The sequence below is a fragment of the Rhizobium sp. TRM96647 genome (genome assembly GCF_025780115.1).
Classification (GTDB): Bacteria; Pseudomonadota; Alphaproteobacteria; order Rhizobiales; family Rhizobiaceae; genus Mycoplana.
Genome location: NZ_JAOXHF010000002.1, coordinates 561,294 through 604,257, shown reverse-complemented (window position 1 = coordinate 604,257; position 42,964 = coordinate 561,294). Strand labels below are relative to the sequence as shown.

The 42,964-nt window shown below is 67.4% G+C and carries 35 protein-coding genes and 1 pseudogene (1 of these 36 running past the window's edge); 23 read left to right on the top strand and 13 right to left on the bottom strand.

The genetic code is table 11. The features are described 5' to 3' along the window. Positions 1-45 precede the first annotated feature (45 nt). Positions 46-660: pseudogene (gene istA, locus OCK02_RS05845) on the bottom strand (IS21 family transposase); the annotation flags it as partial. A 551-nt stretch (positions 661-1,211) separates the two neighbouring features. Between istA and OCK02_RS05840 the strand changes: the two are divergent. The 5 genes from OCK02_RS05840 (at position 1,212) to OCK02_RS05820 (ending at position 6,688) form a co-directional block, all read left to right on the top strand. Beyond that, a complete protein-coding gene (locus tag OCK02_RS05840) occupies positions 1,212-1,574 on the top strand; it encodes an MmcQ/YjbR family DNA-binding protein (protein ID WP_263811973.1) in 363 nt (120 codons plus the stop codon). 189 nt (positions 1,575-1,763) lie between these two features. Beyond that, positions 1,764-3,080, top strand: coding sequence for a UDP-glucose dehydrogenase family protein (locus OCK02_RS05835; protein ID WP_230803200.1), 1,317 nt, complete (start codon positions 1,764-1,766; stop codon positions 3,078-3,080). A 2-nt stretch (positions 3,081-3,082) separates the two neighbouring features. Next, complete coding sequence (locus OCK02_RS05830) at positions 3,083-4,114, top strand: NAD-dependent epimerase/dehydratase family protein (protein ID WP_263811972.1); 1,032 nt, start codon at positions 3,083-3,085, stop codon at positions 4,112-4,114. A gap of 226 nt (positions 4,115-4,340) precedes the next feature. Beyond that, positions 4,341-6,068, top strand: a complete 1,728-nt coding sequence (locus OCK02_RS05825; protein WP_263811971.1) for an adenylate/guanylate cyclase domain-containing protein — start codon at positions 4,341-4,343, stop codon at positions 6,066-6,068. A gap of 137 nt (positions 6,069-6,205) precedes the next feature. Next, the gene (locus OCK02_RS05820) at positions 6,206-6,688 is read left to right on the top strand and encodes a hypothetical protein (RefSeq protein ID WP_263811970.1); all 483 of its coding nucleotides are present in this window, start codon (positions 6,206-6,208) and stop codon (positions 6,686-6,688) included. A gap of 248 nt (positions 6,689-6,936) precedes the next feature. Here the strand turns inward: OCK02_RS05820 and OCK02_RS05815 are convergent, their stop codons facing one another. Together OCK02_RS05815 and OCK02_RS05810 are read right to left on the bottom strand one after the other, a co-directional pair. Next, a complete protein-coding gene (locus tag OCK02_RS05815; RefSeq protein ID WP_263811969.1) occupies positions 6,937-7,419 on the bottom strand; it encodes a class I SAM-dependent methyltransferase in 483 nt (160 codons plus the stop codon). 25 nt (positions 7,420-7,444) lie between these two features. Beyond that, the gene (locus OCK02_RS05810) at positions 7,445-8,755 is read right to left on the bottom strand and encodes a nucleotide sugar dehydrogenase (protein ID WP_230804397.1); all 1,311 of its coding nucleotides are present in this window, start codon (positions 8,753-8,755) and stop codon (positions 7,445-7,447) included. A gap of 271 nt (positions 8,756-9,026) precedes the next feature. Between OCK02_RS05810 and OCK02_RS05805 the strand changes: the two genes are divergently transcribed. From OCK02_RS05805 to OCK02_RS05750, 12 genes are all read left to right on the top strand, one after another. Next, complete coding sequence (locus tag OCK02_RS05805; RefSeq protein WP_230803190.1) at positions 9,027-10,385, top strand: adenylate/guanylate cyclase domain-containing protein; 1,359 nt, start codon at positions 9,027-9,029, stop codon at positions 10,383-10,385. 1 nt (position 10,386) lies between these two features. Beyond that, positions 10,387-11,337: a polysaccharide lyase gene (locus tag OCK02_RS05800; RefSeq protein ID WP_263811968.1), complete on the top strand. Its 951-nt coding sequence runs from the start codon at positions 10,387-10,389 to the stop codon at positions 11,335-11,337. A 131-nt stretch (positions 11,338-11,468) separates the two neighbouring features. Continuing rightward, entirely contained in the window at positions 11,469-13,361 is a 1,893-nt protein-coding gene (locus tag OCK02_RS05795; protein ID WP_263811967.1) for an ABC transporter ATP-binding protein, read from the top strand. Next, the gene (locus OCK02_RS05790) at positions 13,358-15,280 is read left to right on the top strand and encodes an ABC transporter substrate-binding protein (protein WP_263811966.1); all 1,923 of its coding nucleotides are present in this window, start codon (positions 13,358-13,360) and stop codon (positions 15,278-15,280) included. Before OCK02_RS05795 ends, OCK02_RS05790 begins: the two co-directional genes overlap by 4 nt. A 3-nt stretch (positions 15,281-15,283) precedes the next feature. After that, complete coding sequence (locus OCK02_RS05785) at positions 15,284-16,282, top strand: ABC transporter permease (RefSeq protein WP_230803183.1); 999 nt, start codon at positions 15,284-15,286, stop codon at positions 16,280-16,282. Further along, a complete protein-coding gene (locus OCK02_RS05780; RefSeq protein ID WP_263811965.1) occupies positions 16,279-17,454 on the top strand; it encodes an ABC transporter permease in 1,176 nt (391 codons plus the stop codon). The genes OCK02_RS05785 and OCK02_RS05780 overlap by 4 nt, the downstream gene beginning before the upstream one ends. A gap of 70 nt (positions 17,455-17,524) precedes the next feature. Beyond that, a complete protein-coding gene (locus OCK02_RS05775) occupies positions 17,525-18,730 on the top strand; it encodes a glycosyltransferase family protein (protein ID WP_263811964.1) in 1,206 nt (401 codons plus the stop codon). Between the two features lie 7 nt (positions 18,731-18,737). Beyond that, positions 18,738-19,982, top strand: a complete 1,245-nt coding sequence (locus OCK02_RS05770; RefSeq protein ID WP_263811963.1) for a glycosyltransferase family 4 protein — start codon at positions 18,738-18,740, stop codon at positions 19,980-19,982. Then, entirely contained in the window at positions 19,967-21,172 is a 1,206-nt protein-coding gene (locus tag OCK02_RS05765) for a glycosyltransferase family protein (protein ID WP_263811962.1), read from the top strand. The genes OCK02_RS05770 and OCK02_RS05765 overlap by 16 nt, the downstream gene beginning before the upstream one ends. Before the next feature lie 336 nt (positions 21,173-21,508). Continuing rightward, positions 21,509-24,223, top strand: a complete 2,715-nt coding sequence (locus tag OCK02_RS05760) for an ABC transporter ATP-binding protein (RefSeq protein WP_263811961.1) — start codon at positions 21,509-21,511, stop codon at positions 24,221-24,223. Between the two features lie 50 nt (positions 24,224-24,273). Next, positions 24,274-24,735, top strand: coding sequence for a cyclic nucleotide-binding domain-containing protein (locus tag OCK02_RS05755; RefSeq protein ID WP_263811960.1), 462 nt, complete (start codon positions 24,274-24,276; stop codon positions 24,733-24,735). A 429-nt stretch (positions 24,736-25,164) separates the two neighbouring features. Beyond that, positions 25,165-26,082, top strand: coding sequence for an MBL fold metallo-hydrolase (locus tag OCK02_RS05750; protein WP_263811959.1), 918 nt, complete (start codon positions 25,165-25,167; stop codon positions 26,080-26,082). Positions 26,083-26,114: 32 nt separating this feature from the next. On the opposite strand, the gene OCK02_RS05745 is transcribed toward OCK02_RS05750, so the two are convergent. Further along, positions 26,115-26,894 (bottom strand): polysaccharide deacetylase family protein, encoded by a 780-nt coding sequence (locus OCK02_RS05745; RefSeq protein WP_412178758.1) that lies wholly within the window; start codon positions 26,892-26,894, stop codon positions 26,115-26,117. Continuing rightward, complete coding sequence (locus OCK02_RS05740; RefSeq protein WP_263811958.1) at positions 26,891-27,985, bottom strand: glycosyltransferase family 4 protein; 1,095 nt, start codon at positions 27,983-27,985, stop codon at positions 26,891-26,893. Before OCK02_RS05740 ends, OCK02_RS05745 begins: the two co-directional genes overlap by 4 nt. A gap of 198 nt (positions 27,986-28,183) precedes the next feature. Between OCK02_RS05740 and OCK02_RS05735 the strand changes: the two genes are divergently transcribed. After that, the gene (locus tag OCK02_RS05735; RefSeq protein WP_263811957.1) at positions 28,184-29,161 is read left to right on the top strand and encodes a polysaccharide lyase; all 978 of its coding nucleotides are present in this window, start codon (positions 28,184-28,186) and stop codon (positions 29,159-29,161) included. A 44-nt stretch (positions 29,162-29,205) separates the two neighbouring features. Here OCK02_RS05735 and OCK02_RS05730 read toward each other — a convergent pair whose 3' ends face one another. Then, on the bottom strand, positions 29,206-29,970 hold the full coding sequence (locus OCK02_RS05730; RefSeq protein ID WP_412178757.1) for an aminoglycoside adenylyltransferase domain-containing protein: 765 nt from the start codon (positions 29,968-29,970) through the stop codon (positions 29,206-29,208). A 230-nt stretch (positions 29,971-30,200) separates the two neighbouring features. Then, positions 30,201-31,163 (bottom strand): glycosyltransferase family 32 protein, encoded by a 963-nt coding sequence (locus OCK02_RS05725; protein WP_263811955.1) that lies wholly within the window; start codon positions 31,161-31,163, stop codon positions 30,201-30,203. A 283-nt stretch (positions 31,164-31,446) separates the two neighbouring features. Here OCK02_RS05725 and OCK02_RS05720 point away from each other — a divergent pair, with 283 nt between their 5' ends. After that, positions 31,447-32,286, top strand: a complete 840-nt coding sequence (locus OCK02_RS05720; RefSeq protein WP_263811954.1) for a carbon-nitrogen hydrolase family protein — start codon at positions 31,447-31,449, stop codon at positions 32,284-32,286. A 345-nt stretch (positions 32,287-32,631) separates the two neighbouring features. On the opposite strand, the gene OCK02_RS05715 is transcribed toward OCK02_RS05720, so the two are convergent. Together OCK02_RS05715 and OCK02_RS05710 are read right to left on the bottom strand one after the other, a co-directional pair. After that, entirely contained in the window at positions 32,632-33,429 is a 798-nt protein-coding gene (locus OCK02_RS05715) for a hypothetical protein (RefSeq protein WP_263811953.1), read from the bottom strand. Between the two features lie 180 nt (positions 33,430-33,609). Then, entirely contained in the window at positions 33,610-34,125 is a 516-nt protein-coding gene (locus OCK02_RS05710) for a YcgN family cysteine cluster protein (RefSeq protein ID WP_230803159.1), read from the bottom strand. Between the two features lie 274 nt (positions 34,126-34,399). Between OCK02_RS05710 and OCK02_RS05705 the strand changes: the two genes are divergently transcribed. The 3 genes from OCK02_RS05705 (at position 34,400) to OCK02_RS05695 (ending at position 38,104) form a co-directional block, all read left to right on the top strand. Continuing rightward, a complete protein-coding gene (locus tag OCK02_RS05705) occupies positions 34,400-36,559 on the top strand; it encodes a transglycosylase domain-containing protein (RefSeq protein WP_412178756.1) in 2,160 nt (719 codons plus the stop codon). 404 nt (positions 36,560-36,963) lie between these two features. Continuing rightward, a complete protein-coding gene (locus OCK02_RS05700; protein ID WP_230803157.1) occupies positions 36,964-37,551 on the top strand; it encodes a DUF1214 domain-containing protein in 588 nt (195 codons plus the stop codon). Next, positions 37,544-38,104: a DUF1254 domain-containing protein gene (locus tag OCK02_RS05695; RefSeq protein WP_263811952.1), complete on the top strand. Its 561-nt coding sequence runs from the start codon at positions 37,544-37,546 to the stop codon at positions 38,102-38,104. The genes OCK02_RS05700 and OCK02_RS05695 overlap by 8 nt, the downstream gene beginning before the upstream one ends. Before the next feature lie 187 nt (positions 38,105-38,291). On the opposite strand, the gene OCK02_RS05690 is transcribed toward OCK02_RS05695, so the two are convergent. After that, on the bottom strand, positions 38,292-38,486 hold the full coding sequence (locus OCK02_RS05690; RefSeq protein WP_230803153.1) for a hypothetical protein: 195 nt from the start codon (positions 38,484-38,486) through the stop codon (positions 38,292-38,294). Positions 38,487-39,088: 602 nt separating this feature from the next. Between OCK02_RS05690 and OCK02_RS05685 the strand changes: the two genes are divergently transcribed. Then, positions 39,089-40,111 (top strand): hypothetical protein, encoded by a 1,023-nt coding sequence (locus OCK02_RS05685; RefSeq protein ID WP_263811951.1) that lies wholly within the window; start codon positions 39,089-39,091, stop codon positions 40,109-40,111. A 272-nt stretch (positions 40,112-40,383) separates the two neighbouring features. On the opposite strand, the gene OCK02_RS05680 is transcribed toward OCK02_RS05685, so the two are convergent. The 3 genes from OCK02_RS05680 to OCK02_RS05670 all read right to left on the bottom strand — a co-directional run. Continuing rightward, the gene (locus OCK02_RS05680; protein WP_263811950.1) at positions 40,384-40,773 is read right to left on the bottom strand and encodes a DUF1491 family protein; all 390 of its coding nucleotides are present in this window, start codon (positions 40,771-40,773) and stop codon (positions 40,384-40,386) included. Between the two features lie 272 nt (positions 40,774-41,045). After that, a complete protein-coding gene (locus OCK02_RS05675) occupies positions 41,046-41,930 on the bottom strand; it encodes a calcium-binding protein (RefSeq protein WP_263811949.1) in 885 nt (294 codons plus the stop codon). A gap of 224 nt (positions 41,931-42,154) precedes the next feature. Beyond that, positions 42,155-42,964 carry the 3' portion of a peptidoglycan-binding domain-containing protein gene (locus OCK02_RS05670; protein ID WP_263811948.1) on the bottom strand. The gene runs 120 nt beyond the window's last position, so only the last 810 of its 930 coding nucleotides appear in the window; the start codon falls outside the window, past its right edge; the stop codon is at positions 42,155-42,157.

Below are 42,964 nucleotides of genomic sequence, written 5' to 3'. Positions count from 1 at the left end.
GGATAGATTCACGCATCCAATGCCGAGTGCCGCCAAATGTTCATCTCGCCCGGGAGGCGTCCATAGATTGTCGTAGATGCCGCGGCCGGGGATGCCGCCGAAGACCCGGAATGCATGATTATGGGCATCGAACAGCATCTCATGCGTCTGGAGGAGATAGGCCCGAACAATGAAGGCGCGGCTGTAGCTCAGCTTCGTATGCGCCACCTGCAGCTTGGTGCGCTCATTGCCGATGATAGCCCAGTCTTCCGACCAGTCGAACTGGAAGGCCTCACCCGGTTCGAAGGCCAGAGGCACGAACGTTCCGCGCCCTGTCGTCTGGAATTCCCTCTGCCGGTCTGTCTTCCATTCCCGGGCAAAGGCTGCAACACGGCAATAGGAACCGTCGTAGCCGAGGCTCACCAGGTCGGCATGGAGTTGCTTCAGGGTGCGCTTCTGCTTCCGGCCCTTCTTGGATTCCGTCTTCAGCCAGGCCGACAGCCGATCCGCGAACGGATCAAGCTTGCTCGGTCGTTCCGGGACCTTGAACTTCGGCTCCACGCCGTCCAGGCGCAGGTATTTGCGGACAGTGTTCCGGGACAGGCCGGTCCTGCGGCAAATCTCCCGGATCGATAGATGCTCTCGAAAATGCCAGCGTCGGATTACGCTCAGTAACGCCATGTCGATCACTCCAGAGCCCCCGCTGAAACCTCGCGAGGGATGATTGAAACATGGGTCAAATCTCAGTAATAATTTCCCGCAATCCCGGGTCAGTTCTCAGTGCAAATCAACAGCCACGGGGGTCGTCTGCTAGTCGTTCAGCGGCCGAGATGGTCCCGAAGCGACCCGCAAAAAAAATTGAACTGAAGAAAAAAACCGCCTTTCCAGGCGGTTTTTTTGTGCTTTTTACGCCTGAAGCGTAAAAGATCGCGAATCAACATCAAATCGGATACCTCTCCCCTTACGGCAGCCAGCGGGCAAATCGTGGCCGCTTTCGCCGTTCAGACCGCGATTTCGGCTAAATATAAAATCTTGACAGACTGCCTTACCAACGTATTATGGAGGCCTCTCACAAGTTCAGATGCCGTTTTCACAAAGGTAGTTGCCGGGCCGCACCCTACCAAACCACCGTCACGCCGTCAAGGATTATTTTCCTATTCGCGACAGAATTCGCCACCCGTCCGTCCGGACCGCCTGCTTTCTGCGGGGCCCGTTCCGTGCTACCTTCCATCATGACATCAGAAGATCTCGTCCAAATGGCGCTGGCCATGCCCGGCGCGGAGGAAAGTGCCCATTTCGGCAAGCGCGACTTCCGGGTGGGCGGGCGCATCTTCCTCGCCTTGCCGGAACCCGGGCGTGCCGTCATCAAGCTGACGCGCGGCCAGCAGGCGATGCTGACGGAGACCGAGCCCGGCCTCTGCGCCGCCGTGCCCGGCGGCTGGGGCCACAAGGGCTGGACCTCCGTCTATTTCGCCGCCGCCGAGGCCGACACGGTCCACCACATGGTCGAGATCGCCTGGGGCAACGTCGCGCCCCGGCCGGATCCCGCGACCGGTACCGGCGCGGCGCGGCGGGGGAAAGACACGACGCATTGAAAATGCCGCATTGCCGCAGGCCCGCCGCCGCAACCGGGCCCTGCAAGGTTTGGGGCACAACCGCCCGCCTCCTCAAAAAATGACTTTCTTTCTGCCGCCGGATGAATAGAAGTTCGATCCGAACCGCCGGATCGCCGGCATTTCCTTTCGACCGCTGCTTGCGGAACCAGACCAGACGATGGAACTCACATGCGGATAGTGATGATTGGCGCCGGCTATGTCGGCCTTGTTTCGGGTGTTTGCTTTGCGGACTTCGGCCATGACGTCGTGTGCGTCGACAACGTGGCCGAGAAGATCGAGGCGCTGCGCAAGGGCGACATCCCGATCTACGAGCCGGGCCTGCAGGAGCTCGTCAAGTCGAACGTCGAGGCCGGCCGGCTGAACTTCACCACCGATCTCGAGCAGGCGGTCGCCTGGGCCGATGTCGTGTTCATCGCCGTCGGCACGCCGTCGCGCCGCGGCGACGGTCATGCCGACCTCACCTATGTCTATGCCGCCGCCCGCCAGATCGCCAAGGCGATCGACGGCTACACCGTCGTCGTCACCAAGTCGACGGTTCCGGTCGGCACCGGCGACGAGGTCGAGCAGATCATCCGCGAGGCCAATCCGGACGCCGACTTCTCGGTCGTCTCCAACCCGGAATTTTTGCGCGAGGGCGCGGCCATCGGCGACTTCAAGCGTCCCGACCGCATCGTCGTCGGCACCGACGAGCCGCGCGCCATCGAGGTGATGAGCGAGGTCTACCGTCCGCTGCACCTGAACGAAGGCCCGCTGTTCTTCTGCGAGCGCCGCACCTCGGAGCTGATCAAGTACGCCGCCAACGCCTTCCTCGCCATGAAGATCACCTTTATCAACGAGATCGCCGATCTCTGCGAGCGCCTCGGCGCCGACGTGCAGAAGGTGGCCAAGGGCATCGGCTACGACAAGCGCATCGGCGACAAGTTCCTGCATGCCGGCCCCGGCTACGGCGGCTCGTGCTTCCCCAAGGACACGCTGGCGCTGGTCAAGACCGCGTCCGACGCCGACAGCCCGATGCGGCTGATCGAGACCACCGTCGCCATCAACGACAACCGCAAGCGCGCCATGGCCCGCAAGGTCGTCGCCGCCTGCGGCGGCTCGGTGCGCGGCAAGAAGATCGCCGTCCTCGGCCTGACCTTCAAGCCCAACACCGACGACCTGCGCGACGCCCCGGCGCTGACCATCATCCAGGCCCTGCAGGATCACGGCGCGCAGATTTCCGCCTTTGATCCGGAAGGCATGGACGGCGCCCGCGCGCTGCTCTCCGACGTCGAGTTCGGCGCCGATCCCTATGCGATCGCGGCGGATGCCGAGGCGATCGTGCTCGTCACCGAGTGGGACGAGTTCCGCGCGCTCGACTTCCGCAAGCTGCACGCCGCCATGAAGTCGCCCAACCTGATCGACCTGCGCAATGTCTATCCGCCGCAGGAAGTGCGCCGCTACGGCTTCGAATATGTCGGCATCGGACGGGCCGACGACAGGACCTGAGAATGAGATATTTCATCACCGGCGCGGCCGGCTTCATCGGCTTCCACCTTGCCCGGCGCCTGCTGGAGGAAGGTCACGAAGTCGTCGGCCTTGACGGGATGACCCCCTATTACGACGTTGCCCTGAAGGAAGCGCGCAATGCCGGGCTGATCCAGTTCCCGGCCTACCGCTTCCACAAGGTGATGCTGGAGGACCAGGCCGGCGTCCGCCGCGCGCTGGAAAGTGCGGACCCCGACGTCATCGTGCACCTGGCCGCCCAGGCCGGCGTGCGCTACAGCCTCGAGGAGCCGAAGTCCTATGTCGAGTCCAACATCCTCGGCACCTGGAACCTGCTGGAGGCGGCGCGGTCGGTCAAGCCCCGCCACCTCATGCTCGCCTCCTCGTCGTCCGTCTACGGCGCCAGCGACACCATCCCCTTCCGCGAGGGTGACCGCACCGACGAGCCCCTGACGATCTACGGCGCCAGCAAGAAGGCGATGGAGGTGATGGCGCACAGCTATGCCCATCTCTACGGCCTGCCGACCACCACCTTCCGCTTCTTCACCGTCTACGGCTCCTGGGGCCGGCCGGACATGGCGCTGTTCAAGTTCACCAGCGCCATCCTCGAGGGCCGCGAGATCGAGCTCTACGGCGAAGGCCGGATGAGCCGCGACTTCACCTATGTCGAGGATCTCGTCGAGGCCATGCTGAAGCTGTCGTCCGTCGCCCCCTCGGAGGACAACCGGGTGGTGACGCCCGCCGGCCTCGATACGCTCTCCCCCCAGGCCCCGTTCCGCGTCGTCAACATCGGCGGCGGCAATCCGGTCGGGCTCACCGATTTCGTCTCCACGCTGGAGAACGCGCTCGGCAGGAAGGCCAAGACGAAGCTCCTGCCGATGCAGCCGGGCGAAGCGCCGCGCACCTTCGCCAGCCCCGACCTCCTCGTCGCGCTGACCGGCTACAAGCCCTCGACCCCGCTTGCCACAGGGGTGAAGGACTTCGTCGACTGGTACGGCGAATTCTATCGCCCCGGCACCCGCGCCGCGCGCTCCTGACACTGGGCGGGCAAGCCCGCAACCGTACGCTCCCCGCAATCGCCATCTGCAATCCCTTCCCGCGGCCGCGCCGCAGGGCGCGCCCCCGTGTCCCGACCGGCGACGAAGCGTCAACGATCCGCTACCTTCCGCGCGCCCGCCCCGTCCGCTATCTCTGTTTCGCAGGGCGGATCGCCTGTAGACTTGACAGACGTCAGCAACCGGACAGGAACCTTCGGGACCGACCATGCATCAGGCCATCGCGGCGCTCTCCTCGGAACGGTTCCTGCAGAAGCTCAGGCTCGGCGCCGGGCTCGTGATGCTGGCCTTCGTGGCGATGCACCTGGTCAACCATGCGCTGCTGCTCGTCTCGCTCGACACCGCCGAGCGCGTCAGCCGCCTGTTCGCGCTCTTCTGGCGCAGCCCGGCCGGCACGCTGCTCCTCTATGGCGCGCTCGTCATCCATGTCGTGCTGGTCCTGCGCTCGCTCTACGCGCGGCGGACGCTGCGGATGCCGGCGCGCGAGGCGGTGCAGACGGCCTTCGGGCTGCTGATCCCCTTCCTCATCATCGAGCATGCCGTCCCCGCACGCCTGTCGCAGCCGCTCTACGGCATCGTCATCGACTACCGCGTCGTCGTGAACAGCCTGTGGGTGGTCAATCCGCTGCAGGGTTTCCGGCAGTCGGTCGCTCTCCTGGTCATCTGGACGCATGGCTGCATCGGCGTCTATTTCTGGCTGCGCTTCCGCCCATGGTTTGCGCGCGTCTCGCCCTATCTCTTCGCGATCGCGATCCTCGTCCCGGTGCTGGCGCTGCTCGGCTTTGCCGAGACCGGGCGCATGTTCGCCCACATGGCCGAGACCGCCCCGCAGATGGATCCGGCCCGGGCGGAAGCGCCTGATGCTGCGCGGCCGCCAATCGACCAGGCCGCCGTCGCCGAGGGCATCGGCCGCATCAAGATTGCGCTCTACATCATCTTTCTCGGCGCCATCGCGCTCGTCCTTGGCCTGAGACGCATGCGCACGCTTGCCGAGCGGGCGTCGCAGATCACCATCCGCTATTCCAACGGCGCGCTCGTCCACGCCCGTCGCGGCCTCAGCCTGCTCGAGGCCAGCCGCCAGGCCGGCGTACCCCACTATTCGGTCTGCGGCGGCAAGGGCCGCTGCTCGACCTGTCGCGTGCGCATCCTCGACAGCGCCGCGCCGCTGCCCCCGCCGGGCTCGATCGAGGCCGCCACGCTCGCCCGCGTCCATGCCGACGAACACGTCCGGCTCGGCTGCCAACTGCATCCCGAAGGCGATGTCAGCGTCGCGCTGCTGATGGCGCCCCATCCGGCTGCGCGCCTGCCCGTCGCCACCGAGCCCGTCCGGCCCGGCCGCGAGGAGGAGATCGCGGTTCTCTTCTGCGACCTGCGCAACTTCACCGACCTGTCGGAGGCCCGCCTGCCCTATGACGTAGTCTTCCTGCTCAACCGCTACTTCGCCATCGTCGGCCAGGCGGTCGAGCAGGCCGGCGGGCGGCTCGACAAATTCATCGGCGACGGCGCCATGGCGCTGTTCGGGCTCGGGGCGGACCGCGACCGGGCCGCCCGCCAGGCGCTCGCCGCCGCGGCCGCGATCGTGCGCGACATCGCCCGCCTGAACGCCGAGCTCGGGGACGAGTTCTCCGTCCGCCTCAGGATCGCCGTCGGCGTCCATGCCGGCCCGAGCGTCGTCGGCATGATGGGCTACGGCGCCACCAAGAGCCTGACCGCCATCGGCGATACCGTCAACGTCGCAAGCCGGCTGGAGACGACCGCCAAGGAGCACGACGTCGCCATCGCCGTCTCCGAGCGCGCACTCGCCCAATCCGGCCTCGATACCCATGGCCTGCGCCACAGCGAGGTCGCGATCCGCGGCCGCACCGCGCCGCTCCGCGTCTTCCTGGTCACCGACGACGAGAGCCGCCGCTTTGCGATGGAGACGGACAAGGCGTGAGGCCCCGCATCGGCCGGCCGGCGAACGTCGCCAGGCCGGTAACGCCTCCCGAAGATTTCATTTGCCAGCGCGCCTTGCCTGTACCAGGCCACAGTTCTGTGATCTGTGCCGATCGATGTCGATGATGAGGTACCTGCATGATTCGCTCGAAAATGCTTCTTCTTCCGATGGTCGGACTGCTCGGCCTGTCGCTTTCCGGCTGCGAGACGTCCGGCTATTCCGGCGGCTATTCCGAGGGCTACTACGGCGGCAGCTATTACGAGCGTGACCGCACGCGCTACCGCGTGGTGGAGCCCCGCTACGACCGCAACCGTTCCTGGGACGGCCGATACGACCGCGGCGACAGCCGCTACGATCAGCGGATTTCCGACCGCGAAAGGAACCGGGATAGGGATAGGGACAGGGATCGGGATCGGGATCGGGATCGGAACAAGGACAACAGCCGCGACAGGGACCGCAACGATAGCCGCAACAGAGATCGCGACCGCCAGCAGACCGACAGCAGGCGTCCGGGACGCGATACCGCGCAGCCCGATCGCCGGCCGCAGCCGTCACGCGACTCCGACCGCAACAACCGCCCGTCCCAGCGCGCCTGCGATCGCGACAACAGCTGCCGGTAGGGCGAGCCGCCCGGGCCGGACGCCCCATGGCAATCCCCTCCGGCCTGCCGGCGAATTGTCCACGGCAAGGCCCCCTCTGGCCTGCCGGCCATCTCCCCCACAAGGGGGGAGAAAACCGGAAGCGGCCGTCTGCCCGAAGCGAGCCTCGGCGGCGCGGCCGGGTTAAGCCCTCCCCCTTGTGGGGAGGGTTGGGGAGGGGTCTTCCGGGAATTTCGGGGAGCGTTTTCGACGCCTGTGCGTCCCGTCCCTCATACCTTGCGATAGAGGAAATACCGGTCCTTCGGCACGCTGTCGGGAACGTCCAGCGGCTGCAGCGTCGGCGCGTCCAGCGGCAGGCCGCTGACGGCGATGCCGCCTTTGGCGAGCATGCCGGAGACCATCTGCGGCAGCCAGGTCAGCGTGACCTCGTCCTTCTCCGGATAGCCGGTGCCGATGTCGGCATGCACCAGCGCCGCGGTCCCGGTCTGGTAGGCCCTGCCGGTTTCGACGATCTCGCCCAGCACCAGGTCGGCCGCATCGGGAACGGAAGAGGCATGCGCGCCCATGGCCCGGTCGAAGGCGACGATGCGGCGGCCGGCGAAGCGTTCGCGCAGGTGGTCGAAGGTGCGGCCGTTGCCGAGCCCGATCTCCATGACCGGTCCGTCCGCCGGCAGGTCCAGCCGGTCGCCGATGTGGTTGAGAATGTCCCGCTGGGCCGTCAGGCGGCGGATGAAGCTGTCGAGACGGCTCATGGTCTTCCTTTGCTTTTCTGTAACTCTACGCCTTGACGATGGTGTCGCCGTCGATGCCGCGGCGGGCAAAGGCGTTGCGGGTGTCGACCACCAGCGGCGCCCAGCGGGCGAGCGCTGCATAGTCGACCGCGTCGTGGTCCGTCGAGATCAGCACCGCGTCGTAGCCGCGCACGGTCTCCTCGTCGAGCGGCACCGAGCGGCGGCCCATGAGCGCCATGTATTCGCGGGTGCGCGGCACTTCGGCGACGTGGGGATCGTGGTAGTCCACCGTCCCCTTGCGCTCCAGGATCAGTTCGATCAGCTTCAGCGACGGGCTCTCGCGGATGTCGGGTACGTTCTTCTTGTAGGCGAGCCCGACAACCAGCACGCGCGCCCGGCTCAGGGCCTTGCCGAGCCGCATGTCGAGCGCTTCGGCGAGCCGCCCCACCACATGGCGCGGCATCGCCGAGTTGATCTCGCCGGCGAGCTCGATGAAGCGGGTCGGCAGTTCGAATTCGCGCGATTTCCAGGTCAGGTAGAAGGGATCGATCGGGATGCAGTGGCCGCCGAGGCCGGGGCCCGGATAGAAGGGCATGTAGCCGAACGGTTTCGTCTTGGCCGCCTCGACCACCTCCCAGATGTCGATGCCCATCGCGTCGTAGAGCACCTTCAGCTCGTTGACGAGGGCGATGTTGACGGCGCGGAAGACGTTTTCCGTCAGCTTCACCGCCTCCGCCGTGGCATTGGAGGAAACCGGCACGACCGCCTTGACCACGGCGCCGTAGAAGGCCTGCATCAGCGCCGAGGCCGCCTCGCCCGCGCCCGCCACGACCTTCGGAATGGTCGCGGTCTCGAAATCGCGGTTGCCGGGGTCCTCCCGCTCCGGCGAGAAGCCTAAGAAGAAATCCTCGCCCGAGCGCAGCCCGCCGCGCTCGAGGATCGGCCGCACCAGCTCGTCCGTCGTCCCCGGCCAGGTGGTCGATTCCAGCACCACCAGTTGCCCCGGCCGCAGCGTCTGCGCCACCGCCTCGGCGGTGCGCGTCACGTAGGACATGTCCGGCTCGCGCTGCTTCGTCAGCGGCGTCGGCACGCAGATCACGATCACGTCGCAGGAGGCGAGCGCGGAAAAATCGGTGGTCGAGCGGAACCGGCCGGCCTCGCTTTCGGCCTTCAGGGCGGCATCCGGCACCGCGTCGATATAGGAGCGGTGTGCGTCGAGGGCGGTGATCTTCGCCGGGTCGATGTCGAAGCCGGTGACGTCAAATCCGTTTCGCGCAATCGTGATCGCCAGCGGCAGGCCGACATAGCCGAGCCCGATGACGCCGGTGCGCGCGCGCCTTTCGGCAATCGCCGCCATCAGGCTTTCGGCGGAAGAAGAAAGCAAGGTCAATGCGTTGTACCCTTTCGGTCGAGATTGGGACAATTGGGCGCAAATCGGCGCGGCGTCAAGGCGAGCCGGACCCGCCGAGGCCGTCCATCGCCCGCCCGGCCGGCACAAATCTTCGCCGCGACTTCTGGTTTTGCCACGATCGCTCGCCTATATCTGGCGCTCCGGGCCGCGTTCGACGGTTCGGCCGCACGACGCCCGCCGAGCGAAGCCCGCGGCTTCAAATCGACAAGGACAAAAGATGAACACGCGCCCTGCCGACGTATCCAACATCCTCCTCGACCGGGTCTCGTCCTGGCTGAAGACGGCGGCGCTCGGGGGAGAGAGCCTGGAATACATCGTCTCCGGCTTCTGCGAGCGGCTTGCCGCCGCCGGCCTGCCGCTGGTGCGGGTCCACCTGAGCTTTTCGATGCTGCACCCGCTCTACGATGCGCTCGGCTTCACCTGGATGCGTGGACAGGGCGTGACGGTCGAGGGCTTCCGGGCGGACGGCGAGAACGAGGAGCCCTCACGCTTCCTGCTCAGCCCCTATTACTACCTGCTCAACAACAGCCTCGATCACCTGCGCCGCCGCATCGATCCGAAGACCCCGTCGGAATTTCCGATCTTCGACGACCTGAAGAAGATCGGCGCCACCGATTACCTGGCCTTCGTCCAGTCCTTCGGGGAATCGCCCGGCCAGGGCATGGTCGGCTCGTGGTCGACCGATGCCCCCGGCGGCTTCAGCGACACCGTGGTCGAGGCACTGCTGAAGGTGCAGAACAGCCTTGCGGTCGCCGCCAAGATGGCGGTGCTCGGCAAGCTCGCCGACAACATGCTTTTGACCTATCTCGGCGGCAATGCCGGCAGGCGGGTGCTGTCGGGCCAGATCCGGCGGGGCGACGGCGAGACCATCCGCGCCGCCCTCGTCATGGCCGACATGCGCCAGTCGACCGTGCTGGCGGAGAAGGAAGGCCGGCAGGCCTATATCGATACGCTCAACGATTTCTTCGACGCGATCGCCACGCCCTTCAACCGCAACGGCGGCGAGATCCTCTCCTTCATCGGCGACGGCTTCCTGGCCGTCTATCCGTGCGGCCGGCACCGCGAGCCTTCGCAGGTCGCCGCCCAGAACGCCATGACCGCCGTCCGCCATGCCACCATGCGGATGAACGAGCTCAACGCCCGCCGCAACAAGCAGGGGCTGGCGGACATCCGCTACGGCATCGGCCTGCACGTCGGCAACGTCATGTTCGGCAATGTCGGCCTGCGGGATCGCCTGACCTTCTCCGCCTTCGGCTCGGCGGTCAACGAGGTGCAGCGGCTGCAGGGACTGACGAAGAAATACTCCAAGCCGATCGTCGCCAGCCAGACGTTTGCCACCTATTCCGGCGGCGAATGGGTCACGCTCGGCGAGGAGAAGCTGCGCGGCGTCCGCCAGAAGCTGACGGTGCTCCTGCCCGGCCAGACCAACCTGCAGCTCGACCAGGCCGAGGCGCTCGACGGCGAGGGCCGCGACGCGCGCTCGGAGGCCGAGCAGGTCATGCTGCTCTATCGCGACGCGCGCTCCAATCCGGACCACCGGCCGCGCATCCCGCTCCTGTCGCGCGGGCTCAACTGACATGGCCGACGGCTCTGCGCGAGGCCGCGGGGCCGTCCCGAAACCCGCCTTCGAGGCGGCGCTGGCCGATGGATTCGAGGGCGACGACTTCTCTCCCGCAGGCGGCCTCTACTATCGCCGCAACGCCGAGCAGCGGGCCGGCTTCTACGAGTTCCAGCGCGAGGTGACCCGCGGCAGCGCCGGCGCGCTGAAGCTCGGCGTGCGCCCGGCCCCGGTTCCCGGGCGCCACGGCAGCGAGCGGGCAGAGGTCTGGGAGCGCACCGCGCTGCGCGTCCCCTACGAGCGCGCCGTCTGGTACGGCTTCTCCGTGCGGTTCGGCGAACCGATACCGCAGGCCGACCATCGCCACCTGATCGCGCAGTGGAAGCGCGAGATCGGTCCGTCCGCGCGCGGCGACTACAGCCCGTTCCTGGCGTTCCGCCTCGTGCGCGGCCGCCTGTTCGCCACGGTGGAGACGACGCTGCATCCCGCCGACCTCGCCACCCCCGACAGCCCTGCCGCGACACCCGCCTGGCTGCGCCGGGACGCCGACCAGATGCGGGCGCTGGTCGCAACCGACGACGGCTGGGGCGATGGGGACGGGTCGCTGTTTTCCGCGCGCACCGGCCGCATCGTCGTGACCGACCGCGGCAGCCGCCTGCCCGCCCCCGACAGCGGCTGGATCGACTTCGCCGTGATGACGCGGCCGGGACTTGACGGCAGCGGCCAGATCGAACTCTTCGCCAACGGCCGCTGGGTGGTGACCGTCCGCGGCGACATCGGCCATGACGATGCCGGGCTCGGCACCCACCAGTATTTCAAGTTCGGTCCCTACCGCTCCGCCGCCGCCGGCGAATGGACGCTCTATTTCGACAACTTCCGGCGCTCGATGCGCGCAGAAGATGTGCTGGATCCCCGGGCGCTTGCCGCCTACCGCGCCGCGGGCGCTCCGGACCGGCCGGCAACCGCCTGATTTTGAAGGCGTTCCCGCCCCGCGCCGGCGCCGGAACGGCGTTTCCAAATCCCATGGACAGGCTGCGGGCGCTCCGCTAGTGTGCCTGCGATCGGGACAGGCACATTTAGTAACCGAAGGAAACTCCGGACATGATCTCAGGGGCGGATCTGTTACGGATAGAAGATCTCAGCATCTCGTTTGCAATGCTCGGGGGCCAGATCGACGCCGTGAAGAAGGCCAACCTGCGGGTGCTTCCCGGCAGGGTGACGGCGCTCGTCGGCGAAAGCGGCTCGGGCAAGTCCGTCATCAGCCAGTCGATCATGCGCATCCTGCCGAAAGCGGCCTCGGCCAGCGGCCGGATCCTGTTCAACGATCCGCTGACCGGCACCGAGACCGACATGCTGCAGCTGTCGCCGGACGGGCCGGACATCCGCGCCATCCGCGGCCGGCGCATCGGCAAGATCTTCCAGGAGCCGATGACCTCGCTGTCGCCGCTGCACACGATCGGCGACCAGGTGAGCGAGGTGCTCACCATCCACGAGGACATGTCGAGGGACGAGCGCCAGGAGCGCACGATCGAGATGCTGCGCATGGTCGGCTTCACCCGGCCCGAGCGCGCCTTCAAGATGTATCCCTTCGAGCTTTCGGGCGGCATGCGCCAGCGCGCGATGATCGCACTGGCGCTGATCTGCCGGCCGGCGCTTTTGATCGCCGACGAGCCGACGACCGCGCTCGACGTCACGATCCAGGCACAGATCCTGCGGCTGCTGAAGGACCTGCAGCAGGAATTCAACATGGCGATGCTCCTGATCACCCACGATCTCGGCGTCGTCGCCAACGTCGCCGACGAGGTGGTGGTGATCTACCACGGCGAGATCATGGAGGCCGGCCCGGTGGAGGACATCTTCCGCCGTCCCGGCCACCCCTACCTCAAGGGCCTGATGGCGGCCGTACCGCATTTCGACATGAAGCCCGGCGAGCGGCTGAAGGCGCTGCGCGAGGTGCCGGTCAATGCCTCGCATCTGCTCGGCGTCTCGGAGGACCGGGGCAAGGAGCCGGGACCGGAGATCCTGCTCTCCGTGCGCGACGTCACCAAGTCCTACAAGATCCGCAAGACCGGGTTCTTCCGCCGCCCGGACGAGGCGCCGGTGCGCGCGGTCGACGGCGTCAGCTTCGACATCCGCCGCGGCGAATGCCTGGGGCTCGTCGGCGAGAGCGGCTGCGGCAAGACCACCGTCAGCAAGATGCTGATGCGGGCGGTGACGCCGGATTCCGGCTCGATCATCTTCCACGACCGCAACGGGCCGGTGGACGTGCTCGGCGCCGAAGGGGACGCGTTGCAGAAACTGCGCGGCAAGATCCAGATGGTGTTCCAGGATCCGGTCTCCTCGCTGTCGCCGCGCATGACGGTGCAGAACATCCTCTCCGAGCCGCTGGAGATCCACAAGCGCGGCACGCCGAAGTCGCGGCTGGAGACGGTGAGCGCGCTGATGGAGGTGATCGGGCTGAACCGGCGCTACCTCAACCGCTATCCGCATTCCTTCTCCGGCGGCCAGCGCCAGAGGATCGGGATCGCCCGGGCGCTGGCGCTCGGGCCGGAGCTTCTGATCTGCGACGAACCGGTCTCCGCGCTCGACGTCTCGGTACAGGCGCAGATCCTCAACCTGCTGAAGGACCTGCAGAAGGACCTCGGCTTGACCTACCTGTTCATTTCGCACAATCTGGCGGTCGTCGATTATATGGCCGACCGGATCGCGGTCATGTGCGCAGGACGGATCGTCGAACTCGCACCGCGTGAAATCCTCATGCGGGCGCCCGTTCACCCCTATACGAAATCGCTCCTGGCCGCCGTGCCCTTCCCGGACCTCGACCGGCCGCTGGACTTTTCGACGCTCAAGACGGCGAACGCCAGCGACATGCGGAACTGGTCCGCTCCGTTCCGCCAGGACGACGACGGACACGGCCTGGCAACCGCCGATCTCGGCGAAGGCCATCTCGTGCTCGCCCGTAGCAACGCGGATGTGAGAGAGCTACGCCCGTGATCACGCGTCGAACCACCCTCGGCATGCTTGCCGCCACCTGCCTTCCCGCCGCGCTGGCCCCCTCGCGGGCCCGGGCGACGCTCGCCTTGCAAGAACCGGAGTTCCTCAAGGAAAAGCTCGCCGACGGCACGCTGCCGGCGATGGCCGAGCGGCTGCCCAAGGTGCCGCGCGTCGTCAACCTCGCCGCCATGGGCCGCAAGCCCGGCCAGTATGGCGGGACGGCGCGGACGATCATCGGCGGCCAGAAGGACATCCGCCTGATGACCATCAACGGCTATGCGCGGCTCGTCGGCTTCGACGAGCATCTCGTGCTGCAGCCGGACATCCTGGAAAGCTTCGAGCAGGTCGACAACCGCATCTACACCTTCAAGCTGCGCGAGGGCCACCGCTGGTCGGACGGCCACCCGTTCACGGTCGACGATTTCGTCTATTACTGGGAGGATGTGCTCAACAACAAGGAGATGCGGCCGCGCGGGCTGCCGCTCGATCTCCTGTCGTACCTGAAGCCGCCGCGCTTCACGGTGGTCGATCCCCTGACGGTGCGCTACGAGTGGGACAATCCCAACCCGGAATTCCTGCTGAAGCTCGCCTCGCCGCAGCCGCTGACGCTGGCGCTGCCGGCGCACTACATGAAGCAATTCCATCCGAAATATGCCGACGCCGATGCCCTGAAGAAGATCATCGAGAAGGAAGGCGAGGACGACTGGACGAGCGTGCACATCAACCGCTCGCGCACCTACCGGCCGGAGAACCCCGATCTTCCGACGCTCGATCCGTGGCGCAACCTGATCGCGCCGCCGGCCGAGCAGTTCATCTTCGAGCGCAACCCGTTCTTCCACCGGGTCGACGAGACCGGCCAGCAACTGCCCTACATGGACAAGGTCGTCCTCAACGTCTCGGCCTCAGGCATCATCCCCGCCAAGGCCGGCGCCGGCGAGACCGACCTGCAGTCGGTCGGCCTCGATTTTGCCGACTACACTTTCCTCAAGGACGCCGAGCATCGCTATCCGGTCACGGTCAACCTCTGGGAGCGGACGCAGGGCTCGCGCGTCGCGCTCCTGCCCAATCTCAATTGCGGCGACAAGGTCTGGCGCGGGCTGTTCCGCGACGTGCGCTTCCGCCGGGCGCTGTCGGTGGCGATCGACCGCGAGGAGATCAACAAGGCGAGCTTCTTCGGGCTCGCCCGCGAAAGCGCCGACACGATCCTGCCGCAGAGCCCGCTGTTCAAGCCCGAGTACCAGCACGCCTGGGCGCAGTTCGATCCGGACCTCGCCGACAAGCTGCTCGACGAGGCCGGCCTGACCGAGCGCAAGAGCGACGGCGTGCGGCTTCTGCCGGACGGACGGCCCGCCAGCCTCATCGTCGAATCCGCCGGCGAGAGCACGCTGGAGACCGACGTGCTGGAACTCGTCACCGACCACTGGCGGCAGGTGGGGCTGGCGCTGCACGTGCGCACCTCGCAGCGCGACGTCTTCAGGAGCCGGGCGCTGGGCGGCGAGATCATGATCTCGGTGCAGCAGGGCATCGACAACGGTATTCCGACCGCCGACATGTCGCCTTCGGCCCTGGCGCCGACCGGCGACGAGCAGTTGCAATGGCCGGTCTGGGGCCTGCACTACCTTTCGGCCCAGCAGAAGGGCGAGGCGCCCGACCTGCCGGAGGCGGCGGAACTCGTGCGGCTGATGCGGCAGTGGAAGCGCTCGACCTCGACTGAGGAGCGGACCGGCATCTGGACCGAGATGCTGTCGATCTACACCCAGCAGGTCTTCTCCATCGGCATCGTCAACGGCACGCTGCAGCCCGTCGTCCACTCCAGGAAGATGCAGAATGTTCCCAAGGAAGGGCTCTATGGCTTCGATCCCACCGCCTTCCTGGGCGTCTACCTGCCCGACACCTTCTGGTTCGACAGGAGCGCCTGATCGATGCTGAGATACATCTTCTGGCGCATCGCCGTCATGGTGCCGACGCTGCTTCTGATCTCGATGCTCGTCTTCACCATCATCGAGCTGCCGCCCGGCGACTACTTCGAGAGCTACGTCGCCGAGCTGCGCGCCATGGGCGAGGCCGCCGACATGGAGGAGATCGAGGCGCTGCGCGAGCGCTACGGTTTCGACCAGCCGGCGCCGATCCGCTACCTGCACTGGGTCGGCGGCATGCTGCACGGCGACTTCGGCTACTCGTTCGAATACCAGCTGCCCGTGTCCGACGTGGTCGGGGACCGATTATGGCTGACGGTGCTCGTCTCCTTCGTGACGATCCTCGTCACCTGGATCATCGCGTTTCCGATCGGCATCTACTCGGCCACCCACCAGTATAGCTGGGGTGACTACGGCCTGACCTTCCTCGGGCTGCTCGGGCTCGCGGTGCCGAACTTCATCCTGGCGCTGATCCTGATGTATTTCGCCAACATCTGGTTCGGCACCTCGATCGGCCACCTGATGGACCAGAAATACCTCAACGAGCCGATGAGCTGGGCCAAGGCCAAGTCGATCCTCGAACACCTGTGGATCCCCGTCATCATCATCGGCACGGCGGGCACGGCCGGCATGGTGCGGCGGCTCAGGGCCAACCTTCTGGACGAGCTGCAGAAACAGTACGTGGTGACGGCGCGGGCCAAGGGCATGAACCCCTTCCGCGCGCTCGTCAAATACCCGCTGCGCATGTCGCTCAACTTCTTCATCTCCGACATCGGCTCGATCCTGCCGCAGATCATCTCCGGCGCCGAGATCACCGCCATCGTGCTGTCGCTCGAGACCACCGGGCCGATGCTGATCAAGGCGCTGCAGAGCCAGGACATGTACCTCGCCGGCTCGTTCCTGATGTTCCTCGCCTTCCTCACCGTCATCGGCGTGCTCGTGTCCGACATCGCGCTCGCCTTCCTCGATCCGCGCATCCGGCTGCAGGGCGGGAGCACCAAATGACGGCCCCCCTTCCCCCGCCCGGCGCGCCGCTTCCCCACTACGTCTCCACCGCCCCCTTCGATCCCTATTCGGTGGAGGCGATGACCGCCGGCCAGGCGAAGATCTACCAGGCCTCGCAACTCAGGCTGATGTGGTGGAAGTTCAAGAAGCACAGGATCGCGCTGGTCTCCGGCATCTTCCTGCTGGCGCTCTACCTTGCGATCGTCATCGCGGAATTCCTGGCACCCTATAACCTGCATACCCGCAACATGGATTTCATCCATTCGCCGCCGCAGCGGGTGCGGCTGTTCCACGACGGCCAGCTGGTCGGACCGTTCGTCTATGGCCGGACGATGCAGCTCGACATGGAGACGCTGCGCCGGGTCTACAGCGACAACACCGCCGACGTGCAGCGGCTGCGCTTCTTCTGCTCCGGCGACCCCTATAAATTCTGGGGGCTGTGGGAGGCGAGCTTCCACCTCGTCTGCCCGGCCAAGGACGGCCAGTTCTTCGCGCTCGGCACCGACCGGCTCGGCCGCGACGTGCTTTCGAGGATCATCTACGGCGCGCGGATCTCGCTGACGATCGGCCTGATCGGCATCGCTGTCAGCTTCACGCTCGGCATTGTCATCGGCGGCCTCGCCGGTTATCACGGCGGCTATCTCGACCTCATGGTGCAGCGCGTCATCGAGGTATTGCAATCAATACCCAGCATTCCGCTGTGGATGGCGCTCGCGGCGATCATGCCGGTGAGCTGGAGTCCGATTCTGGTCTATCTCGGCATCACAGTCATTCTCGGCCTGCTCGACTGGACGGGGCTCGCGCGCGCCGTCCGCTCGAAGCTTCTGGCGCTGCGCGAGGAGGACTACGTGCTGGCCGCGCAGCTGATGGGGGCGAAGAGCAGCCGCATCATCGGCCGCCATCTCGTCCCCGGCTTCATGTCGCACCTGATCGCCAGCGCCACGATTTCCATCCCCGGGATGATCCTCGGCGAGACCGCGCTGAGCTTCCTGGGGCTTGGTCTCAGGCCCCCGATCACGAGCTGGGGCATCCTGCTCACGGAAGCGCGAAGCGTCAGCGTGATCGCTTTTTATCCCTGGCTCTTGTATCCGATGATACCCGTCATACTTGTCATCCTCGCCTTCAACTTCCTCGGGGACGGGTTGCGCGACGCTGCCGACCCTTACAAGTGACGAGAAAATATGCCATGGATATCGGTATTGGAGAGTTCGGTCGCTTGACCCGTACGATGAGCACTGCGCGATGACGCGACGGCTGGAAGACGCCCGAATTCTGATGTACAGCCATGACACGTTCGGTCTTGGCCACCTTCGGCGTTGCCGTGCGATCGCCCATTCGCTGGTCGAGGATTTCCGCGGGCTGAACATCCTCATCATCTCCGGATCGCCGATCGCCGGTGCCTTCGACTATCGCGCCCGCGTGGATTTCGTGAAGATCCCCAGCGTCATCAAGCTGCGCAACGGCGAGTACACGTCGATGGAGCAGCACATCGACCTGCAGGAAACGCTGAAGATGCGGCAGGCGATCATCCGCCACACTGCCGAGAGCTTCCAGCCGGACATCTTCATCGTCGACAAGGAGCCGATGGGCCTGCGCGGCGAGGTCGAGGACACGCTCGCCTATCTCAAGGCCTGCGGCACGACGCTGGTGCTCGGCCTGCGCGACGTCATGGACGCGCCGCACCTGCTCGACGCCGAGTGGAAGCGCCACGACGTGATGCGCAAGATCGGCCGCTATTACGACCGTGTCTGGGTCTACGGGCCACCGGATTTCTACGATCCGCTGATCGGGCTCGACGTGCCCTCGCAGGTACGCGGGCGCATGGATTTCGTCGGCTTCCTGCAGCGCAGCGTCTCGCACGAGCCGGGGCCGGAGCACCGACCCAAGGGCGACTACATCCTGGTGACGACGGGCGGCGGCGGCGACGGCGCCTCGCTGATCCACGACGTGCTGCACGCCTACAAGGAAGACCCGGACCTGACGCACAGGGCGCTGATCGTGCTCGGCCCCTACATGCCCGGCGAGCAGCGCCAGAAGCTCATGAAGAAGGGCGCGAAGATCCCCTATGTCGAGGTGATCGAGTTCGACAACCGGATGGAAGAGCTGATCGCCGGCGCCAAGGCCGTGGTGGCGATGGGCGGCTACAACACCTATTGCGAGATCCTCTCCTTCGACAAGCCGGCGCTGATCGTGCCGCGCGTCAACCCGCGCGAGGAACAGCTGATCCGCGCCACCCGCGCCGCCGAACTGGGGCTGGTCAGCATGCTGTCGTCGGAGGAATCCTGCCAGCCGCCGGTGATGGCGAAGGCACTGAGGGAACTGGTCCACCGGCCGCCGCCGTCGCAGACCTCGCAGGCGCTGAGGCTCGAGGGCCTGCGCAACATCTCCCAGATCGTCAGCGATCTGCTGGAGGAGACCGGCGCGCAGCTGACCGTCGTAAAAGGCTGACATCGCATTGACACCGAACAAGAAAATCGTCGTCGTCCTGAAGGGCTACCCGCGTCTTTCGGAGACTTTCATCGCACAGGAACTTTTGGGCCTGGAGCGCGTCGGCTTCGACCTGACGCTGATCTCGATGCGCCATCCGACCGATGCCAAGCGTCATCCGGTCCATGACGAGATCAGGGCGCCGGTGCATTACCTTCCCGAATATCTCTACCAGGAGCCGCTGCGGGTCCTGCGCGGGCTGTCGGCATGCCGCCGGCTTCCCGGATTCGGCGCGGCGCTGCGCGCCTTCCTCAAGGATCTCCGCCGCGACCCGACGCCCAACCGGGTGCGCCGGTTCGGCCAGGCGGCCGTGCTCTGCACCGAATGGCCGGAAGGGGCGGACTGGCTGCACGCGCATTTCATCCACACGCCCGCATCGGTCGCGCGCTATGCAAGCCTGATGAACGGCATCCCCTGGACCTGCTCGGCGCATGCCAAGGACATCTGGACCTCGCCGGACTGGGAGCTGGCCGGAAAGCTCTCCGACACGCGCTGGACGGTGACCTGCAACCAGACCGGCTTCGACCGGTTGCGCGGGCTCGCCAACGGCAGGAACCACGTGCACCTGTCCTATCACGGGCTCGACCTCGACCGCTTCGGTCCGTTTGCCGGGAGCCATTCGGCGCGCGACGGCTCCGATGCCGGCGACCCGGTGAAGATCATCAGCGTCGGCCGCGCGGTGGACAAGAAGGGCTACGACATCCTGCTCAAGGCGCTGACGCTGCTGCCGGCCGATCTTTCCTGGCGCTTCGTGCATATCGGCGGCGGAGCGAACCTGCCGCAGCTGAAGGCGCTTTCGCAGAAGCTCGGCATCGCCGAGCGCATCACCTGGCAGGGTGCGACGGACCAGAAGGACGTGCTGGAGCTCTACCGCCAGGCGGACCTGTTCGCGCTCGCCTGCCGCATCACCGCCGACGGCGACCGCGACGGGTTGCCGAACGTGCTGGTGGAGGCGTCGAGCCAGCGGCTCGTCTGCGTCTCCACCAATATCTCCGGCATTCCCGAACTGCTGCAGGACGGGGTGAATGGCCTGGTCGTTCCGCCGGAGGACCCGCAGGCGCTGGCGGCCGCGATCGAACGGCTGATCCGCGATCCGGCGCTCAGGCAAAGGCTCGGCGAGGCCGCCGAGCGGCGCGTGCGCTCCGAATTCGACCACCACGTCAGCATCCGCCAGCTGAAGAACCTGTTCGAGAACGAATGGCGGGCCGCCTGATGGAGGGGATCGGAGGCCGGGCGCCGCGCGTCTTCTTCTATGTCCAGCACCTGCTCGGCATCGGCCACCTCGCCCGTGCCAGCCGGATCTCGCAGGCTCTTGCCGAGGACGGCTTCGACGTCACCATGGTCACCGGCGGCACGCCGGTCGCGGGCTTTCCCGGCCCCGGCATCCGCCATGTCGAACTGCCGGCGGTGGTTGCGGGCGACGCCGGCTTTTCCGGCCTCACCGACCTGGGCGGCAACCCGGTCGACGACGCCTTCAAGGAGAGGCGGCGGGAGACGCTGCTTTCGGCCTTCCGCGCAGCGCGGCCCGATGTCGTCGTCATCGAGGCCTTCCCCTTCGGCCGCCGCCAGGTCCGCTTCGAGCTGATCCCGCTGCTGGACGAGATCGCAGCCATGGAGGAAAGGCCGATCGTGCTCTCCTCGCTGCGCGACATCCTGCAGGAGCGCGCCAAGCCCGGCCGCGACGAGGAGAGCGTGGCGCTGGTCCGCGACCGCTTCGACGCCGTCCTCGTCCATGGCGATCCGGGTTTCGCCCGCATCGACGACAGCTTTCCGCTGGCGGCCCAGATCGCCGACAAGGTGATCTATACCGGCCTCGTCGCCGCCCCACCGCCGCAGCCTGCGGCAGAGCGCTTCGACATCCTCGTCTCGGCCGGCGGCGGCGCCGTCGGCGCGGCGCTGAACGAGGCGGCGATCGCTGCCGCCCGCACGCTGCCACAGGCGCTGCGCTGGTGCGTCATCGCCGGACCCAACCTGCCGCAGGCGGCCTTCGACGCCACGGTGGAGGCAGCGCCGGACAACGTCTCCGTCGTGCGCTTTCGCACCGATTTCCCGAGCCTCCTGACGGCGGCGCGCCTGTCGGTCTCGCAGGCGGGTTACAACACCGTCTGCGACATCCTGCGGGCCGGCTGCCGCGCCGTCTTCGTGCCGTTCACGGCCGGCGGCGAGACCGAGCAGACGGCAAGGGCGACGCGGCTGGAAAAGCGCGGGCTCGCGCGTGTCGTGGCGGAGCGGGCGCTGACGCCTCAGAGCCTGACCGAAGCGATCAGCGCGGCGCTCGACAGTCCGGCGCAGCCGATGCCGCCGCTCGATCTCGACGGGGCGGCCGGGACGGCAGCGCTGCTGCGCCGTCTCGTCGCCGGCGCCGCGGTCACAAGGCTCGCGCGGGACAGCGCCGCACGCTGACGTCGCCGCCCGCCCCGCGCCCGATGCCACCTGCGATTCCCTGCCCCTGACGTTGCAATCCCCGCCTACGGCCTTGCAATCAAAGCCAAAACGATCTTCACTGCATCATCGAGGCAGCAAATCGCATCGCGTGCCTGCGGCGGAGGAACAGACGAACATCCGGGCGATGAAACCGGTCCGTGCCGGGCGGGCCGGCCTTTTCTGGAGCGCCGATGATGACTATATCGCAGTTCGACGTCGCCCTGGCGCGTTGCTCATTCAATACGGATGCGAATTCCCCGCCCCACCGGGTTCGAAGCGTCCGGGTCCCCGTTTTCTCCACGGTCTGATCGGTTCATGGAAAAAGGCCTAACCCACTACATCTGGACACACACGCGGCCGCAGCAGCTGTGGATCCTGCTCGTCGTCGCCGCCTCGATGATCCCCTATTTCCTCTCGTTCGACCTGCCCAAGCAGATCGTCAACGGGCCGATCCAGGGCCAGGGCTTCGAGGGCGAGGCGGCGCGCCAGCTGTTCATGCGCATCGAGTTCGCCCTGCCCGTCTTCGGCAACGTTGTGTTCTTCCCCGGCATCGAGCTGAACCGGCTGCAGATGCTGATCGCGCTGAGCATGGTGTTTCTCGCACTCGTGGTCGTCAACGGCCTGTTCAAGCTCTACATCAATACCTACAAGGGCCGCCTCGGCGAACGGCTGCTGCGCCGCATCCGCTTCGAGCTGGTCGATCGGGTGCTGCGCTTCCCGCCCTCGCAGTTCAAGCGCATCAAGGGCGCCGAAATCGCCAGCATGATCAAGGACGAGGTGGAGCCGATGGGCGGCTTCACCGGCGACGCCTTCGTGGCGCCGGCGCTGCTCGGCGGCCAGGCGGCCACCGCGCTGTTCTTCATCTTCGTCCAGAACGTCTGGCTCGGCATGATCGCGGGCATCATCGTCGCCGTGCAGGCGGTGCTGATCCCGCGCATGCGCCGGCGGCTGCTGGTGCTCGGCCGCGAACGGCAGCTGACAGCGCGGGAGCTTGCCGGCCGCGTCAGCGAGATCGTCGAGGGGGTCAACACGATCCACGCCTACGACACCTCGAACTTCGAGCGCGCCGACATCGCCGCCCGGCTCGGGCGGATCTTCAAGATCCGCTACGACCTCTACCAGTGGAAATTCCTGGTCAAGTTCATCAACAACTTCCTCGCCTCCGTCACGCCGTTCCTGTTCTACCTGATCGGCGGCTATCTCGCGCTGCAGGGCCGGCTGGACATCGGCCAGCTCGTGGCCGTCATCGCCGCCTACAAGGACCTGCCCGGCCCGCTGAAGGAGCTGATCGACTGGGACCAGGCGCGCCAGGACGTGCAGGTGAAGTACAATCAGGTGGTCGAGCAGTTCAAGGTCGACAGCCTCATCGATCCCGCACTGCAGGAGCTTTCGACCGACAAGGTCGCGCCGCTGGCCGGCGCGCTCGCCGTCGCCAACCTGACGCTTGCCGACGACAGCGGCGCGCACACGGTCGAGCACGTCTCGGTGCAGTTCCCGCGCGGCGAATATGCCGCCATCATCGGCGGCGCGGCTGCGGGCGGCGACGCGCTCGCCGAAGCGATCGGCCGTTCGGTCTGGCCGGAGAGCGGGCGCATCGCGCTCGGCGACGCCGACCTGTTCGGCCTGCCCGAATCCGTCGTCGGGCGGCGCATCACCTATGTCTCCTCGGACGCCTATTTCTTCTTCGGCACGCTGCGCGACAACCTGCTCTACAGCCTCAAGCACGCGCCGCTGCGCGAGCCGGAATACGAGGACGCCCATGCCAACTTCCGCAAATGGGAGGTCGGCGAGGCGCGGATGGCCGGCAATCCGGACCACGACATCGAGAGCGACTGGATCGACTACGAGGCCGCCGGCGCCACCGGGCCCGAGGATCTGTTCCCCTCGGTCGTCTCCGTGCTCGACAGCGTCTACCTCACCAAGGACATCCTCGAGCTGGCGCTGCGCTCGGCGGTCGATCCGCACACCCACGAGGAGCTGACGACCCATATCGTCAAGCTGCGCCACACCTTCCGCGAGGAACTCGACAAGGCGGGGCTTTCCAACCTCGTCGTGCCGTTCGAGCCGGACCGCTACAACATCGAGGCCACCGTCGGCGAGAACCTCCTGTTCGGCACCGCCCTCGGCGAGCAGCTGGTCGGCCGGGCGATCGGCCGCAACGCCTATTTCCGCGAGGTGGTGGGCCGCGCAGGCCTCGACCGCATGCTCTACCAGATGGGCTACGAGATCGCCGAGAACGCCGTCGAGCTCTTCGCCGGGCTGCCGCCGGACCATCCGTTCTTCCAGCAACTGACCTTCATGACGCCCGACGACATCCCGATGTACCAGCAGCTTCTGCAAAAGCTGAAGGGCAAGGATTTCGCCGAAACGACGGACGAGGACAAGCACAACATCATCCGCCTCAGCTTCGCCTATATCGAGCCGCGGCACCGCTTCGGTCTTCTGACCGACGACTTGATGAAGACGATCGTCGAGGTCCGGCTCGCCTTCCACGAGGGGCTGCCGGAGAGCCTGAAGGGCGCGATCGACCGCTACGATCCGCACAGCTACATGGCGTCCGCCAGCCTGATGGACAACGTGCTGTTCGGCCGCGTCAGCCACCGCCACGCCGACGGGCCGGAGCGGGTGCGCACCATGGTGATCGAACTCCTCAGCGAGCCCGGCCTCTACGACCAGGTGCTGTCGATCGGCCTGGAATTCAACCTCGGGGCCGGCGGACGCAGGCTCACCCAGGTGCAACGCCAGAAGCTGAACCTCGCCCGCGCGCTGCTGCGCCGGTCGGACTACTACATCTTCAACCGGCCGCTGCCGGCGCTCGACGGACGCACCCAGGAGCAGATCTGCCGCAATGTCCTGACCCTTGTGCGCGACAACAACGACAAGGACGTCTCGATCATCTGGGTGCTGACCAACACGACCCTGACCGACCTGTTCGACCGGGTGCTGATCTTCGACAAGGGACGGCTCGTCGGCGACGGCAAGCACGCCGAACTTGCGGACAACGCGACATTCAGGGAATTGGTGTCATAATGTCATAATATGGCTAAAATGCCAGACGACCGAGGGGACGGACGAAGACGATGCTATTGAAGGACGAGGTACAGATGTTGCGGCGGGTGCCGCTGTTTTCGGGCGTGGATCCGACGAAGCTGAAGCTTCTCGCCTTCACCTCGGACAGGGTGCACTACGCCGCCGGCGAGATCCTGTTCCGGCAGGGCGACAATGGCGATGCGGCCTATGTCATCCTCACCGGCCGCGCCGATATCCTGGTGGAAGCGCCCGGCGGGCAGATCAAGGTCGCCGAGGTGGAGAACAACTCGATCGTCGGCGAGATCGCCATCCTCTGCGACGTCTCGCGAACGGCCACCGTCAAGGCCAGCACCAACCTCGAAGCCCTGCGCATCAGCAAGGACCACTTCCTCAAGCTTCTGACCGATTTCCCCGAGATGACCATCGAGATCATGCGGGAGCTGGCAAGCCGCCTGAGCCGCACGACGATGGAACTCACCGACGAGCGGGCCCGCGCAAGGAAATCCGACTGACGCATTTTCCGCCCCATTTGCGCATGCGAGAACCGGGCGCCAGGCGCGCTCCGGCAGGCCGGGAACGTTTTTCGAAGTCGTGCGTTTCAGAGGGAGGCCGGAGAAGGACGCGCGGGACGCGGTTTCGGCCCCGGAAAGGCATAAATCCCGCGTGCGAACTTCGTCCTCGCAAAACAGTTTCATATTCGCTACGCTTGGGAGACCGACCGTGCCTCGGGTGCAACCGGAAACTATGGAAGGTTAGTGCGACGAATGCTCGAATGGATCCGATATTCCGGTCGCGGTTTGCGCAGGGTCAAAAACGTCGCACCGACACCCCATATAATGTGTGTCGGGCGCGGGGATGACCGAAGCGCAAAGGGCCGGGTCGAGCATCCGACATTCTAGGACTTTCGCCTTGCCGGGCGAACTGGAAGAGGTCAGGCAGACATGAACATGATTGGAAGGCCGCCGCATTCGAACCAGAAGACCGCAGGACCCCGCCGGCTCCGGCAGAGTAACGGCGCAAAGGGCGTGCTGTCGGTCAAGTTCTGGGGCACGCGCGGCAGCATTCCGGTTTCCGGCGAAGAGTTCAGCCGCTACGGCGGCAACACGGTCTGCATCGAAATGCGCTGCGGCGACGAGGTCCTGCTGTTCGACGCCGGCTCCGGCATCACGCCCGCGGGCTTTGCGATGAAGGCCGAAGGGACGAAGAAGGTCGACCTGTTCTTCAGCCACTGTCACTACGACCACATCATCGGCCTTCCCTATTTCAAGCCGCTCTACAACCCCGACTGCGACGTGAAGATCTGGTCGGGGCACCTTGCCGGCCAGATGTCCACCTGCCAGATGGTGCAGGAATTCATGAGCCCACCATGGTTCCCCGTCGGGCCCAAGGTGTGCCGCGCGCACCTGAACTACGGCGATTTCCACGCCGGCGACGTGCTCGCACCGCGCGAGAACATCGCGGTCCAGACCGGCAAGCTGAACCATCCGGGCGGCGCGATCGGCTACCGGGTCGAATGGGGCGGCCGCGCGGTGGCGGTGATCACCGATACCGAACACGAGCCCGGCGTCCTCGACGCGGAAGTGCTGAAGCTGATCCGGGACGCGGACCTCTTCATCTACGACGCCTGCTATGTCGATGCGGAAATGGAGACGTTCAAAGGCTACGGCCACTCCACCTGGCAGCAGGCCATCCGCCTCGCCCGGGCCGCCAACGCCAAGGCCGTCGCCTTCATGCACCACGCCCCCTGGCGCACCGACGCCGAGTTGCAGGAGATCGACCGGCAGGCCGCGGCCGAATTCCCGAACGCCTTCTCCGCCCGCGACGGGCAGGTGCTGGAGCTGGTCGCAATCGACGCGTAAGCCGATCTCGGCACGCTTGCGCCAGGGCGCGCCTATCCGACAATCTCGGAGAGCCGGTTCCACCGGCAGGCCGGATGCCTTGCCGTCCGCGCGAACAGGCCGTCCAGAAAGCGCCAGACCGCCTCGTCATGGACGAGGTGATGGGTGAGAAGGCCGAGCGTGCCCTCACCGTTCTCGTTGCCACTTTCGAGCGCCTTCAGCCGCGCCACCATTTCGCCGACGAGAACGCCGGTGTCCCGGCCGCCGCGCGTGCCGTGCCAGTCGATCACGTCGACATGGGTGTTGACCGCGGGCAGGCCGAGGCTCCTTTCCGGGCCGAAGACCGACAGCGCGCGGAAGCCGATGCCGCCGAGACGGGGCACGAGCGCGGGATCGATGCGGTTCCACGGCGGCACCAGCACCGGCACGAAGCGGGGGCCGAAGAGGTTCGCCAGGGTCGAGGCGCCGCGCTGCAGCGAGGCGAGCACGACCTCGGCCGGCCGATGGGGCCCAAGTTCCTGCTTCTTCTGGTCCGGCGGGGCGAAATTCTCGTGCGACCAGCCATGCACCGCGACTTCGGCATCGGGGGCAGCGGCAAGTCGGCGGGCGAGTGCCGCGCCGGTGAAGGCGGGGATGACCGCCAGCGCCACCGGCACGGCATGGCCGGCCGACTGGGCCAGCAGCCGTTCGAGCGCCGCCGTCGGCTCCACCGCGTCGTCGTCGCGAAGCCAGAAGCGCGCGACCCGCCCGGCGCGCGCCCAGCGGTCGAGTTCATCCTCCAGCGGCGCCCATGCGGCGTCCGCCATCCCTGCATCGTTCATGCGATCTGTCATGCGTGTCCCCTCACGTACCGGCGCAGGATGTCGTCGAGGCGCTGCGAGGCGCGCGCGAGCGAGCATTCCTCGACAACGAAGCGCCGGGCGGCACGGGCCATGTCCTGCCGCACCGCATCCTCCGTCAGCATCCGTTCCAGCGCCGCGGCATAGGCGCCCACGTCGCCCGGCGGCGTGAGCAGCCCGGTGACGCCGTGGCGGACCACCTCCGGCACGCCGGCTGTCGCCTGGGCCACGACCGGCAAGCCGGCCGCCTGCGCCTCCAGATAGGCGAGCCCGTAGGCCTCGCCGGTGCCCGGCCAGGCATAGACGGCGGACGCGCCGAGGAGGGCCGCGATCCCGGCAGTGCCGCGCTCGCCGTGCCAGACGATCCGCCCGCCTTCCACCGCCGAAAACAGCGCCTCGACCTCGCCGCGCAGCGCGCCGTCGCCTGCGACAGAAAGGGTCCACGGCAGGTGCTGAAGCTGGGAGAGCGCTGCCGCCAGCATGCGGTAGCTCTCCATCTTGTCGCCGGGCCGCATCATCGCGACCGTGACGAGCGCATGCGGCTGCGGGGCCGGCTCCACGGCCACGTAGGGCGACGGGTCGATGAAGGGCTGCAGCAGCGCCGTGCGCCCCTCCGGGATGGCGGCAGCGAGGCCGTCGCGGTCGCGGCGGGTCAGGCAGATGTTGACCGCCGCCGCACCGATCGTCTGCGCCAGCCGCCGCTGGTTCTCCGCCCACTGGCCCTGGTTGCGGCGCGCCGAATAGGAGGCTTCGGCGGTGACATAGGCGAAGCCGAAGCGACGGGCGAGTTCCGGGCCGATCAGGTCGGGGGCCTTGTAATAGGGGTGGTAGCAGAACCAGGCATCCGGTGCCCCCCCGGCCTGCCAGAGCGCCGTCAGCCGCGCGACCTCCGCGCTCGCCGCCTGTTCGATCGCCGCCCTCCCCGCGCCGTCCGGGTCGGAGGAGAAGCTGCGCAGGTGCGAGGCGACCGTGACCTCGTGGCCCGCTTGCGCCAGCGCCTCGATCAGGACCCGCGCCATCAGCCGGTCCCCGGAGGGAACGGGATGGTCCGGCGATTTCAGCGGCGCATGGAAGGCGATCTTCATGTCCCACGGTTTAGAGCCATCGGGCGCCGAAGGGAAGCCGCCGTGACGGCCGCAGCCTCGCTAACGCCTTGAAATCCGGAAGCGATCCTCGCGCGAAATTGATAGGCCGAAAACCATTTTTACGCTAGTTGTGTGCTGTCCGGCCCGCCATGCGTCCGCCAGAGAGTCCGCCCGAAGCACCCAAACAGAGAGCCCGCCATGACCTTGCCCCTCATCCGCCGCCTCCTTGCCGTTTCCGTCCTTCTCGGCGCGGCCCTTCCCGCGGCGGCCGAGGACGCCGCCTCGCGCAAGCTGCACGACGGCTTCGACGGCACCGGCTTTGCCGAGACCGGCGGCCTCTACTATCGCAAGAATGCCGAGCAGAAGGCGGGCACGGCGACCTTCCAGAGCGTGGAGAAGAAGGTCGGCACCGGCGCGCTGGAACTCAGCGTCCGCCCGCTGTGCAAGCCCGACAGCGAGGGTTGCAGCGAGAGGGCGGAGATCTGGGAGGAGACGGCGCTGCGGGTGCCCTACGACAAGGGCGTCTGGTTCGGCTTTGCGGTGAAGTTCGGCGATCCGATCCCGCAGGACGACCACCGCTACCTGATCGCGCAGTGGAAGCGCGAGATCGGCCCGGATGCCGAGGGCGACTTCAGCCCGTTCCTGGCGCTGCGGCTCGACAACGGCCGGCTGTTCGCCACGATCGAGAGCAATTACCAGCCGGGAACCGAGGCCGCCACGGAGGGCGGCATCGCCACCTGCGCGGGCGGCCAGGCGCCGGTCTGGCTGCGCCCGGAGGCCAACCAGATGCGCTCGCTCATCGCCCACGACGACCAATGGCGGCCCGTGGAAGACGGCGGGGTCTTTCCCGGCTGCACCGACAAGCTGATCCTGACCCGTCACGGAAACCCGCTGCCGACCCCCGATTCCGGCTGGATCGACTTCGCCGTCTATTCCCATCCCGGCCCGGACGGCGACGGGCGCGTCGAACTCTTCGCCAACGGCCAGTGGATCGTCACCGCCAAGGGCTTCATCGGCCACAACGACCACGGCCTCGGCGAGAACCAGTACTTCAAGTTCGGCCCCTACCGCGCCGCCGGCGCCGGCCAGTGGACGCTCTACTACGACGACTTCCGCCGCTCGCCCGACTGCATCGACGTGCTGCGCGACGAGGCGGCCTGCGCGCTGGTGCAGTGAGCGGGGTGAGAGTTAGGTAGCGCTCCGCCGTCCCTGCGGGCGCCTCAAAGCAGAAGGGCGATCTGCCCGCGCATATGTTCCGCAGCCGATCTCGCAGCCGCCTGCCTGTCGGTCCATGTATCGACGATCTCACCGAGATACGCCCTTCGCGCATGGTCGAGGATCAAGGCATGCCGCCCTGGAAGCCGTGGGCGGGCCCAGGCGGCGGCGGCATCCTTCGAGACGAAGTCGCCGTGTTCGGATGTCCGCCACATCCGGGCAAGCGTCAGCAAGACGTTCCGCTCATCTCCCTGCAATCCGTCCAGCAGGGCGGGAAGGCCCTCGCGCATGGCCGCGCGGATCGCACCGGCCGACACTTCGGGGAGCAGTTCGACGGCTTCGGGACCGAACAGCGGTATCGCATTTTCCCGCGCCTGCGCGAGGACGATGGTGTTCTCGGGGTCGCTCGCCGGGCCGGCTGTCTCCCCGGTCTCGAACGCATCGCGAAGCCACTCGCCATAGACTATTTCCGCCTGCGCCGGATAGAGATGCATGCCTTGCCCGTTGAAGTCGAACACCATGACCTCGAGACATCTCGGCTCCGGGTCACGACGGGGATGACGCCCTGAAAGGCGCAGAAGCGCAGTCACGAGCGCGCGGCGCTGGCATTCCGTCACCGGTCCTGCGACGATCACGAGGATGTCGACATCGCTTTGCGGCTGCAACCGGCTCTGCACTGCCGAGCCATGCAGATAGATGCCGAGAAGCGCATCTTCGAAAAGTTCGGAAAGCGCCGAGACGGTATCCTGAACCTGCCTGGAAATTCCCACCGCTTGCATCCGTCCTCCACTCCATCAGCCGCATGGCCTTGCTTCATAGCGGCGCTTCGCCCCTCTCCCTTCCCGTTTGCGGGGTGAGGGGCATGTTCTTTTCCGTGCCGTATGGTGGCAGCGGGGCGCCCCTCATCCGCCTGCCGGCACCTTCTCCCCGCAGGCGGGGAGAAGGACGATTGCGGCGGCGTCGCGATCCATCCCGTCGGCACGGACGAACGTCGAGGCTCCTACCAGGGCTTCCAGGCGACCAGCAGGCCGCCGTCGGTGCGTTCGGCCTCGTCGCACAGCGCGAGCACGTCTTCGACCGGCGCTCCGCGGGGGAGCGTGCCGGCGACGAGGGCGGCGTCGGCGATCGTGACGGCGCCGCCGCGGCAGACGACGGTGAAGAGCAGCGGGCCGGTGGACCACCAGGCGGGCGCGCCCGGAAGGGCGGCCGCGGCCTGCGGAAGCGCTTCGAGGATACGGCTGATGGCGGGATGGCCCGGGGGAGCGGCGATGAAGGAATTGGCGAGAAGCAGGCTGCCGGATCCGGTGTCGCGCGGGATATCCTCCGCCAGAACCGAAAGCCCGGTGAGCGGCAGGACGGCATGGAATGGGATATCGCGGCGGGCGGGATACCAGTCGCAGTCGAGATAGATGCCGCCGAAGCGCTGAAGGATCAGGTAGCGGGCGACATCGACCGCGCCCGGCAGGTCGCCGGCCGCCAGCATCGCGGCGAAGACCGGATGGGCGTCGATGCCGAGTGCGGCGAGATCGGCCTCGCGCCAGAGCCGGTATTCATAGCCGTGCCGCGCGGCATGGTCGGCCCAGGCGGCAGTCGCCGCCGGCAGGGCGGCCGTGCCGATCCAGACCTGGTGCAGCAGGTGCGGGACGGGCTTGCGGCCGGCCTCGGCGATCGCGCGGCGTTCCCCGGAGGTGAAGCGGCCGAACGGTGCAAGCAGGCCCGGCGGCGGAACGAGCGTGTGCTGGTAGCCGATGCGGGCGACCGGGTCGCTCCGGCGCTTGGCCACCTTGAGGAAGGCCGAGTGCAGCGGCCGCGGCAGGCCGAGCACGGTGGCCGGGCCGAGCGCACCATTTTCCGGGTCGGCGGCCATCGCCTCCAGGATCTCCAGCGCCGCCTCGAAGCGTCCCTCCTCGCGCAGCGCCTCGGCCTGCCGCAGGCGCGCCTTCAAGCTGTCCCGTTTCGTCATGCCTCTTGCTCCAAAACGCCCAATGCACGGCCGCGTGGTCCCGGCGCATGGTTCCTGCATTGGGCTAGCCCGGAACGCCAACGGCCGTCAACGGCGGGCAGCGCCGATCCCGGCCTGCAACGGCGGTGGGGCGGCAAGGCAGTCGCGCGCGGTTTTCATTCCTACGCGGCTATCCCGGCCGCCGGCGGCATTCCGGCCTCAATCGTCCGCCGGCGCGATTTCCGGTTTCATGTCGCAGCGTTCGCATCGACAATGCGACTCGCGCAGACAGGAGACGCCCGCCTTGAAGATCGCCGCAGCCCAGACCGCCGTTTCCACCTCCCTCGCCGCCAACGGGGAGGCCATACGGGGCATGATCGCGGCGGCGGCCGAGGAAGGGGCACGGCTCGTCCATTTCTGCGAGGGCGCGCTGTCGGGCTATGCCAAGGCCCAGATCGACCATCCCGAGGCCTGGACGCGCTTCGACTGGGCGGCACAGGAGGCCGAGTTGCGTGCGATCGCCGCCCTTTGCCGGCGGCTGCGGATCTTCGCGGTCGTCGGCGGCGCGCACCGGCTCTCGGGCGCTTTTCCGCCGCACAACAGCCTCTACGTTCTGTCCGATGCCGGCGAACTCCTCACCCGCTACGACAAGCGCTACCTGTCGAACAGCGAACTGCAGGGGTGGTACACGCCCGGGACCGAGCCGGTCACCTTTGCGGTCGACGGCTACCGCTTCGGCTGCGCGATCTGCATCGAGGCGCAGTTCTTCGAGGTGTTTTCCGGCTACGAGCGGCAAGGCGTCGATGCCGTGCTGTTTTCGTCCTGGGGCATCCCCGTGCGGTTCCTGATCGCGCTTCGGGCGCATGCGGCCCTGAACTGCCTCTGGATCAGCGCCGCCACGCCGGCGCAGACGGTCGGCGACCGTAGCCCGGCGGGCATCCTCGGCCCGGACGGCAAGACGGCGGCGCATGGGCCGCAGGCGCCGGAGGCGGCGATTGCGACCGCCGTGCTCGACAGGGACGACCCGGCCTACGAGACGGTGCTGCGGAAGGCGCGCCCCTGGCGGGCGCTGGCGCGGGAGGGCGGGATCTACCGGCAGAACGGGAGCGACGATCCGCGAAGCCGGGCGCGGGACGCGTTCTGACGCGAGGAAAAGCCGCCTGCGGCCCGCTTCTGCGGCTCCTGCAGCACCAGGCATCCAGGCACAACGCTGCAGGCCGACGGTGCATCGCCTCCTTGCGGCCCATCTTCGGATCGACGTTCACCCCGCACCCGCGCTGCCGCTCACCCCACACCCCGTGCCGCCCCTCACCCCGACCCTCTCCCCGCAGGCGGGGAGAGGGGGATGGAGGCGTCGCGGCATCGCCCTTCTCCCCGTTCACGGGGAGAAGGTGCCGGCAGGCGAATGAGGGGCGGAGGTGCCGCGCACTTCGCGCATGCCGCCCCGCCACGATCCGTCGTCTCTGTGACCCGGCGGCCGGGCCTGTGGCTAGCGCTTTTTGCCGTGGCCGCGCTTCGGGGTCAGGTAGCGCTCGATGATCTCGCGCTGGCCCGGTTCCAGTACGGCTTCGAGCTCGCTCTTGGCCGTCTTCAGCCGTTCGGCCTTTGCCGCCCGGTCCTCCACGCGCAGGATCACCCGGTCGAGGAAATCGAAGCCGGAGGGCCGGCTGCGGCCAAGGCGGGGGCTATCGGGACGGGTGACCTGTTCGCCCGTGCCGGCTGCGGGCGCATCGCCCGCATCGCCTGGAGCCGCCTGCTGGCCGACGGCCGGCGTGTCGCCGGTGCTCGTATCGTCCATCCGGTCTTCCATCGGCATCCCCTCGCCGGGACCGCCCGGTCCGCCGGGGCGGCCGCGATGCGGCATGGGGGTTGCGAAATCGACGAGGGCCGCGGTGAAGCTGCGCCAGGCGTCGAGCTGGGACGTCTTGATGCCGGCTGCGACCTCGGCTGCGGCAAGGCGCGTCGCCAGCCGCTCGCCCGACCATTGCTGGTGCCAGCGATGGGCGCGGGCCCGGTCGCGGTCCCGGTCGCCGTCGCGATCGTGCCGGTAGCCACGACGGTCGTGGCCCATGCCGCCGCGGTCGCCGTGGCCGCGATCCATGCGGGCTTCCCGTTTCGACATGTCCGGTCCGCGCTCGCCGGAGACGGCCGGCGGCGGGCTTGCGTCCTGCGCCAGCGCCGGCAGCGCGCCGGCACCGGCCATGGGCAGCGCCAGCGGCAGGGCGAGCGCCAGCACCAGCGCCTTGCGCAATCCTCCGGAACGGGTCTGATGAATATCGGTTATCATTCTGTTTCTCCTTGGCATTCGTCCCTACGGGAAGAAAGATAGGAGCCGCCCGTGACCGCTCTAGGGCTCGAAGATGACGAATGGCATGGACGCGATGACTTTTGCGTGATCGCCGCGGGCATTGCGGGAGGACCGCAACCGCGGCTGGCAGGCGGCGCGGGACGACGGAGACTGCCGCGGTTAGCGCTTGGCCGCCTTGCCCACCTCCAGCGGCCAGGTGACGAGATAGTCCTCGTAGTCCTCGACGTCGATGCCCACTTCATCCACTGTGCGGCCGCGGGCGGAGATGCCGGCCTGGTGCACCGTCTCGGGATCGCCGGAGACGAGCGGGTGCCACCAGTAGAGGTCGTGGCCATCGCGGACGAGGCGATAGCCGCAGGTCGGCGGCAGCCAGGAAATCTCGGCCACCGACTTCACCGTCAGGCGGATGCAGTCGGGCACGGTCGCCTGGCGGTTTTCGTAGTCCTTGCAGCGACAGCTGTGCTCGTCGAGCAGCTGACAGCGGATCGAGGTCCAGACGACCTCGCCAGTGTCCCAGTCCTCGAGCTTGTTGAGGCAACAGAGCCCGCAGCCGTCGCACAGGCTCTCCCATTCGCCGTCCGACATCTCGGACAGCGTCTTGGTCCGCCAGAAGGGCGCATCGTCGCCGGAACCGTCGGCAACGGGGGCCTTCTTCACCTCGTTCTTCGCGCTCATTCCCGTCCACTGGACCCCGCGGGCGAAAAGGTCAAGCAAAAGCGCCCGTACGGGCGAGAACGGGCCTGCGGAACCTGCTTTCCGGCCCTGCCGCTTCACGCCGCTGTCCACCCCACTGTGTCCTGCGCGCAAGCCTTCGCGACAACGTGAACGCGGCCGCAACGGATCGGAAACCCTGTTGTTTTATCGGTGGCGATAGCCTGATATCGTTTCTATGAGATCGCGCGCCCCGGGCGCGCGCGCATGAGGATGAACCGCCGTGCAGGACGACCATATGGACGACCGTCTGGACGCCCCGGGGCCCGAGCAGAAGCCGCGCCGCCGCCGGCGGCACATCCTCCTGCGGATCGACAGCTGGATCGACAGCACCATCTGGAACGCCGGCTTCCGGCTGGCCGAACTGTGGGAGGAGATCACCATCTTCTTCCGCCGCTTCCAGACGAAGGGCTGGAAGCGGGCGGTGTTCGAGATCCTCGGCGAAGGCATGAACCTGGGCACCGCCGGCTTCGTGCTTTTGCTTGCGCTGGCACTTCCGGCCTTCGAGGAGACCAAGGGCAACTGGCGCAACCAGAGCGACTTCGCCGTCACCTTCCTCGACCGCTACGGCAACGAGATCGGCCACCGCGGCATCATCCACGAGGATTCCGTGCCGGTCGACCAGTTGCCGGACCACCTGATCAAGGCGGTGCTGGCGACCGAGGATCGCCGCTTCTTCGACCATTTCGGCATCGATTTCCTCGGGCTTGCCCGCGCCATGACCGAGAACGCGCGCGCCGGCGGCGTCGTGCAGGGCGGCTCGACCCTGACGCAGCAGCTCGCCAAGAACCTGTTCCTCACCAACGAGCGGACGATCGAGCGCAAGATCAAGGAGGCCTTCCTGGCGCTGTGGCTGGAGGCGAACCTGTCGAAGAAGGAGATCCTCAGGCTCTATCTCGACCGCGCCTACATGGGCGGCGGCACTTTTGGCGTGGCGGCGGCCTCGCAATTCTATTTCGGCAAGGACATCACCGATGTCGATCTCGCCGAAAGCGCCATGCTGGCCGGGCTGTTCAAGGCCCCTGCCCGCTATGCGCCGCACGTCAACCTGCCGGCGGCGCGCGCCCGCGCCAACGAGGTGCTGACCAATCTCGTGCAGGGCCGGCTGATGTCGGAGGGCCAGGTGATCGCCGCGCGGCGGAATCCCGCGAGCGTCATCGACCGGCAGGAGCGGACCGCGCCCGATTTCTTCCTCGACTGGGCCTTCGAGGAGGTCCAGCGCATCGCCCGCCCCTTCGCCCAGCATTCGCTGATCGTGCGCACCACGATCGACCCCGGCCTGCAGGCGGCGGCCGAGGAATCGGTCGAGACAGGCTTGCGGCAGTATGGCGAGAGCTTCCACGTCAAGCAGGGCGCGCTGGTGATGGTCGAGAACGGCGGGGCGGTGCGCGCCATGGTCGGCGGGCGCGACTACGGCGAAAGCCAGTTCAACCGCGCCACCAAGGCGCTGCGCCAGCCGGGCTCGTCGTTCAAGGTCTATACCTATGCGGCGGCGATGGAGAAGGGCAAGACGCCGGAGGACACGATCGTCGACGCGCCGATCACCTGGCGGGGCTGGTCGCCGCAGAACTACGGCCGCAGCTATGCCGGCCGGGTGACGATGATGACGGCGATCGCCCGCTCGATCAACACCGTCCCGGTGCGGCTCGCCAAGGACTATCTCGGCACCGAGGCGATCGCCGACATGGCGAAGGCGATGGGGGTGGAGACGCCGATCCGCACCGACAAGACGATGCCGCTCGGCACCTCGGAGGTCACCGTGCTCGACCAAGCGACCGCCTATGCGGTCTTTCCGGCGGGCGGGGTGCAGTCGCGCCGGCACGGCATCACCCAGATCCTGAACTATGACGGCGACATCCTCTACGACTTCTCGCGCGACGCGTCGCCGGCCGGGCGCGTGCTCTCCGAGCGGGCCAGTGCCGACATGAACCGCATGCTCGTCAACATCCCCGTCAACGGCACCGCCCGCAAGGCGGCGCTCAACGGCGGCATCGTCACCGGCGGCAAGACCGGGACGACACAGGCCTATCGCGACGCCTGGTTCGTCGGCTACACCGGCAACTACACGACCGCCGTCTGGTTCGGCAACGACGACTACACCTCGACCAACAATATGACTGGCGGCTCGCTGCCGGCGATGACCTTCAAGCGGCTGATGGACTACGCCCACCAGGGCATCGAACTGCGCGCGATCCCCGGCATCGAGAACCCGCTGCCCGGCCCGCAGGCGCCCGGCGCAGCCACCGCCGCCGCCGAACAGCAGCCCGACAACGCGCTTCCGGCCCTGGTGCGCCCGCGCTCGCTCTCGGTCGGCGTGACGAGGCTGCTGCGCTCGATCGCAAAGGACCTCAACGAGGCCAAGCCGCTTTCGGCCGACGGGCGCGTGGCGGCGCTGTAGGGGCGGCGACAGGCGCGGCACGGCCTTCGCCCTGTTGCCCCGGCTGCCCCTCACCCTGTTCTCTCCACGGCTGCCCCTCACCCTAACCCTCTCCCCGCAAGCGGGGAGAGGGGACGTGCCCTGTTCTCCGGCCGCGACGGATGGCGCCAGCTTAGCCGGGGCATCTTCCTTCCGAAAATCACGGCGTTTCGGGTGCGCGTCCTTCTCCCCGCCTGCGGGGAGAAGGTGCCCGGCAGGGCGGATGAGGGGCTGACGCGGACGGGGCCTAAGGGCGCACTTCCCCACGGGCCTTGCCTTTGTCATCGATTTTCGCAACGGAATCATGCAATGCTCGCTGCCAGAGCCTGCGCCGCGGCCCCTTCTTCGTGGCGATCGGTTCTCGCGTGTCCAACCGGTAGGCCGATTTGTTCCGTATTCCGCTTCTCGTCGCCCTTGCGCTCGCCATCACCTTCGGCCTCGGCACGGCATCGGCCGTCTGGGCGCTGAAGGCGACGATCGGGTTCGGGTCGATCGCGCTCGGCCCCTGGCACGCCTTTCCCGATGCGCAGACGGCCGGCGCCGATCCCTATGCCAAGGCCCATCGCGCCCGCGACGGCGCGCTCCTGTTCGGCAGCGCCGAGGGACTGATCTTCCGCGCCACCCAGGACAGCGGCGGCCATGCGCTTTCCGGCCGCTGCGCCTACGACATCGTCGGGCTGACGCCCCCTGCCCGGCTGTGGACGCTGCATGCGAGCACGCCCGACGGCCGGCCGATGGCGCTGGCGCCCGGCATGCCGGCCGGGCTGAACTCGTGGACGACGCTGCGCGAGGCCGACGGCAGGATCGTCGTGCATGTGGCGCCCACAGCGCAGCCGGGCAACTGGCTCTCGGTCGCGCCGGGCCGGCCCTTCCGGCTGGTGATGACGCTGCTCGACACGCCGACGGCCGGCAGTTCCGGCGTCATCGACCTGTCGATGCCGTCGATCGAGCGGACGGGATGCGCCGATGCGTAGCATCCTGTTTGCGATCCTCGTCGGGGTGGTGGGCGCGGCCGCGCTGCACATCCTGATCATCCTCGCCGTGCCCTATTTCACCGGCAACGACGCCTATACCCGGATCGGCGACCTCGGCGAACCGTTGCGCTTCTATCCGCTGCCGAACACGGCGGCGAGCCGCGGCGGACTGGTCAACGACGATCCGGGCCTGCGGGTCGCGGCGTGCGCGTTTTCGGTCGCCGACGCGCCGGTGCGGCTCTATGCGCCGGCCGGCGTGCCGTTCTGGTCGGTGGGCGTGTTCGACAGCTCGGCCAACGAGGTGTTCAGCATGAACGACCGGACGGCGGTGGCCGGTGCGCTCGACGTCGTCGTCGCCACACCGATCCAGCTCAACGCCATCCGCAAGGCGCTGCCGGCGGCCCTTGCCCAGTCGATCCTGGTGGAGATGCCCGTCGACGAGGGCTATGCGGTGCTGCGCACCTTCGTGCCGACCGCGACGATGGACGAGGCCGCCCGCGCCTTCCTCGGCAATGCCGGCTGCGAGGCGATCGACGAGAGCACGATCGAATAGATCGTGCCGCCGGCGGCCAGTTCCTGGAGCATTGTGGATTTTCAGTTCGCGCACGCAAGGCGGCGACCGGGATCGCCGAACGGACGCCGCCTGCCCGCATCGCCGGGACGCGTGAGCCCGCGCGATGCCCGCAAGACAACGCTGGCCTGCCACGGCAGGTTCGCCCTGCGGCAGGGCCGGCCTCGCCTCAGCGGCAGGCGTCCTTGCCCGGCTTCGTCGGCCGACGCCGGCTCGCGCGCGCTTCTGCGGCAACGAGCGCCGGGGTCAGCCGCTCGTAGCGGACGCCGGTGAAGAACAGCACGGCGGCCGGGGCCTCGTGCCATACCTTCGCGCGCTGCGGCCTGCGGGCCATGCGTTCCTGAATTCGTACCACGTCTGCCATTCTCGCCTCCTTACAAGAACCGAGACGGATGAAGTACTGCACAAATCTCATCCTGCCCGCCTGACGGGCCAGTGCCACCGGATCCGTCCGGGGCTGCGGCTTCACACGCTGAACCATAACACCACAACCGGACCTTGAACGGCAAAGGCGCTGCAAAGGTTTCCCGATCGGGGAAAAGTTCTTCCAGCTGCCGTCCTGCGCGGAGTGCAATCATCTGCATCGCCGACGCGACTTCCCTTGTCTCCGCATCCGCGCCTGTCCGGCACCATCCCCGAACAGGGGCCTGCGGCGAAGGGATCCGGTGCATCGCACCTTGCCTTCGAAACGTCGTTGCATCGGCTTCGACGCAACGATCGCGCTTGAAGGGAAGAATAGCACGGGGACGCCCCCGGCACTGCCCATCCCTATGTCCGAGAAGTTGCGTCAATACGGTTAACATCTTGCTAATTCTTTTCGTCTAATTGTTGGCGATCAAGGATTTCACGCGGCTTTGCGGTTCGGTTCGAACCGCTGACCCGCCGCAGGCCACGCCATCCCAAAGCGGTAGGGATCGGCGGGGAATGCACCGGGAAATGGCTGTCTTTGCGTAAGAGTGGTGCGTCGTGGGGGACAGTTTTCGAGCGCTGGAGAGACCGCAGCCGGGGCGGCAGAAGGACATCGTCCTGATGGCGACGGTCTCCAGCTTCGAGAGCCTCGCCCATCCCTCCCGATCCGACCAGCGGCAATTCCACGAACTGTTCGTGCCCACCTATCTCGCCTCCAGCGACGAGGCGCGCCGCCAGGCGGTCGCAGCCCTGTCGCAATGCGCAGCCGTGCCCGAGGCGACGGCGCTGTTCATCGCCCGCGAGCCGATCGGGATCGCCGCGATCTTCCTCACCCGCTCGGCAGCGCTCTCCCCGCGCCTGCTGATGGAGCTCCTGCACACCGCCTCGCCCGCGCATGCCCGCGCCATCGAATGCCGCGACGACCTCTCGCCGCAGACGATCGAGCGCCTCGTCGACCTGCACCGCGAGCATCGCAGCCGCGGCCCGGTCACGGTCGAGCCGGCGGCGACGGAGGCCCGGCGTCTCGCCCGCGAGGAGGACCTGCGCGAGGAACTCAAGGCGCTGGTGCGGGCGCAGGCCCCGGCGGAAACCGACCCCGATACGGGCCCAACCGGGCTCGTCGCGATCGGCGAGGTTCATCTCGCCCTCATCGTTCGCTTCGCCCGCGCCGGCGAGACCGGCATGTTCTGCGTGACGCTTGCCGACGCGCTGGGCAGCAGCCAGTGGCTCAGCGAACGCATCCTGCTGGACGTTTCCGGACTGCAGCTGGCAACGACGCTGGTGGCGCTCGATGCGCCGGCCGAAGACAGCGCCATGATGCTTGCGCGGCTCTATCCCCATCTTGCCGAGGCGGCGGAAGCGGCCCGGGGGGGAAATCGCGCCGCGGCGCTTGTTGCCGATCTCGGACGGGCGGCCTGCATCGAACGGGTGGAAAGCTGGCGGCGCGCCGACGCCTATACCTATGCCGGCCAGCCGCCGGCGCCGGCCAATTCGGACAGGGGCTCCGACCGGGGCCAAGCCGACATCGACGGCGCGGGCAACCGGGACGGCGAATACCGGCGCCAGGCCGCGCAGCGATAGCGGCAGGCAAAGGGAATGCGACAGGCCGGGCGCATGCGGGCCTTCGCGCGACAGGGCCGACATAAACAGGGCGGACATCAGAAGAGCCGGTGCTGCGCCCGGACCCGCTCGCGCCGCTCGGTGCGGATCGCTGCAATCATGGTGGCCACGTACATGAAGGCGACGAAAGCGACGAAAGCTGGCAGAACTGCAGACATCACGGACCTCCTGAAGTGCGTGCCGGGAGAAATTTCCCACACTTCACTTCTCGCACAGGTCGAGGTGCCGTGCTGTTACCGGCGGAACAGGGGGTGGCCGTCGTCCCCGCGGCCTTGCGCGCGGTCGTCCGTCGCGATCTCGAGGAGGCCGTCGATCGCCTCGGTCTCCAGCGCCACGATCCAGAGGTCGGGATCAAAGCGGATCTCGCGGGAAAGCGCGTCGGAGACGGCCTCGCGCGGCTGGCGGTCCAGCCGGCGCTCGAACAGGCGGCTGCCGCTGTCATCCTCGTCGAAGAAGCTCTGCGGCGCCGGTGCATAGAGCGTCTCGGTGCCGTCGCGCCAGGACTGGCGGACGAACAGCGCCCCGCCTTCGGCCGCCCCCTTGCGCTCGATCGCGGCAAAGTCGCCGCGGGCGAAGACGTTGCGGACCAGGGCAGCGGCGAAGATCTCGGTTTTCAGGCGCATCGGCGCTCAATAGCGGCCCCTGCCCGCGGTGGCAACCGGGCCTGCGGCGGTCGCAGGGTGATCGCATGGGAAGGAAGGCCCCTCCTATCCCCAAGAAGGCTCCTCCCCAACCCTCCCCACAAGGGGGCGGGCTTAACCCGGCCGCACTGCCGGGGTTCCTATCGGGCAGAAGGGCACCCGCTGGGTCCTCTCCCCCCTTGTGGGGGAGATGGCCGGCAGGCCAGAGGGGGGACTTGCCGCCACAGGATTGCCCCCGGACGTCGATCCGGCCCTCAGAGGATGAAGTCGGAGGCCTTGAGGCTGATCGACAGGTCGAGGACGAAGGCGAATTCGGGTGTCTTGTCGCTGTCGATGTTGCCGTAGACGATGGTGTCGCCGCCGCTCTTCTCGTAGCGGATCTGGCCGGCGGCGGTGAAGGCCTTGGTGCCGATGAATGTGAAATCCTGGTCGCCGCTCTTCTTCACGTCCGCGTCCATCACGTCGAGCTGGATCTTGTCGCGCTGGCTGCGGCTGAAGTCGGTGATGACGTCGCGGCCGGACTTGGCGACCGTGGATTCTTCCGGGACGACAAACAGGAACAGGTCGGCGCCCGAGCCGCCGGCGAGGGTGTCGCGGCCCATGCCGCCGTTCAGCATGTCGTTGCCGGAGCCGCCCTTGAGCGTATCGTTGCCGTTCATGCCGAGCAGCCAGTCGTCGCCGGCGTCGCCGTAGAGCTTGTCCTTGCCGTCATAGCCGTAGACCCGGTCGTCACCCTTGCCGCCCTTGAGGGTGTCGTTGCCACCATAGCCATAGAGCGTGTCGGACTTGGAAGAGCCCGTGAGCGTGTCGTCGCCCTTGAGGACGAGCATGCGCATGCCTTCCCAGCCGAAATTGACGGTCGATTTGTGCATCTCGGCGGCCTTGACGTTCAGGCCGGTGAACTCGTTCAGCTTGTCGCCGGAGCGGGTGGAGAAGGTGATCGTCTTGATGGTGCCCGAGACTGGCTCACCGTCGCTGTTCACCTTCAGTCCGGTGCCGACGACGCTCATCTTGAGGCCGTTCGAGGCCACCAGCGTCACCTTGGTGGAGGTGTGGCTGTGTGCCCGCAATTCGCCAAACCATTTATCCTCGAAGAGGCCGTAATCGCCCAGAGAAGCGTACCATTTGCCCTTGGCCATGCGAAAATCCCCGTGTTGCAGATGCCGATAGGCGGCACCCGCGGGAGATATCCCGCCGTGCGGCCGACAGCGCCCTCGCCCTCGACAGGCTGATCCCGCGCGCCGAGGTTGCGACGCGCGCCCGATGCCGGCAGATGCCGGCCTTCCGGCACTCTAACGTTTCACGCGCGGATTTCATTTCCGAAAAAGGAGGTACGCCCCCGAAAAAGGGGTAGGTGCTGCGCTCAGAGCGCGCCGATCTCCTTGAGCTTGTTCAGCACCAGTTCGTTCGGCTCGCCGGTGGCGGGCAGCCGGTAGTGCTTCTCGAAGGCGCGGATGGCCTCGCGGGTCCTGGAGCCGGCGACGCCGTCGACGGTGATGTCGGCATAGGCGATGTTGCTCAGCCCTTTCTGGATCTTCATCACCAGCGCGCTCGACGGCCCGGGGCCTGCAGGCGCGGGTGCCGGTGCGGGCGTCGCGGACGCTGCTGCCGGGGCGGCCACGGTATCGGCCTCGGCGGCGCGGATCGCGGCTGCGACCGGATCGATCTCCGTGCCCTTCTCGCTCGCCCCGCCGGTATCGAGCGGTCGCTCGGTCGGCAGCACCGCCACCTGCTGCGGGGCGTCCGCAAGCAGTGCAGCCAGCAATCCCGCATCCGGCGTGCCGGTGAGCGAAAGCCCCCGCTCCTGCTGGAACCTTCGGATCGCCGAGACCGTCTCCTCCTGCAGGCGGCCGTCCGGGTCGCCGGCATAGAAGCCCTGGCGGGCGAGTTCGGTCTGGATGTCGAGGACGAGTTCGTTCGGCTGGCCGGCGTCCTGCCCGCCGCCGCCCTCGGCCTGTTCCTCACCCTCGCGCCGGATCACGAAAGTGGTGACGTCCGAGGGTTCCTCGCGCAGGGCGGAAAAGCCCAGCGTGTTCTGGCCGGAGCGCGTCTTGAGGATCGGCGAGGGATGGCCGCCCGGCTGGTACCACAGCGCATTGGCGGCGACAAAGGAGAAGACGACGGCAAAGGCAGCGCCGCCGCCGACGATCGAGGGATGGCGCGCGGCGAAGGC

Bases quoted from the DNA above. Each gene is read 5' to 3' on its own strand.
- OCK02_RS05760 (WP_263811961.1), top strand. From the start codon at position 21,509: ATGGAAAAAGGCCTAACCCACTACATCTGGACACACACGCGGCCGCAG.
- OCK02_RS05835 (WP_230803200.1), top strand. From the start codon at position 1,764: ATGCGGATAGTGATGATTGGCGCCGGCTATGTCGGCCTTGTTTCGGGT.
- OCK02_RS05795 (WP_263811967.1), top strand. From the start codon at position 11,469: ATGATCTCAGGGGCGGATCTGTTACGGATAGAAGATCTCAGCATCTCG.
- OCK02_RS05825 (WP_263811971.1), top strand. From the start codon at position 4,341: ATGCATCAGGCCATCGCGGCGCTCTCCTCGGAACGGTTCCTGCAGAAG.
- OCK02_RS05715 (WP_263811953.1), bottom strand. From the start codon at position 33,429: ATGATAACCGATATTCATCAGACCCGTTCCGGAGGATTGCGCAAGGCG.
- OCK02_RS05765 (WP_263811962.1), top strand. From the start codon at position 19,967: ATGGCGGGCCGCCTGATGGAGGGGATCGGAGGCCGGGCGCCGCGCGTC.
- OCK02_RS05820 (WP_263811970.1), top strand. From the start codon at position 6,206: ATGATTCGCTCGAAAATGCTTCTTCTTCCGATGGTCGGACTGCTCGGC.
- OCK02_RS05735 (WP_263811957.1), top strand. From the start codon at position 28,184: ATGACCTTGCCCCTCATCCGCCGCCTCCTTGCCGTTTCCGTCCTTCTC.
- OCK02_RS05830 (WP_263811972.1), top strand. From the start codon at position 3,083: ATGAGATATTTCATCACCGGCGCGGCCGGCTTCATCGGCTTCCACCTT.
- OCK02_RS05695 (WP_263811952.1), top strand. From the start codon at position 37,544: ATGCGTAGCATCCTGTTTGCGATCCTCGTCGGGGTGGTGGGCGCGGCC.
- OCK02_RS05810 (WP_230804397.1), bottom strand. From the start codon at position 8,755: ATGGCGGCGATTGCCGAAAGGCGCGCGCGCACCGGCGTCATCGGGCTC.
- OCK02_RS05785 (WP_230803183.1), top strand. From the start codon at position 15,284: ATGCTGAGATACATCTTCTGGCGCATCGCCGTCATGGTGCCGACGCTG.
- OCK02_RS05680 (WP_263811950.1), bottom strand. From the start codon at position 40,773: ATGCGCCTGAAAACCGAGATCTTCGCCGCTGCCCTGGTCCGCAACGTC.
- OCK02_RS05815 (WP_263811969.1), bottom strand. From the start codon at position 7,419: ATGAGCCGTCTCGACAGCTTCATCCGCCGCCTGACGGCCCAGCGGGAC.
- OCK02_RS05705 (WP_412178756.1), top strand. From the start codon at position 34,400: ATGGACGACCGTCTGGACGCCCCGGGGCCCGAGCAGAAGCCGCGCCGC.
- OCK02_RS05780 (WP_263811965.1), top strand. From the start codon at position 16,279: ATGACGGCCCCCCTTCCCCCGCCCGGCGCGCCGCTTCCCCACTACGTC.
- OCK02_RS05805 (WP_230803190.1), top strand. From the start codon at position 9,027: ATGAACACGCGCCCTGCCGACGTATCCAACATCCTCCTCGACCGGGTC.
- OCK02_RS05675 (WP_263811949.1), bottom strand. From the start codon at position 41,930: ATGGCCAAGGGCAAATGGTACGCTTCTCTGGGCGATTACGGCCTCTTC.
- OCK02_RS05690 (WP_230803153.1), bottom strand. From the start codon at position 38,486: ATGGCAGACGTGGTACGAATTCAGGAACGCATGGCCCGCAGGCCGCAG.
- OCK02_RS05740 (WP_263811958.1), bottom strand. From the start codon at position 27,985: ATGAAGATCGCCTTCCATGCGCCGCTGAAATCGCCGGACCATCCCGTT.
- OCK02_RS05775 (WP_263811964.1), top strand. From the start codon at position 17,525: ATGACGCGACGGCTGGAAGACGCCCGAATTCTGATGTACAGCCATGAC.
- OCK02_RS05745 (WP_412178758.1), bottom strand. From the start codon at position 26,894: ATGACAGATCGCATGAACGATGCAGGGATGGCGGACGCCGCATGGGCG.
- OCK02_RS05840 (WP_263811973.1), top strand. From the start codon at position 1,212: ATGACATCAGAAGATCTCGTCCAAATGGCGCTGGCCATGCCCGGCGCG.
- OCK02_RS05710 (WP_230803159.1), bottom strand. From the start codon at position 34,125: ATGAGCGCGAAGAACGAGGTGAAGAAGGCCCCCGTTGCCGACGGTTCC.
- OCK02_RS05755 (WP_263811960.1), top strand. From the start codon at position 24,274: ATGCTATTGAAGGACGAGGTACAGATGTTGCGGCGGGTGCCGCTGTTT.
- OCK02_RS05800 (WP_263811968.1), top strand. From the start codon at position 10,387: ATGGCCGACGGCTCTGCGCGAGGCCGCGGGGCCGTCCCGAAACCCGCC.
- OCK02_RS05725 (WP_263811955.1), bottom strand. From the start codon at position 31,163: ATGACGAAACGGGACAGCTTGAAGGCGCGCCTGCGGCAGGCCGAGGCG.
- OCK02_RS05750 (WP_263811959.1), top strand. From the start codon at position 25,165: ATGAACATGATTGGAAGGCCGCCGCATTCGAACCAGAAGACCGCAGGA.